We start from the raw sequence: 56,419 nt of genomic DNA, 5'->3' as shown, positions 1-56,419 counted from the left end.
AATTACATTTCGATAGCCATGATCATAGAGAGGGCGTTGTTTAAATGGCATTGACTGTAACTGTAATTGCTAAAGATGAAGAACGAAATATTAGGAGATGCCTGGAATCAGTACAGTTTGCTGATGAAATAATAGTTCTGGATTCGGGAAGCACGGACAACACCGTTGCCATTGCGAAAGAATATACAGAACATGTTTATTCAACAGACTGGCCTGGTTACGGGGCCCAAAAGCAGAGGGCTTTAGCTAAGGCCACTGGGGATTGGGTCTTAAATCTTGATGCCGATGAGGCAGTAAGTGAGAAGTTGAAGCAGGAAATAATGCAGGCAATGGTCTTGGATGAAGCTGATGCATACCGTGTCGCAATTCAAATGTATTTCTATAACCAACCCTTAAAATACTCTTCCAGTCCTAAACGTCATGCACGCTTATATAAGCGTCAAGGAGCACATTTTAGTACGGACATTGTCCACGAAAAAATTGTTCTTCCTGAAGGGGCGCGAATTGCAAAACTTAAAAATTGCATTATGCATCATTCATTCAAAGATGTGAGTCACGTACTTTACAAAATGAATAAATATTCTTCTTATAGTGCAAAAACCTACATAGTAAAACAAAGAAAAGCAAGTTTCACCAAAACCCTGGCGAGTACTTCATGGATGTTTTTTAGGTGCTACGTATTACAACGGGGTTTTTTGGATGGTAGAATTGGTTTTTTGTTTTCGGTGTTCAATGCTCAAGGTACTTTTTATCGAGGGATCAAGCAGCTATACCAGGATAGCAACATCGAGCAATTACCCAACCTGACCACAGCTAATGAGGACTTAGTGTGAAACAACTCTGTTCGGAAGAAAAAAGCGTATTAATAGCACCTTTTTTTATTGTTTTATTTGTCTTTTTTGTGCCTATTAGTTCCAGTTTAAAATCCATTATGGCGGGGATAGCGCTAGCTGCACTGCTTTTAACACCATTCTATAGAAAGCAAGTAGTGAGCGCTTACAATAGTTTATGGGGCTGGGCTGGTATTGCCTTGTTTGCTTACGTGCTTCTTGGTTGTTTATGGTCTGAGGCGCCGTATCATTTAAGGTTTACGGTAGTAGATAAGTATTCTAAGGCACTTTATCTACCCATACTGGCGGTGGGATTTATTCATCCTAAAACCAGACGTTGGGCTTTTAATGCTTATTTTGCCTCCATGTTAATTACTTGTGTTCTTTCTTTCTTAAAGCAGAAAGGCATGATTGCTCTCAATAATCCAGTCGATACGGGTGAGGTGTTCCACAATCATATCGTTACCGGATTTATGGTTGCTCTGGCGGTTTATTTTGCAGCGATCATCTCTTTAGAGCCTCAAGTCCATAAGTGGCAGCGCATATACTGTTGGTTGATGATTGCTGTGGGAAGTTACCAAATATTTTTCCTAAATACGGGAAGAACAGGTTATTTCATTTATGCTTTTCTGATGCTTTTCTTAATTGTACAAAAGTTCTCATTAAAGAAAGCGGCTTTAGGGGTGACCTTACTTGTTGCATCAATTGGACTGGTTTATTTAGCAAGCCCATTAATGCAGTTACGTACAGGTATTCTTATTAGTGATATTAAGTTTTTGAAAAAGCATGAAGAAAATACTTCTTTAGGTTATCGAATGCAGTTTCATAAATATGCCCGCTCTTTGTTTGAAGAACACCCTGTTTTCGGCATCGGTAGTGGATATTTTAAATATAGTTTCCATCGTGATAAACCCGTTCCAGGTTGGGAAGAAAAGCTTAATGAGCCGCACAGCCAGTATTGGCTTGCCTTAGTTGAAGGTGGTGTTGTTGGGCTAATGTTCTACCTGACGTTTATAGGCTCTTTAATTATTTTGGCATTTAAGCAAAGTAAAACAATGCGGCTTATGATGCTTGGTCCACTGATTGCGGTATGCTTTGGCTCCTTTTCAGATAGTATTTTCTGCTATTCCCCAGTAGGTAGCATCCTGGTTATAGTTTGCGCTATGGGATTTGCTGAGCTCTTAGAGAAGAGAGCGACTGCTAGAGCCGCGGTAAAAGAAAAGTTATACCCATCCTCTCATACTGCTGAATTAGCGGTTTAAATCATTCTGTAGCCCGTATTAGCGCAGTCTAATACGGGAGCATCAATCCTTTCTCTGAATTACATATCAATTACTTAGTGAATATAACCCCACGGGGTATTGAGTTTATTAAAGTTAAATAAAAAATCTCGTCATTGCGAACAACATGAAGCAACCTGGTATTGAGTTTTAACGTAGCAGCGTGCTGGGTTGCTTCGCCAAGGCTTGCAATGACGCAATTTAAATGACCGCGGTGTAATATGGGTCGAACTAGGGAGGTAGTATAGAAAAATTAAAATTCATCAAGTGAAACTGGCCACAAGTGATGGAAGTGATGCACCGGCCCATGTCCTTGCCCAATACGGTCATCTTTAGCCGCTTTAATTGCCTCAAAAAGGTAATTTTTAGCGATTGCACAGGCCTTTTGCATAGGAATATTTTGTGCCAAGCAAGAAGTAATAGCCGCTGAAAGAGTACAACCAGTGCCATGAGTATTTTTAGAATTAATTCGTGCGCTTTCAAACCAATGATATTCACCCGTGTTACTCATTAATAAATCATTCGACGTGGATGAAGTTAAATGGCCGCCTTTAAGTAAAACATGCTGAGGTCCCAATGCTAACAACTTTTCCCCTACGAGAAACATTTCTTCTGCAGATTGCGCATCAATACCCGTAAACGTATGCGCTTCAGGGAGATTGGGCGTTATCAGTGTAGCCAAGGGCATAAGCTCTGAAATAAGTGTATTAACCGCCTCAGGTAATAAAAGCGGATCACCACTTTTTGCAATAGTAACCGGATCGACAACGATAGGAATACCCTGAGCATGCTGCTTAAGAAATCCAGCAACTAATCTGATAATATCGCTATTAAATAACATACCAATTTTAATCGCATCGGGTTTAATGTCATCAAAAATGGCATAAAGCTGTTCTTCAATGGCCTGTAAGGGTATTTCATAGCAGCTTCTCACCCCACAAGTATTCTGCACTGGTAATGCCGTGAGTACGGTCATTCCATAGCAGCCCAAGGCTGAAAAGGTTTTTAAATCTGCTTGAATGCCTGCGCCACCAGAACCATCGAATCCAGCTATAGATAATGCTTTGTACTGCATGTTAGCATCCTTTAACCACTTGATTAAAAAAATCCCAATCGGGCTGATATAAGTTATCAATAAATAATTGTCTAAATGAGCCGGGGGCTTGTATTTGCTGATGTGTTTGCTGACCACATAAACTAAAGTATGCAGAAGCGTGGATTACTGCTTGATACATATTAGGATTCGAGGCAACAAAAGCACTAAGAACCGCGGTCATGGTGCATCCCATGCCGGTTATTCGGGGCATCAACTCAGAGCCAAAGCGAAGTATTTGTTCTTGGTTACCCTCAGTAATGAAATCTTCAGGGCCACTAATAACGACTATTTTATGATGCTTTTGCGCGATGGCGCGTGCACTACTCATGGCTTTATGCACCGGATCCGACGATTCAACACCTTTGGTGGTCCCATTTTCACCTGCTAATGAAATAATCTCACTCGCATTTCCCCGAATTACTTGCGCTAATGGGAGTATTTCCATTGCAGCAGCAGTCCGGAGCTTGCTCGCTCCGGCACCTACTGGGTCGAGAATGATGGGTTTATTCAAATAGTTGGCAATTTTAGCCGCAAAAAGCGCGCGTGCGATAAACGCATCGTTCAACGTACCAATGTTGATATAAAGCGCATGGCTTAGGCTAACGAGCTCTTCAATTTCTTCGCGTGACTCAGACATTAATGGTGCTGCACCTAAGGCTAAAAGCGCATTGGCCATAAAGTCCATGGTGACATAATTTGTCAAACATAGAACCAATGGCTGTACTTGCCTTAACTGGCTAAGGGTGGATTGGATCTCAGTGATCATGGGTGTACATCTCCCAGAAGGTACTTATGCTACCATGCGGCTATTCTGTCTGTAGGTGTTTGTAGAGAACATTCCTCAGAAACAGAGCCATCATTACATACAACCAGGCCATTTGGGGTGGTAAGTGAGTTGACCACACCACCTTTCCATAAGCAACAACCACGAATCAATTGTAAGTCCATTACCGCATGTGGGGTACAAAAGCAGGTAGAGTAAAAGCCATTATTACATACCATTCGTCCAGCAGATGAGTCACAGTAGCTAATGCCACCCATCCCGCCACAACAGGCACTTGGATTTTGTTTAGCAAATACAGGGGTAACAAGTAAGCTTAATGCGCCTACGAGAACGAATCGTTTAAATGATAGCATCTTGATTTCTCTGCTGATTTATTAATCCTAGAATAGCATAGAGTTTAGAGCAAGTGTAGCCTAGTTGAGCCAGGAAAATTATCCCTTTAAATGGGCAAATTTAGTGTATTTTGAGCAATGGTTGCTTTTTGTAAAAATGAAATTAACATGGAGGTATCACTAAAAAACTCCCGAACCACATCATGTCCAATAAATTGCCTAATTCTATGGGGTCCCAAGATTTGTGGAACACTACTTGGGAGTTAGTTAAAGACTATTTTATTAATTCCGATGAAAAGTTGCGTGCTTGGCTTTATTTATTAGGTATTGCCTTATGCACCATTTTTCTTGTTGGGTTAACGGCAGCTATGGCTTGGTTGTCTTCAACATTTTGGCAGGCGCTCACCGCAAAGGCACTTCTTCCTTTCCTTTTTTCTATAGGTGAGTTTGCCTTAATGGTAAGTGCTTATGTTGGTGTTCACATTTTAAAAGATTATTTTATGGGTAGGCTATCTATTATCTGGCGTACTTGGCTAACAGAACGAATCATTAATAAGTTTTTTACTAGTGAAAACAATTATTTGGATTTAAAACGTTTTCCCTCAAAAGTCGATAATATTGCTCAACGTATTCAAGAAGATGTAAAAATTTTCGTGAAGTTAACTATTGAACTAGTAGGCGATTTTTTAAAGTCAGTGCTGAGCCTCGCAACATTTGCAGGTACTTTATGGATTGTTGGTGGTTCTTTATCTGTTGCTGTTTTCGGGGTAACTCTTGTGATCCCAGGTTATTTATTCTGGACTGCTTTAGGGGCGGCTATGGCCGCTACACTGATTGCAAATTCGATTGCAAAATCAATGGCGGAAACCAATCACAACGCTGAAAAAGCCGAAGCAGACTTACGTCAAAATATAGCGGAGGTTCATAAGGAGGCTGAGAATGTTGCTGAAGAGCACGCTGAGCAGTATTACAAAATATCAATAAAAAACAAAATTAATGAAATTAATCTGCGAGCCAACCAAAAACTGAGTATTGGCTTAAAACTGGATGCATTTCAACATTTCTATTCACAATTAGCAGAGCTTTTACCTACGTTAATCGCGGCCCCCTTGTATTTTGCAGGACTTATAGAAATCGGCCAATTGATACAGGTTGGCATGGCTTTTACAGAGGTCAATTCATCTCTGAGTTGGTTTGTATGGGCTTATGATGAATTGGCAAAATATAAAACGAGTATTAAACGAATTACTGAATTACAAACTACCCTGGAAAAAGATGGATTAAATGCTCATCCTAAATTAATTATTAGAAATGAACGTGATAAAGATACGATTAATGTGAAACACTTAAATATTCTGCATCCTCAGGCTACCAGTACAAGCCACATCATGTGTAATCTTAATTTAAAGTTAAAACCTGAAGAAGACGTCTTAATCAAAGGAGACTCTGGTTTAGGTAAGAGCACCTTTTTTAAAACCATTTCGGGTACTTGGAGTTATGGAAATGGGGTGATATTACTGCCTTCTGGAAAACGATTGTGTTTTTTACCGCAAACACCAACGTTAACTCATGATACCCTAAAAGCTGTTTTAGCCTATCCAGATCCGGCAGAGACTTACCCAGCGGAGCAATATGGTATGGCTTTACAGAAAGTAGGGGGAATGCAGGACTTTATTTCTAGATTAGATGAAAAGAATGCATGGGCTGATGAATTATCAGGGGGACAGAAACAACGAATTGCTTTTGCTCGTGCCTTACTTAAAAAACCGGACTGGGTCTTTTTAGATGAGGCGACCTCTGCTCTAGATGAAAAGAGTGAAGAACACGTATATCGTATGCTAAAGGAGGAAACCGGCGCAACTTTAGTGAGTATTGCACATCGAAGTACGGTAGAGAAATATCATTCGCGCATTGTGTTGTTTCGTGCGAAGAGTAATCGGGAAATTGAGGTGAGTGAGGAGAAGGGGAGAAGGGTTGGGCTCTTTGAGCGTTAACTCCCGCGCTTTGCTGGGCTTTACAGCTAGCCTACGATATTGGAGAGAGCATTTGTACGTAAGTCGGATAATTGGTAAACAAATAGCTGGTAGCCAGTCCTGCCAATAAACCAAAAAAGTGAGATTCCCAAGATACCCCTTTCTTTCCTGGAAAAATACCAAAGAAAATACCGGCAAAGTAATAAACACTGAGGAGACCTAAAATAATCGTGGTTACCGTACCTGTCTGATATAGGTTAAGAACTAAAAAGCTCCAGTAGCCAGTTATCACGCCACTGGCTCCCACATGCACGCCCGGTTTAGCAAAACACCATACACAAATCCCAGTGAGGAGGGTAATGATTAGGGTGACGGCAAGGTAATAATACAGGCCATTAATTAAAATAAAATTACTTAATACAACTAAAGGGATGCAGTTAAAAAATAGATGATTGAAATTTAAATGCAATAGGGGTGAAAAAAGTATTCCAGGTAAGCCTTTGAGTTGTCTTGGTATAATTCCTAGGGATAGTAATAAACGGCGATCTAGCCGCGTAATAAAAAAGATAATCCATAGAGTAATGACAATAGTAACCAATATGGAACTATTCATTTTCGTTTGGCTAATAATTAAATTAAGACTGTCAATTAACTCATCAAGCATGGTCTTGCTCTAATCCTTTAATGTCTTTTATTTCACATGCAAGCTTGCCTTGAGCTAAACGCACCTCAATGGTATCGCCAATCTGCGTTTGCTCCGCTGAAAAAAGTACCTTATCTTTTAAGGTAGCAATTGCATAGCCTCTATCCAGTGTAGCTAAGGGACTCACTGCGTGCAAGGTGGACATTAGAGTCTGCATTTGAAATTTGAACTGACTCAGTTTGTTTTGCATCTGTTGTGTTAGTTGCTGGGTTTTCTGTTGCAATTGATTTTGTGCATGCTGAATTTGCGTTTTGGGGTTATGGGTATTTAACTGATGTGTACACAAATGCAACTGATGGGTTTTCTGTTTGATGATTTGGTTCATGCTGGAAATCAATTGTCGTTCCAAATAGTCGGTAGTTTGCCAATAGCTGGAAATGGCTTTTTGTGGTGAAGAAATCTTATCCATTAAATGGCGTAGCTTAATTTGGTTTTTTTGTAGCTGCCTATGGATCGCTTCTTGTAAACGTAACATCGAATGATTTAATGCTCTTAACAGTTCAAGAGAATCTGGGGTCACCGCAGTTGCTGCTGCAGTAGGGGTTTCAGCGCGGTAATCGGCAACAAAATCAGCAATAGTGAAATCGGTTTCGTGTCCTACTCCGGATACGAGGGGAATGCTACTTTGGGCAATTTGTCGGGCTAATTGCTCATCATTAAATGACCATAAATCTTCAATGCTTCCACCCCCGCGTGCAAGGATGAGTACCTCACAGCGCTTTTCCTTATTAGCGTGCTGAAGCGCTTTAATTAGTTGCTGTGCAGCTCCTGCCCCTTGAACTTCACTAGGATAAATAAATACCTTAGCTAAAGGATAACGTCGCGCTAGAGTCGATAAAATATCACGAATTGCAGCTCCAGTTGTTGAGGTAATTACCCCAATAGTTTTCGGCATGCGAGGCAGGGCTTTTTTCCTCTCTGGATGAAAAAGCCCTTCGTTTGCGAGTTTATTTTTTAACTCTTCAAAGCGTTGATACAATGCCCCAAGACCTGCTTCAGTGATTTGCTCAACGATTAATTGATAATCTCCACGTGCCTCATAAAGGCTTAAGCGGCCACTGGCAACCAGATGTTGGCCATCGCATAGTTTCGAGGCGGAAGCGCCAAAGTGGCGATTCTTAAAAAACACACAACGGATTTGGGCTCCACTGTCTTTTAGGGTAAAGTAAAAGTGTCCTGATGCAGGTTTACTTAAGTTAGAAATTTCTCCTTCTACATGAACAATTCCTAGCTCATTTTCAAGGTAACTTTTAACCTGCCTGTTGAGTTGACTGACAGTAAGTACTGAAACCTGTGTTTCCATAAGCAATTGTTCACAATCTAAAAAAGGAACGCATATCTTAGCAAACTATTATGGGCATCCCAAACAGAATTACGGATCCATTGAGGAAGAAATAGTGCTAACGATCCTCTGTAGATGCGGGTTAATGCCGTACAAATATTGGCAATCGCCACCATATACGTTATCATCAATGAATTCGATAAAACCTGAATAAAAATAAAAATGAACAGTAGCAAAACTAATTTCTTCAAAGCATCTTTGTGCTTGTTTGCTGCATTTTCTGTAGCAAGCTGTGTGGATTTGTCGGGAGCTAAATATCATCCGGCTAAGAAAAAGCATCTGGTGCAAACTGATGCTACGGGAAAAAAAGTAGCGCATACTAAAAACGCTCAACTTTATCGTGGTGAAGTTCATACCATGCTTGGCGGCTTAGGGGTTTTCAGTACCGGTATGCAAGAGTTAAGCGACTCTGTTGAGGCGACTTATCACATTCCGGCTCCAAGCGGCATGTGGTATAACGCAGGCGCTGTATCTCGTACTCTTATTAGTAATCACTATAAATCTAAAAATCCTAAACCGATCGTTCTTGTTGGACATTCTTTAGGGGCTAATGAACAAATCAAGGTAGCACGTAATTTAAATAAAGCAGGTGTTTCTGTTGATTTGCTTGTTACGGTTGATGCGGTGTCTCAAACTGTTGTACCACCTAATGTGAAGCATGCAATGAACTTTTACAAAACGGGCTATGTACCCATGTTTAGTGGTTTAAAACTTCGAGCTGTTGATCCTGCCAAAACACAAATTGACAATATTGATGTTACAAAAATCAAAGGGGTCAATGTGAATCATTTCACCATTGATAAACACCCTGTGGTACAAGCAATGATAATGGAAGAAGTTAAAAAGGTAACAAGTAATGCAAATAGAGCAAAAGCCTAAGGATATTTGTCAGCCGCGAGTCTGTGTCATTGGTGCAGGCCCTAGTGGGCTTGCTGCAATTAAAAACTTGCAAGAGCAAGGAGTTTCTCAGATCACTGTTTTTGAAAAAAATAATCAAATCGGTGGTAACTGGGTGTATGATGAAGTTAACGATCATTCCAGTGTGTATGAAACAACGCATATTATTAGTTCCAAGCGTTGGTCCCAATTTGAAGATTTCCCAATGCCAGACTCCTATCCTGACTATCCTTCGCATAGACAGGTTTTGGCTTATTTTCAGAATTATGCACGTCATTTTGATTTAGAAAAATACATTCGTTTTAATACCTCTGTAGTCAAAGTGGAGCAAAACAGCCAAAAACAGTGGCAAGTAACTTATCAAGATGTGCACGGCACTCATGAAGAGACCTTTGATTATCTGTTAGTTGCTAACGGACATCATTGGGATCCGTTTATGCCCGAATATCCTGGTCATTTTGCGGGTGATCTCATTCATTCTCATCAATACAAGAAAGCTTCCGTTTTTTCCGGTAAGCGTGTTTTGGTTATTGGGGGAGGGAATTCTGCTTGTGATGTTGCTGTAGAAATATCACGTGTATCCCCTGAAACCCATATTAGTATGCGCCGTGGTTATAATATTTTTCCAAAATTTGTGTTTGGTAAGCCCACGGATGATGCAGTTGCGAAAACTCGATGGATGCCTGCAGGCATGCGCCAAAAACTGTTTAAATTGGTTATTCGAGTATTACAGGGACGCTATGCCAAGTATAAGCTGTTGAACCCTGACTGCGGACCGTTAGAAATTCATCCCACGATCAATTCTGAATTATTGTATTTTATTCGTCATGGAAAAGTACGTACGCAACCAGGCATTACTCATTTTGAAGACAAAAAGGTACATTTTACTAATGGCCAGCAGCTTGAGTTTGATACGGTAATTTTTGCTACCGGCTATAAAATAAGTTTTCCTTTCTTTGATAAGGAATTAATTGATTTTAGTAGCTCAACCAAAGTGCCCTTGTATCGAAAAATGATGCATGCAGATTTGGATAATCTTTATTTTATTGGTTTATGCCAACCCCAAGGTTGCATCTGGCCATTAGCCGATCATCAATCAAAGATTGTTGCGCGTATCATTATGGGTACATTGAAACGACCTGAACAATTACATCAGAAAATTGACCAGGAAATGAACAAGCCTCATTACCGATTTAAGTCACATATGCGTCACGCCCTCGAGGTAGATTACCATATGTTTCGCCGTGAATTGTTGGAAATGTTAGGTTGAATTTAATCGCACGTAATCGTGCGTTTATGTCTTCCCTCGACCCGCGGTTGTGCCGCGGGATTCAGCTAATGCAGTCTCATTAATATTCACTTAAGTATTTTCTTGTACAATCCCTACATCTTATTCATTACAAATAAGGAATAATAGGATGTCAGCAAATGGGGAACTTATTTTAGGAATGCTTCGAGAAAATCATAAACGAATGTATCAGGCAGTTTCTATACATCAATTTGGCCCTACCTTGTTGCATGCTGTTGCAGATTTTCCTGAAATTTTAGCTCAAAATTTAGAATTGATAGCGGATAAAAGTCTAGTCTCGGTCAAAACCAAAGATCAATCGGGTAATAGCGTATTACACAAAGCCGCTGGAAACCCGCAGTCATTAAAAATGGTTCTGGACTTATATCCTCCGGATGAGTTACTGACTGCTTTACGTGAAACTAACCATCAGGGTGAAACGGTTTTGCATTTAGCGGCAAGAAATGAGCAATCATTGCAACTTCTTTTTCTTTATTTTTCTGCAGACGAGCTGTGCACGACGGCAAGAGCAAAGGATAGATCGGGTAATACGGCCTTACATCGCGCGACCATCAACGCACGGGCCTTAAGTAAGCTATTGTCTCTTTACCCTAATGTGAAACAACAACACAAAGCCTTGCAAGAAAAAAATAACAATGGTGATACGGTGTTCCATAGGGCGGTTCCTGATGCTGATTCCTTAGTTCATCTTTTGGCTTTAATTCCTAAGGAAGAGCAAAAAGCGGTTCTTAACATAAAGAACAAGGATGGAGTCACGATTCTATTACTCGCTTTAAAATATCCTGAAGCACTACACGCTATTTTTAACTGGCTCTTGCCCGAAAATCAGACCTATGCCGTAACTGAAGGGGGACAACAGAGGTATGATCTCTTGCATTGGGCTACGAACCCTCAAGCCCTCCAAATTATCTTATCATTTTTTAGCGAAGAGCAATGTTTGCACTTTATTACAAAAATCGATGTACATGGCAAGTCTCTTTTAGCAAGAGCGATGGACAATAAAGCAAGATTATTAGCGATATTACACCGTTTTCCAGAGACTAACAATTGGCAGTTAGGTACTCATCAGAGACATTTGACTCCCTATTTAAATAATGAGCAAACCTTACAACAGCTGTTGACTTTACACCTGCGAATTAAGCAACTAAAAGAGGCAGCTCCAGCGCAGGATATTGTTGAGTTAGCGAATAGTTTAAGCGAATTAGTTGAACGCTTTGTCGTTGCCAACATCCATTCACAACCTAATGATATAGGGCAAATACGAACCCAATTTAAAGAGAAAATTGAAAAAGCTTATAAGGAGCTACAAAGCGAAAAAGAATTCCTCATCGCTATTGTTGCTAATTTGGTAATTGCTGCTACAGGTATTGGTCTTTTGGTCATTGCCGCAAAATTCATTCTTACGGGCAGTAGCTTTTTTATGGAAACCCAACGTCAACAACAGGCAAGTCTTATTCATGCTTCATTTCAAGAGCTAAGTACGAGTCCTGCATTTCAATCCTGAGCAGCTTGTAATCGAAGCATGCTTCCTTTAATGGTTCACTATACGAGCGATGGTCCTTGGATTTTGAGTGAATGAAAAACCTGCTTTGACCCAACCCAAATTTATGCGGTCACTCAGAAAACAGGGTTGACCGTATTTGGACAAAAGAAACAGAACACCGCTCCATCTACGAGTACAAGTTCAACGTGCGGCATACTACCGATGTAGTCTTCGTAGGATTAGATAGTGCTTAAATAATACGAACGAAACCAAAAGATTTCGTTCGTACATAACAGTATTAAGAGACTCTACGCGCTTCTTGGCGCTTGATTAAAGCAGCCATTAACTTTTCAACATTAGTCGCATGAGGATTTTCTTGATTTAGCATGGCTTGTGTACGCTCTTCACAATACCCTTTTACTTCTTTATCGGGGAATATATAAAATTTCTTTTGGGCTACTTCGTGCATAATATGCTGCGCTATATCCATTGCTGGGCGTGAATGCGCTAATAAGGATTGTAAGGCGCCATGTAAGCTAGATTCGCCATTTGCAGGATTGGATAATAATCCAGTATCCGTGAATGATGGAAATATTACCGAGACATCAACTGGTTTATCTAAACGATGCAAATCAAAATATAAAGATTCTGATAAAGCCAAAACTGCATGTTTGGACATGGAGTAGGGGGCTGTTTGTGAGCCTGCACATAAAGCGTATAAGCTTGCCATGTTAATAATGTGTGAGCGAAAATCTTGTTGGAATAAAAAAGGTGTGAAGGCCTGAATGACATGCATCATTCCATGCAAGTTAACATTCATCACTTGTTTGACCTGCTCGGCATTTAAATCCCATACAGGAGCTAATTGGCCAATAATGCCTGCATTATTATAGAGCCAATCGATACGACCTAATTTGTGTTGTGTTTGTTGAGCTAGAGCTTTTACTTCGTCCGCTTGAGTCACATCGCACGCAATGGGAAGAATTTTTCCTGAGAATTGAGTCTGGAGATGTTTTGCTTCCTGATGGAGCTTAGTGCTGTCTTTATCCACCATAACCACTGTATGGTCTTGTTCTAAGTGAATTTGGGTTAATGCTAAGCCTATACCATTGGCTGCACCGGTAATTACAGCTACTTTCATAAAACACCTTGTTTAGGTAAAACTCGATTTTGCTATACTTTAGCTATAGAGTGCAAATAATAAGGAGCTATTTTGAAAAACATTAATGAAATACCTGAACCTAATGAGGTTCCTGATTCTCCTGATGAATATCCATCAAATCCTGAACCTATTGAGCCAGAGGATCCAAATCTTCCTGAGCCGGAACCGGTAAAAAGGCCGGAACCATCAGTGGATTAAAAAGGACGGAGAGTTAAATAAGTTTATTAGAGCGCCTATGGTGGGCCTTGTGCCCCCTTGAGTTACTTTAAATTTTGCTGCCCTAATTTTTAGGACTACCACGTGTATGCGTAGTAATTTTATCTATTTTCTTGGTTATTATTTGAACTCACCAAAGGAATAAACTGTATGAATACTCAAATAAACCGTCATAAAAAATAAGAACGTCATCAATAAAATCTTGAGGGCGAATTTTATTTTTTCTGGATTTTTATTGGTTAAAAGAAAGGTATAAGCACCTAAAAAACCACAAGAAGAGCCTAAAAGTGTTCCACCAATTACATCGATAAACCAGTGAACTTGCAGTATTATGCGTGATATTGCCTGGAGAAAAATCCATATGCAGGCGACAGTGATTACCGAACCGTTGGATTTCATTTGATTACAAAACACTAGGCTAAGAAATATCGTATAGGTGGCGCATAAGGTTACATGTCTACTTGGAAATGCATAGCCTTCTGATGCGCCGGCAGATAAAGCTCCTGGGCGTGGAAAGGCAATGGTATTTTTGAAAAAATAAGCAAGAAATGCAGCAATTACCATAATTCCTATTAAATGCATTGCTAAATTCATTTCCTTTTTCAATAACAAAATCAGGCCTGCACCTACGAACGCCGGGACGATAATAAACTTATTTCCGAATAAAGAGATTAGTGTCGCGAAAAAATGGGAATATGAGTTTTTTATTTTTTGGCTCCACGTATAAATGTCCTGATTAATTGACAAAAAAGAAGCCTCTTGATAAATAGCAAGGATAAGGCAGCCGAATAAAAAGAAACAGAATGCCCCTAGAAATAAATATATACCCGGACTTTTTCCGCTCATCAATTTCCTCGCGCTTATATTCACTATGATTTCATTTTATTATAGATAAACGTGTCTCTTTGCGTGGGCATTTTATAGGAGGACGATATTATGAGATTAATTTGCTGCTGGATTAATTGCTAAAACTTTACTATATGTATAAATTATACCCACAAGGAGTGTTTTATGAAAAAACACAAAAAAGAGCATCCTGAAGTCACTGATATTAAAAATATTTGTGATATAACACCGAATGCTCCCCACACTGAAGAGGTGTGTAAGGAAGTAAAAAAACAATCAAATTCTAAACCAAAAACAAAACCAAATTCCAAACTTAAAGAGCATTAAGTTATTTTCTGGGCAAGCTTTTATCGGGCCATTACTTACCCGCAATCAAATGCTGCAAAGCTGAACCAATGTCTTTTGCGCGCATGAGACTTTCTCCAATCAGAAAGGTATTAATCTCATTAGTTTGCATTAAAGCAACGTCCTCGGGGCTATTAATACCACTTTCAGTAATAATGATTCTATCCGGAGGAATGAGGTCCTTTAAGCGAATACTTAATTGAATGTCGGTTTTAAAGGTATGCAGGCTACGGTTATTTATGCCCATGAGTGGTGTAGGCAAATACAAGGCACGCTCTAACTCTTCTTTAGTATGGCTTTCCACGAGTACGGCCATATTTAATTCTTGGGCTAATCGACAATAATCAGCAAGCTGTGTGTCATCGAGTAGGGCCACAATTAATAAAATACAATCAGCGCCGAGAGATTGGCTTTCATAAATTTGGTATTCATCGAGGATAAAATCTTTGCGTAATACCGGCAAGTCACAATGTGATTTGGCTAGGGCTAAATAATCCGGATGGCCTTGGAAGAATTCAATATCGGTAAGTACGGACAAACAACGAGCGCCATGTTGGGCGTAAGTTTCAGCGATTTGTGCTACATCAAAGTCTTCTCTGATCAAACCTTTACTCGGGGACGCGCGTTTTATTTCGGCAATAATAGCTGGTGTTGTATTGTCTTTTAAGGCAGCAATAAAATCACGGCGCGTCCATTGGGATTGTTCTAGGGAGCTTAGGGGATGTAGTTTTTTAGCCTGAGCGACTTCATTTAATTTATGTTGGGCAATGCGTTGTAAAACACTATTCATGATGCGATTCTTTATTTAAAGTTTGAGTTAATTGGCAAAGTTGGTGGAAACATTGAGCGGCTTTACCACTATCTAAAGCTTCCTTCGCTAGTTCTAGGGCTTGGGCAAATGATAGCTCTTCTTTGGCGCAGTAAATTGCTGCGGCAGAGTTTAGCAGGACCATATCTCGGGCTGCACCTTTACCCCCGGAGAACACAGATTGGATAATGGTTAAACTTTGGTTTGGTGAATCAACAATAATTTCATCCAATGAATGGTGATGAATGTCATAGTCAGCAGGAATAATCGACCATTCCTGGAATGAGCCTTGATAATATTCAATAACCTTGGTAGGTGCGGCAATACTAATTTCATCCAAACCATCTTGCGAGCTAATCACCAAGGCACGTTCACTACCCAGGTTCGCTAAAACAGTTGCTAAAGGTTTCTGCCAGGTTGTTGAAAACACCCCGACAACTTGTTTTTTTACGCGAGCGGGATTGATTAATGGCCCTAGTAGATTAAATAAGGTACGGATACCTAATTGTTGGCGTGCGGTACGCGCGTGTTGCATGGCTGGGTGGTAACTGGGAGCAAATAAAAATGCCAGATTACATTCCTGCATGCAGGCTTGCATATGTTGGTCTGAAAGGTTGAGCACAAAACCTGCCTGCTCAAGCAAATCAGCACTGCCACTGCGACTGGAAACAGAGCGATTACCATGCTTGGCTACGGGGATGCCTGCGGCAGCAACCACAAAACTGCAAGCGGTGGATACATTAAAGGTATTTTTACCATCACCTCCAGTGCCCACAATATCAATTAAATTAGTTCCTAGTTCAATCGTATGAGCTAATTCCTGCATTACTTTTGCAGCGGTAGTAAGCTCATTCGCTGTTTCTCCCTTAGTGCGCATTAATGCTAAAAAGGTAGCGATTTGCAGGTCATTATATTGGCCAGACATGCAGGCATGAATCACATCATGCATTTGCTCTGCATTTAATTCCTGCTTTGCGATTAACTGTTCAAATAGAAGATTGGGTTTCATAGCTTAAGAAATTCTCTAGTAATTGCTGACCATATTGACTCAAAATTGCTTCAGGATGAAATTGTAGCCCAAAAACAGGATATTGACGATGCGAAATTGCCATAATTGTATTATCTACCCAGGCATCTATAGAAAAGCAATCGGGCAAGCTCGATATGTCGACCGCAAGAGAGTGGTAGCGGGTTGCTTGAAACCCTACAGGGATATTATGAAATAAGCCGCGTTGATGATGCTGAATCAGTGATGTTTTACCATGCATGATTTCCGGTGCAGAGATAATTTGCCCACCAAATACTTGAGCAATGCATTGATGTCCTAGGCATACCCCTAAAATGGGAATTTCTTGATGGAACTCGTGAATGGCTTCCAGAGAAATACCTGCTTCATCGGGACCATTAGGGCCGGGAGAAATAACCAGATATTCTGGGTTTAACTCACGTATTTGCTGGATGCTGATTTGATCATGCGTTGAAACATGTACGTCCTGGTTTAAGCATTGAAAATACTGCACTAGGTTATAGGTAAATGAATCATAATTATCGATAATAAGTAGCATGATGAGGGCCTACAAAGTAAAGTCTTCACCCAAATATACTGCTCTAACCTGTTGATTGGCTAGGATGGTTTCTGGTGTCCCTTCGCATAATATTTTCCCTTGACTGACGATGTAAGCCCGTTCACAAATATCTAGGGTTTCGCGGACATTATGATCGGTAATTAAAACGCCAATGCCTTTATTGCATAAATGCTGAATAATTTTTTTAATATCAATTACGGAAATCGGATCAACCCCTGCAAAAGGTTCATCCAGAAGGATAAATGAGGGCTCAATTGCCAGGGCTCGGGCAATTTCTACACGTCGACGCTCTCCTCCAGATAAGGCCATACCCATGCTGTTACTAATATGCGTAATATGAAATTCTTGCAGTAACAGATCGAGTTTTTCTTCGCGGGCTTGCTCATTTAAATCAGGTCGAAGCTCTAAAATAGCCATAATATTTTCAGCGACCGTAAGTTTACGAAACACGGAAGCTTCTTGAGGCAAATAGCTAATTCCCATACGCGCACGTTGGTGCATGGCATTGGACGTAATGTCTTGATTGTCGATGATTATTTGTCCTTCATCACAAGATTGTAAGCCCACGATCATATAAAAGCAGGTGGTTTTACCCGCGCCATTAGGGCCTAATAAGCCGACACATTCACCTTTTTTAATGTGGATGCTTACCCCATTGACCACTGTTCGCGATTTAAAGGATTTTTTTAGGTTTCGCGCTTCTAATAAATTCATAGAGATTTCTTTTCAGGATGATAAATTATAGTTATTCTTTGTTTTTTATCGCCATGAGACAAAACGTGCTGTTTGATGGTGTCATAGCGAATTTTTGCTGCTGAAAACGAATCCTTTCCTTGCTCTACCCGGGCATTGCCAATGAGCTCAATAATGTGAGTTAAGGGGTAGTAGCGGATGATATCGGCATAGGCATGCATGGGTGGCTTTTTAGGATCAGTGGTGGTCCAATAATGAGCTTGCTTGCCATCGCTGCCTTTGGCGATAGCTAAAACCAATTGGTTTTTCTCATTGCCCTTAGTAATTGCTTTCGCTGCGTGTAAATTGGTTGTGCCCTGGATTAATTCCACATTACCAATATAAACGCCTTTATGATTTTGCTGATTCAAATCCGCTGAATCGGCTTGCACGTGCATGACTTGTTCTCTATCGGTGGGCAGTGCATAGCAGGGGCATGCCAAAATACATACAGCACTGTACAGAATACTTTTAACCATTTGCTGGAGCATAGCTTCCTCGTGCTTGATGAAGTAATTCTACTCTTTTTTCATCCAAGTAGGCATTCATGCCTTTGGATTGAATAATATTACCGGGTTGCTCATAGGTTACAAGCAGATCGGTGGATGCTTTTTTCTCATTAGGATAATAAGTAACCTCTTCAGTTTTTAAGGTACTTCCTTGAGCATTATCTCCTTGAGTTTGATGGACAATCACATCACCCATGAACACGATGCGCTGACCACCATCAAAAGATTTGGCATGCTTGGAGCGGATATCCCAAGGCTGTTGTTGCTCCTGGCTTACCACAATATGCGGTTTTTGAAAAAAATACACATCACCTTTTTGAATGTGTCGCATCTTTGGCGTAGCTAAAAGTGTTGTGAGTGTACCTTTTTCATCAAATTGGCGCACTTTCACTCGCGAAATGGTCGTATCAACGGAATTAGCCAAAGTTTCACTGTCCAAGCGCATGATGCCGGAAGAATGGCTGTAATACCAGCCTGAGCCTGCTAGGGCAATAAGCGTTAGAAAAAGCCAAATACCTTGTTTTGCTGCATTCATTATTTTAGATAACCCTTTATCGCCAAATCCATTTTATTTTGCGCATTGAGAATCAGGTCGCATAGTTCACGAACAGCACCACGACCTCCAGGAAGTTCAGTTTGCCAAACAGCAATTTCTTTAACTGCAGGCACGGCATTTGCTACAGTGACCCCTAAGCCTACTTTTTGTATTAGGGGTATATCTGGAAGATCATCGCCAATATAAGCGAATTGTTCGTCTTCAAGATTTAATGTTTTTTTCAATTGGTCATAGGTATCTTGTTTATTTAACTGATCTTTATAGTAATGCTTGATGCCTAGTTGTTGCATTCGGTGATCAACTACCGCATTGCGGGAACCAGTAATGACTGCCACCTCAATGCCTACGGTCATCAATAACTTTAAACCTACACCATCGTGGATGTGGAAGGTTTTAAGTTCATTGAAATGATTATCAATGTATAGGAGGCCGTCAGTGAGCACGCCATCCATATCGCAAATAAGGCATTTAATTTGTTGTGCTTTTTCGATTAATTTATTCATTAAAAAACACCTGCTTTTAACAAATCATGAAGGTGAACTACTGCGATAGGGCGGTTATGCTCATCGGCAACAATTAATGAGGTAATACTGTGTTTTTGCATTATCGCTAATGCTTCTGCAGCAAGAATTCCCGACCGAATAGTACGTGCGTTGTGGGTCATTACGTCTTTAAGCGGAGTCGTGTTGATATCACATTGTCGGGTTAAGGTACGGCGAATGTCACCATCGGTGTAAACCCCAACCAGATAACCTTTGGAATCGGTAACGCAGGTCATCCCCAGTTTTTTATTGGTGACTTCAATTAATGCTTCGCTGATCGTTGCATTTTCACTAATTATTGGTAATTCATTACCTTGATGTGCAACCTCATCAATGCGCAGTAACAGGCGCTTGCCTAAAGAACCTCCGGGATGAGATAAAGCAAAATCTTCTTCGCTAAATCCACGGGCTTGTAATAGGGAAATAGCTAAGGCATCGCCCATAACTAAAGCAACCGTAGTACTGGTAGTTGGTGCAAGACCTAAGGGACAAGCTTCTTGTTTGATGCTCACATCTAAATTGACATCTGCAGCACGTGCCAGCGTTGATTCGCTATTACCTGTTAAGGTAATTAAGGGTATTTCCATACGCTTTAATAAGGGAAGCAGGGTTACGAGCTCAGTGGTATTGCCTGAGTTAGAAATGGCAATGACTGCATCTTGGCGGGTAATCATTCCTAGGTCGCCATGACTTGCTTCACCAGGGTGCATAAAAAAGGAAGGGCTGCCGGTGCTTGCTAAGGTTGCGGCAATTTTATTGGCAATATGTCCTGACTTACCCATTCCTGTAACAACAATTCGCCCTTGACAGGCAAGCAGTAATTCACAGGCTTTGGCAAAGCGCTCATCAATACGTTGGGTGAGTTCAAAGACAGCTTGTGCCTCAGTCTCGATGACAGCAAGTCCAAGTGTGCAAAAATTCATAGGCTACTATTTGTTTCCTTTTTGTTTAGTTTTCATTCTAACATAATGGCTCGTTGTTGCAAAACCGTCACATTTTTAGAGACTGTCTTGGCAGCGAAACTCGATACAAAGGGCGCCCACTCCTGCTCAATGTGTCCTTTATTTGCTCATTATGATTTCATTTGATTAAGTGCTTAATTTTTTTTAAATTTAAGAGACTCATTTTTCCAGGAACCAGTATATACTTGTACTTTTGGCCATAACCGGAACTTGAAAGCATGCCTGAAAATTGGGTTGAAATTAATAATCTGATCTTTACTCGAGAGAGTCGTCGCATCTTCAATGGCATTAACATGACCGTGAAACGAGGCAAAATTACGGCTATTATGGGTCCGAGTGGTTCTGGAAAAACAACCTTATTGCAATTAATCGGGGCACAGCTGGCGCCTCATAGCGGTACTATTCGGGTGAATGGTCAAGACATCCATCAATTGCCTCGCAAAGCACTATATGATGCGCGTCGTGATATGGGCTTACTTTTTCAAAGTTCCGCTTTATTTACCCATCTTAACGTATTTGAAAATGTTGCCTTTCCATTAAGAGAGCATACGCAGCTTAATGAGTCTATGGTGCGCGACATTGTATTGATGAAACTGCAAGCTGTCGGTTTACGCGGGGCTGCAGAATTAATGCCGGCACAATTATCTGGTGGAATGGCGCGACGAGTTGCTTTAGCGCGTACTATCGCTTTGGATCCCGAGCTGATGATGTACGATGAGCCATTTACCGGTCAAGATCCAATTTCGCTCGGTGTTTTAGTGCGTTTAATTAAGCGGTTAAATGAATTATTAAATACGACAACCATCATCGTCTCTCATGATGTTGAAGAGACCTGCTCTATTGCAGATTATATTTATCTGATCGCTGGTGGAAAAATAATAGGGGAGGGGACTCCTGAAGAATTAGTCCGCTCGTCAGAACCTCAGGTCAGACAATTTATGCATGGGGAAGCTGATGGTGTGGTGCCATTTCATTATCCAGCTCGTCCTTATACAGAGGAACTATTAGATGCTTGATTTAATTATGCGTTTGGGAAATCGTGGCACTCGCGCTTTGCAAACTCTGGGTAGCTCTGGTTTGTTTTTGTTTTTGATGTTATTTCGTAAGCCCAATATCAGCAAATTAGGGCCTTTACTGCGCTATCAAATACATTTCGTTGGTGTCTTATCCTGTTTGATTATTGTTGTTTCCGCTTTGTTTATTGGTATGGTGGTAGGATTACAAGGTTATAATACCCTGCAAAAATTTGGTGCAGCAACGCAATTAGGACAGTTGTTGGCATTAAGTATTGCCAGAGAGCTGGGGCCTGTAATTAGTGCCTTATTATTTGCAGGTCGTGCAGGTTCAGCATTGACTGCAGAAATTGGCTTGATGAAGGCGACCGAACAATTGTCCAGTATGGATATGATGGGGGTCGACCCCTTAGGACGAGTTATTTATCCTCGCTTTATGGCAGGCTTTATTACCTTGCCCGTGTTGGCATTAATTTTCTCCGCGGTAGCTATTTTTGGTGGCTATTTTATTGGGGTACATTGGTTAGGTGTAGATTCTGGAAGCTTTTGGTCCAATATGCAGGCAGCAGTAAATTTTCGTATTGATGTACTCAGTGGTATCATTAAGAGTTTGGTGTTTGCTTTTGTTGTAACGTGGATTGCGGTATTTCAGGGGTTTGAGTGTGTGCCTACAGCAGAAGGTATTAGCCAGGCGACAACCAAAACGGTTGTTTATGCCTCGCTGGCTGTTTTAGGTCTGGATTTTTTGTTGACTGCAATGATGATTGGAGATTGGTAAATGAGTAAGCAACGTTATGTAGATGTGAGTGTTGGCCTATTTATGTTGCTTGGTTTGTTGGCCCTGCTGGTCATGGCAATGAAGGTCAGTAATATTTCTGATTTTATGTCTCATAAGGGTTACAATGTAACGGCCGATTTTACTGATATAGGTGGCTTAAAGGTGCGCGCACCCGTTACGGTTGCCGGGGTTAAAATTGGTGAAGTAACTCATATTGAATTACAACCAGGCGAATTGAATGCCAAGGTTACTATGCATTTACAGAGCGATAAAAAAATACCCTATGAAGATTCTTCAGCACGAATTTTAACGCAAGGCTTGCTTGGTTCCAATTATATTAGTATCGTTCCCGGTTTTGACGATGATGCTAATCGCGAGCATCCTTATTTGCGTAATGGGGATGTCATTGCTAAGACTCAAGAAGCGGTGATTCTTGAAAATCTAATTGGTCAGCTGTTATTTAATATTAATAAAAAGTAATTACAATAAAATTAAGGTACGGACATGAGAATATTAAAAAATATTTTGTTTGTTATTGGTGTGATTTTATCTCCTGTAATCATGGCTCAAAATTCACCAGTGCCCATGTTGGAACAAACTGCTAATCAAATTATTGCGACCTTAAAAGAAAATAAAACCAACTTAAAAAGTAATCCCGGCATTATTTATACTGCGGTAGAAAAGCATTTATTACCGATTGTTGATGTTGCGGGTATGTCTCGTTCCGTATTAGGAAGACAGGCATGGATGAAAGCCTCTGCTTCTCAACGAGAGCAATTCTCTAAAGAGTTTACCCGTTTGGTTATTCGTACCTATTCCAGTCCTTTGGCTCAATACTCTGATGAATCAGTGCAGTTTTTGCCCCTTAGAGCTGCAGCGAACTCACGTTTTCTTCGGGTTAACAGTGTAATTGTGCGCAGTGAAGGACAAAATATTCCTTTAACGTATAGCCTAGTGGATAAAAACGGCCAATGGAAAATTTATGACATTAGCGTTGAAGGTGTCAGTTTATTGCAAAGCTTTAGATCACAATTTGCTCAAGTACTGCAAAACTCCAGTATGGATGAAGTGATCAAGCAAATGCAGCATAAGCAATTAAAAAGGGCTTCTTAAGTGAAAACAGTTCATTTTAAGCCTCTTGAACTTAGTTTCAAATCAGTAGTTGAGGTACGAGCTCAACTTAATAAGACTTTGATGGATAATGTAAGTACTCACTTAGTTCTCGATCTAAGCGAGGTAACTCATTGCGATAGCGCCGGGATGGCGTTGCTTATCGAAGCCAGAAAGTTATGCAAAAAAAATAATAAGACTTTCGAGATTATCGGTATGTCTGCAGAGACTGAGTCTCTAGCGGACTTTTGTGGTGTGAAAGATATTTTGGAAGTCGTTTAGGGTAAGACATTACTAAGAAGTCGTGTCCTCCCCGCGCAGTCGGAATCTATCTTTCTGGGTGGAGTCAAATCAGGCAGAAAGGGCTAGTGTTCCCGGGGTATGTTATTTTTTAGAATATATAAACAATGCCGTCATTGCGAACGAAGTGAAGCAAACCAGGGTTCCGTGCTTTGAATTGTTTCGTCACTACGTTCCTCGCAAGGACGGAATTTACATACACTGTGAGTGCCTATGAAATAGCTCTGCCCATGCGCGGAAGGGCTGTCAAATGCACTGGGAATGTCCCTAAAATTTTTCATTTGGTTATTTTATCACGTTACTCTAGATTAAGCTGAGCCTATAGGCAGATTTAATCGGTAGAAAACTGTATTTATTCTAATTTGTGAGCTAATTTTAATGGTAAGTAATGAAGAAATAGAACAAAAACTTAGATCTACTAACGAGGTTTTTCTCGTTAAAGTGGACGGGGACGGTTATCAATATAAGGTAACGGTAGTCAGTGATGTATTTTTAAATAAGTCAAAAGTTGCTCGGCAGCAATGGGTATACGCACAACTAAAAGAATTAATTACCACTGGCAAACTTCATGCGATTAGCATGGAGACGTGGACACAAGAAGAATGGGGGAGAGAACATGGATAAATTATTAATTAACGGCGGTAAGGCATTACATGGTGAAGTAGTTATTTCCGGTGCAAAAAACGCGGCTTTACCAATTATGGCAGCCAGCTTACTTGCCAGTGACCATGTTACGATTTCGAATGTTCCTCATCTTAAAGACATCACGACCATGATGGAATTATTAGGACAATTAGGCGCTCATTTGATTGTTGATGAAAAAATGAATGTTCAGGTTGATTCCGGTCAGGTGAATGAATTTGTTGCTCCTTACGATTTAGTTAAAACCATGCGTGCCTCTATTTTAGTATTAGGCCCCATGTTAGCGCGTTTCGGTAAGGCTGATGTGTCTTTGCCTGGTGGATGTGCGATTGGGACACGCCCAGTTGATTTACATTTAAAAGCATTAAAATCTATGGGTGCAGACATTAGCGTTAAGAATGGTTACATCAATGCTCGTTGTAAGCGTGGTCGTTTACAAGGTAAGCGCATCATGTTTGATACAGTGACTGTAACCGGTACGGAAAACATTCTTATGGCTGCTGCTCTTGCTGAAGGTACAACCGTCATTAAAAATGCTGCTCGTGAGCCAGAAGTAGTTGATTTAGCCAATTTTCTAATTCAAATGGGTGCTAAGATTTCGGGAGCTGGAACTTCAATTATTGAAATTGAAGGGGTTGAGGCACTGTCAGGGGGTACTTACTCGGTAATGGCTGATCGTATTGAGGCCGGTACTTATTTGGCTGCTGCTGCTTTGACTCGTGGACATGTGACTGTAAAACGTGTACGTCCTGATACCTTATTATCACAACTATGCAAATTTGAAGAAGCAGGCGCTGAATTAACCATTGGCGAAGATTGGGTTAGCCTCAATATGAACAATTTGCGTCCTCAAGCGGTGAATATTTCTACAGCACCTTATCCTGCTTTTGCAACAGACATGCAAGCTCAGTTTATGGCCATGAACTCTGTAGCTGAAGGTTCTTCAACAATTGTGGAAACCATTTTTGAAAACCGCTTTATGCATGTTCAAGAATTACAACGTATGGGCGCACAAATCCAGTTAAATGGTAATACTGCGATTATTAACGGGGTTGAAAAATTAACGGGTGCTCCTGTAATGGCAACGGATCTCCGCGCATCAGCCAGTTTGATTTTAGCTGGTTTGGTTGCTGAAGGAGAAACTACCGTAGAACGTATCTATCATGTTGATAGAGGTTATGAGCGTATCGAAGAAAAGCTCTCTCTATTAGGTGCGGATATTAAGCGAGTTTCTGATCGGTGATTAGCCAAAAGGAATTAACCTCACACCTGCAACAGTTATTAAGCTGTGACCGTTTTAATGATTATACGCCTAATGGCCTGCAGGTAGAGGGTAAAGAACAGATTAAACGCATCTGTACTGCCGTAACTGCTTCTGATGAGGTGATCTCACAAGCAATTGATTGGAAGGCAGATGCTTTATTAGTACATCATGGTTATTTTTGGCGTGGCGAGTCATCGGTTATTACGGGTATGAAACGCCAACGACTGCAAAAATTATTAAACCATGAGATTAATCTCCTCGCTTATCATTTACCTCTTGATTGCCATCTTGATTTAGGTAACAACGCCTGCCTTGCAAAACTATTTGAAGTTAATTCGATACAAATGCATCGCGTTGGTGGGACTGATAACTTGCTATGGTCTGGTGAATTAGCCACAGTGATGACGAATAAAGAGCTTAACCAATTTTTAGCCGGCAAATTAGGGCGACAGCCTCTAATGATTGAGGGCCATAACCGCAAGGTCAGCCGCATCGCTTGGTGTAGTGGGGGAGCTCAAGATTATATTACAGAGGCCCATCGTTTAGGTGTGGATGCTTATCTAAGTGGAGAAGTATCAGAGCGTACCTATTATGAGGCGCAAGAGTTAGGAATTAATTACTATGCCTGCGGACATCATGCTACAGAACGTTATGGTATCCAGGCTTTAGGTGAGTATTTAAGTTCTTACTTTGATTTGGAATATGTGTTTTTTGATAGCGCGAATCCGGTTTGATTGCTCCTACACACAGCCAATTATATTGTCGCTATGGATTTCTCAGTCAAAGCTGCGTAGTTTGGGGACGAATGCTGCAAAAAGTAATGCTGTTTGAGACAATGCGTCCATAGCCATGATGGCCATGAATTTACCCTTTAACACCTTTTCTCATTCTCCACTTGTACCACTTAGCCGCATAAGCTAACATGTGTTCATAATCGCTAATGGGCTGTTTTAATGAGCAATTTCCGGTACCTAATACTTTCAGTTTTTTTATTTTGTTCCTTCGTGTCGCATGCAGATGCAGAAGCAAAAAATAAAGCCTTTCGTAGTTTCTGGCATCCGACATATCAAGGTGAGCGTTTAGATTATTGCACGATTGATGGTAAAGAGTGCGGTAGAGCTGTGGCTAATCGCTATTGTAAAATGATGGGTTATGAGTCTGCCAATCAAAGCGTTATTGCTTATAATATTGGCTTAACTAATTTTATATCCAGCAAAGCGCAATGTAAGGGCTGGCGTTGTAATGGCTTTATGACCATCGGTTGTGTCACGCATATGTCACATAAACCTCCTAAATCCTACCATTATCGTGAGAAGCGTTATGTTGTGCCGCGTTTTGATCATTATCGTGTAGATTGGTGCTACGATAAAAACAAAGAATGTGGTTCACGTGCCGCTCATTCTTTTTGTCGACGAATGGGATATATGCAGGCGAAACATTTTGCGAAAGAAATACAAGTTGGTGCAACGAAGACTATAGGTAGTCAAGAACTGTGCTTTGGTAATCAATGTGAAGCGTTTAAGTTGATTGTTTGTTATCGGTGATTATCCATTAATAATGTACCCATTGCTTGTAACGTGTAAGATGGGCTGTCAAACCTCAAGCGAAGCAAAGGTTGCTTCAAATGCCACCGATTTGTTTGGGTAATAGTCTTAAATATGCCCTCCGAATTCCCGCGGTTTGACCGCGGGATCCAGTATTCAAGCCAGGTGATTCGACGAGGGTTAGATTTTCTTAGTTTTACAGACCAGCCACGTTCTTAAATTTCTAGTGGCAGTATAATTATTTCTTTTCTTCTTCAAATTTTGATTCGTCAGCAGCTTTAGTTTCTGCGGGTTTAACCACTTCACTTACATCAGATTGTGCGCGCTGTTCTTTATAATCGTGGATAATCTGGGTAACGCTGGTTTTAATATCCCCGAATAATTTACTTGTCATTGATGCCAGCTCTTTGAGATCAGGCATTTTTGATTTTGGCTCGCTCATCGCTTGTCTCTCCACTTTTGATAATATCACTATAGTTAATATGATTTAAGTATATACTAATAAATACAAATTTGCTGATGAATCAATAATTGCAGCAAAAGGAATCGAGGAACAAATAAAAGGTGCTGATGCAGCCCGTACTAGCCGAAGTGGTAATACGGGACGTTGAGGTAGGGATGGTTTGCCTTAGGCCCAAGGATGCATAAATCTCATGGCGGGTTTAAGCAATTTATTTGCTAGAGAGGTTTTGGGTGGAATGGTTAATTTGAATACCTTATAGCTTGCCAGTTTATCAATAAGGTAATCATCACTAGTAGCTAACTTATCAACAAGTTTTAAGTCTAAAGCATCCGTAGCTAACCAATGTTCCCCGGTAGCAATTTCATCCATATCCAGTTGCCCACGGTTAGCGGCAACATACTTTCTAAATGCAGCATGTATTTTTTCCAAATCTTCTTGGAATTTCTTGCGGCCTTTGTCAGTATTTTCCCCAAACATAGTTATTGTACGCTTATATTCTCCAGCAGTTAACAACTCTACATCAACATCATGATTTTTAAGCCATCGATGGAAATTAGGTATCTGGGCCACAACCCCAATAGAACCAATAATTGCAAAAGGTGCAGCGATGATGTGATTGGCAACACAGGCCATTAAATAACCGCCACTTGCCGCAATCTTATCAATACTCACGGTAAGTGGAATCTTTCTATCGCGAATACGTTGCAATTGAGAAGCTGCCAAACCATAGCTATTAACTACTCCTCCAGGGCTATCCAAACGGATTAAAACTTCATCTTCCGGCGTAGCAACGGAGAGAACCGCAGTAATCTCCTCGCGAAGCTGCTCTACTTGTGATGCCTTTATATCCCCTTGAAAGTCAATTACATAAAGTGAGGGGCGTTTGGCTTCTTTTTTCTTTTTGCCTTTCTTCTTAGGTAATTTCTTACCAAAAATTTCCTTGCTCATTAGTGAATGCACATGTTCATAATGCTCATTTAACGAGGTGATTTCTAATTTAGCTTTAGGTTTTCTGCTCATTGAGAAAAAGCCGGCAAAAACCACCAAAAAGGCAACAACCACAGTGATGGATTTTAAAAGGAATAAACCATATTGACTCAAGAATTCCATTACAGTCCTTTCAAATAAATAAAGCCAGATTATGGCGTTCAATGGCCATATGTGCAAGTGCAAACAGCTTGGATCCTAAAAAAAGCAGCGGAATTGCAAGCACACTGATATTTAGTGATTTTTCTAATTTTCTCCGGAGCCATTTGGACTAGGCTACATGGAGGATCCCCGTTGTGAATTGTCAACAGACAATGGTTTTAGTACCATGCATACTTTCTAATAATGACTAAGATGTTCATGCTTGATGTAATTAATCTCTGCTTTGATTATCAAGAGCAACCCTTACTTAATAAGGTTGCTTTTCATTTGCCTGCAGGAGGCTTACTCCATCTTCAAGGGGCGAATGGTGCGGGAAAGACCACCTTACTTAAAGTAATCGCTGGTTTATATCGTCCTGCAGAGGGAGAAATACGTTTTGCTCAAAAAAATATTCATCTGGATTTGGCAGAATATCAACGGCAAATATGTTTTGTCGGACATAAAACTGGGATAAATCCCAGTTTAACCTTAAGAGAAAACTGTTTATTTGATCTGCACTATCAAAAACAACCGATCGAAGAGCTAGTTTCTCTTTTCAAGTTGCAAGCTCATTTAGATTATCCCTGCGCGCTCTTATCAGCAGGGCAGCGCAGACAGGTCGGCTTATTACGTTTGTGGATGACTAAGGCCAAATTGTGGCTGCTCGATGAACCTTTAGTTGCCTTAGATGACAGCGCTTTAGAACTTATTATGACCAAGGTGGAAGAGCACCGAAAAGAGGGGGGGGCTATTCTCCTGACTTCTCATCAAAAATTACCGCTTAACCCAATAGCTTACCAGGAGCATCGATTATGAGCTCCGCTCTTTCTTTATTCACAAATCAATGTAAACGCGAATTACTAATTCAAGTAAGACAAATCCGCTATTTGGTTAACTCTTGCCTTTTTCTCTTGATTTTCTTGTTTATGTTTCCGTTAACTCTAAAACCGGAGGTGGAATTATTAAGAACCATTGCTCCAGGGTTGGTGTGGATGGCCATACTCTTATCCATGCTATTGTCGGCGGAACGTTTATTTCAGCAAGACTATGAGCAGGGAGTGATTGAGCAATGGTTGGTTTCAGGGCACTCAATACCTTTAATGGTTGGTGCTAAGGTAATCGCTCACTGGCTGTTTCTTTTACCACCCTTATTAATTTTATGTCCTTTAGTCGCACTCTTGTTTTCTCTCAGCGCTTGGGAAACCGGGATTTTGGCCCTGACTATACTGTGCGGTACACCGGCTTTATTATTTTTATGTGCCTTGGTTGCGGCTTTTGGCGCTGGGAGCAATCAGCGGGGCGTACTGATGGCATTAATACTTTTGCCGTTAACCTTGCCTTTACTTATTTTTGGTAGTGGGACTGTGCATGTTGCCATGCAATCTTTACCGGTAAATGGTTATTTAGCGTTACTATTGGCGATGTCGGTGATTGCTGTAGGCTTCCTGCCTTATGCCATTACTGGAGTGATCCGAATCAGTCATGCAGAGTGATTCAATATTGCCTAGTATGCGAAAGCTCAGTTACATGATAAAATCCGTCTTTTTTTGATTTCCTTTATTCCTATGTGGAAAATATTATATCAATTGGCTTCGCCGAAATCATTCTATGAATATACCGGACGCTTGCTTCCCTGGCTTTCTTTTTGTGCGGTCTTTACCTTAATCGTAGGAATAGTTTGGGGACTGGCCTTTACTCCTCCCGATTACCAACAAGGTGATGCCTTTCGCATTATTTACGTTCATGTGCCTAGTGCTTTTTTATCTATGGCGCTTTACGGATGGATGGGGTTTCTTGCTGTTTTACTCTTGGTTTGGCGAATTAAAATCGCCGGCTTGCTGATTAATCAAGTAGCTCAGTTTGGGGCATGCATGGCCTTTCTTGCTTTGGTTACTGGCAGCATTTGGGGCAAACCAATGTGGGGTGCTTGGTGGGTTTGGGATGCGCGACTGACCTCGGAATTAATTCTCTTACTACTCTATGCTGCGATTTTAGCCACCCATCAAGCAGTAAAAAATAAAGAAGATGGTGATCGCATCATTGCCATTTTGACTTTAGTCGGTTTGATTGATTTGCCTATTATTCATTATTCAGTCTATTGGTGGAACACACTTCATCAAGGTTCTACCTTATCCGTGTTTGCGAAACCTAAGATTGATGGCAGTATGTTGTATCCGCTTCTGTTGAGTATTATCGGATTTTTCTTATATGCATTGTGGATTATTTTGGAAAAAGCACGTCAAGAGCTGTTGCTTAGGGAAAAAAGACAGGCTTGGGTTAAGGTTAAATTTGAAGGGGAAGTTAAGTGAGTCAGTTTTTTGAATGGTTAACGATGGGTGGTTATTCCATCTATGTTTGGCCTGCTTATAGTTTAGTTTCTGTCGTCTTAGTGATGAACCTTTTAGGGATGAAATGGAAAAAGAAACAAACTCGTCAAAAATTACAACAATGGTTTAAACGCTAATTATGAATCCAGCTCGTAAACGTAAGCTTTTGATTTTATTGTCTGCTTTGATTGCCTTATCTCTAGCTGCAGGGTTGGTTCTCTATGCTTTAAGACAAAATATCAGTTTATTTTATACCCCGACCCAAATTGCGGAGGGCCAAGCACCAGCAAAACAAGCAATTCGCGTGGGGGGAATGGTTGAAAAAGGCTCATTGGTGCGAGCAAAAGAAGGTTTAAAGGTAGAGTTTAAGGTCTCGGATTTGCGCAAAACCGTGACTGTAGTCCATACCGGTATTTTGCCTGATTTATTTCGTGAAGGGCAGGGGGTTGTTGTAGAAGGTCAGTTGATTGATAACCAACATGTGCTGGCAACCCGCGTATTGGCAAAACATGATGAAAAGTATATGCCCCCGGAAGTAAAAGCGGCATTAGCACCCAAGGAGAATTCATGATTGCTGAGCTAGGACTTTTTTCTCTTATTCTGGCATTAATGGCCTCTTTGGCTTTAGCCGTAATCCCCTTACTTGGTCTATACTTAAAGCGGCCTGAATGGATGGATGCAGCAAAATCCTATGTTGCTGCCCAGTTTTTATTTATTGCGCTCACCTATATTCTGCTTACAATTTGTTTTTTAAAAGACGACTTCTCTGTTATTTATGTGATGAGTAATTCCAGTGTTGCCTTACCCTGGTTTTATAAGTTATGCGCTGTATGGGGTGGGCATGAGGGCTCAATGCTGCTTTGGGTTGCGATTCTCAGTTTCTGGTCCGTGATGGTCGCCTGTTTTAGCTCCGGTTTAGATAAAGAAATGCGTACGCGCGTACTGGTTGTTTTAGGTTGGTTAAGCATTGGTTTTATCCTCTTTCTATTAACGACCTCAAATCCTTTTTTACGCCAGTTCCAAGTATTAAATACTCAAGGGCGTGATTTGAATCCTTTATTACAAGACCCAGGATTTTTATTTCATCCTCCCATGTTATACATGGGCTATGTTGGCTTTTCGGTCGCTTTTGCTTTTGCTATTGCCGCTTTATGGGCTGGAAAAGTGGAAAGTAGCTGGTCTAAATGGACCAGACCTTGGACTTTAGCCGCCTGGTGTTGTTTGACGGCTGGAATTACCTTGGGGAGTTGGTGGGCGTACCGTGAGCTGGGTTGGGGCGGCTGGTGGTTCTGGGATCCTGTTGAAAACGCCTCCTTTATGCCTTGGTTGGTCGGGACTGCTTTACTGCATTCTTTGGCAGTAACCGAACAGCGCCAGCAATTTAAAGCTTGGACTATGCTTTTAGCAATTGCTGCTTTTTCTTTAAGTCTCATCGGTACTTTTTTAGTGCGTTCAGGAGTGCTTACCTCCGTGCATGCATTTGCAGTGGATCCTCAACGAGGTTTATTCATTTTAGGTTTTTTATTGTTGGTTATTGGAGGCTCTTTGTTACTCTTCTTATTTCGAGCACAAACACTGCATGCAACAAATAATCCTAGCCCTCTATCTCGTGAAAGCGCCTTACTCTTAAATAATGTGTTTTTAGTAGTCATTATGCTCACCGTGCTCATGGGGACTGTCTACCCATTATTGGTTGAAGGTGTGGGCTTAGGTAAATTATCGGTAGGGGCCCCTTATTTTAATGCCGTGTTTGTTCCTTTAATGATTCCTATGTTGTTACTGATGGGCTTAGGCATTCATTTAAAATGGCAAGCAGATAGCTGGGTAGGTGTGTTCAAGAAATTATGGAGTGTAGCGGTACTGAGTATCCTGTTGCCTTGTGCTTTATTGTTACTGTCACATCATGAGTTTGATGCGTCAGCCTTTCTGGGATTGGTTTTAGCAACCTGGATTGTGTTAAGTACCTCGAAGGCGGTGATGAAGCGTATTAAAGAGCGTGGTATTACTCAGGTGGGTCAAGCTTATTGGGGTATGGTGTTGGCACATTTCGGCGTTGCGGCTTCGGTGATTGGCATCGCCGTGTCCACTGCTTATGGCGTACAAGATGATGTACAAATGCAACCAGGGAAGACAATTGATTTGGTGGGTTACTCGATTGAGTTTGTAAGCCAGAAACCTTTAGATGGCCCTAACTATAAGGGAACCCAGGCGCAATTTAAAATCAGTCATCAGGGCAAAAATAAAGTGATTTACCCGGAAAAAAGACTTTATACTATTGGCCAAATGGCAATGACGGAGTCAGCCATTGATGTCACTCCATTCCGAGATATTTATGTTGCCTTAGGGGAGCCTTTAAATGGTGATTCCTGGTCAGTTCGACTTTATTATAAGCCCTTTGTGCGCTGGATTTGGGCCGGTGGTTTTATGATTTTAGTGGGAGGTTTTTTCGCTTTGACTGATCGACGTTATTATCAAAAAAGACACACAGCAGGAGCCTTAACATGAGAAAAATAGGATGGAAAATAATTCCTATAGTGCTTTTTGTTTTATTGAGTATTTTTCTTTGGCGTGGACTTTCTTTAAATCCCCGTAATTTGCCTTCAGTGCAAGTAGGCAAATTAGTACCTGATTTTACTTTGCCGGAACTGCATCATCCGGAGTCTTCTTTCAGCACTCAGAATATTCGGAATCAAGTTGTTTTATTAAATGTATGGGCTAGCTGGTGTGCGGCCTGTACTGATGAGCAAGTCTTTATGTTGCAATTAGCTCGTGAAGGGGTGGCTATTTATGGATTAAATTACAAAGACAAGCCTGAAGACGCGCTGCAATGGTTAAGCCAATGGGGAAATCCTTATAAGTTGGTGATGCAAGATCGTGAAGGACGTGCTGCAATCGACTTAGGGGTTTATGGTGCGCCAGAAACTTTTGTCATTGATAAAAAAGGGGTGATTCGTTACCGCCATGCAGGGGTTATGAATCAAGAGCTGTGGCAAAAAGAAGTTTTACCTTTAATGAAACAATTGGAGCAAATGGCATGAAGCGCTTGCAATGGATTTTGTTCTGGGTGGCTTTAGTTCCGGCTTGTGTTTGGGCAAATGCTATGTACCCTTTAGATTCAGCCAAAAAAGAAGCTCAGTTTAATCATTTGTTAAAAGATTTACGATGCTTGGTATGCCAAAACCAGGATTTAGCGGACTCCAATGCGGAGTTGGCCAAGGATTTACGAGGGCAAGTCTATCAATTAGTGAAGGAAGGCAAGAGCGACAGTGAAATTACTGATTATCTTACTGCGCGCTATGGAGACTTTATTCTGTTTAAACCGCCCGTTAAAGCAATAACTTATTTATTGTGGTTTGGTCCGGCTTTATTTTTAATTTTAGGTTTTTTGATTTTTTGGCGAACTTGTTTTGCTAAGAAAGAAATCTTAGTGAGTCCTTAATATGAATGAATGGTGGTTAATAGCACTACTCGCTACACTAACTCTGTTAGCAAGTTTGGTAATTATTTATCCTTTAAGGCGTCATTGGCTTGCTCGCTTATTGTTGGTCCCAATTATTTTTATCCTGGCATTTTCTGGATATTTCAATTGGGGTGGTTTTGCCAAATGGCAGGACTATTTGCAATTCCAAGAAAAACAGCAGAAAGCAGATGCCATGCTGAAATCGATTAAAAGCCCTCAGGAGTTAATCACTAAGCTACGTGCCAAGTTGGATGATACGCCTAAGAGCGCAAAAGGTTGGTATCTTTTAGGTCGGTTGTACACGGGCCAGGAAGAAAAACAAAATGCAGTAGATGCTTTTGCCAAGGCGTATCAGTTTGATCCTAAGGATGAACAATATGCGGTTAATTATGCACACAGTTTATGGGTATTAAATAACCGGCAGTTTACTGAACAAGTTACGAGTATTTTTGTTAATTTATTAAAAAATAACCCGAATCAACCCGATGCCTTAGCCATGATGGCGATGAATGCTTATGTAAGTCATGCTTATGAAGATGCTATTGCTTATTGGCAGCGTTTACTTCAGTTAGCTCCTCAGCAGTCTGAAGAGGCTCAGGCGATCCGTAAGGCGATTGCTAAGGCTGAAGAACAACTTAAGCCTAAAGATATTGGGGTTGAGTAAGTTTGATGTAAGTGTTTTTCTAATCTCCCTGAATTACCACGGTCATGCTCTGAAGGTCTCCTCAAGTGTGATTAAGGCTGGAGCTGCCCACGGTAATTCGAGCGTGTTATTAACTACTTCATCGGAGTATCAAACCAAGAATAAACATACCCCATTTTTTGTGTGTCCATATCCGGCTCTACAAACTCAGGGTAAGCTCGAGTTACGTGCGCATGAATTTTTCTTGTGTAGCTACGTAGCATACAATGACCATCCAGCGCAAAGATTTTTTCTGCGGTAAATGAACGTACTTCATCGTTGTATCTATAGAGTAGGGTTGAGCTTTTTTTTCTTTCCTGTCTAAAAATATCGCTATTAAGGAAATGAGATACTTCATGAACCAAGGTACTGGCTATTTCCTCTGCAGTGCGATCTGAGCTTAAATAGATATGTTTATCTTCGTAGATAATGCCTGATAATTTACTTTCAATAATTTTTACGGCTTCTTCTGAAGGAGGATAATCTGAGGGCAGTGTAATGTTTTCTTCATTGAGTAAGTCTTCCTGCATCTCCTGATAATGCTTGGGCACCATATTAAAAAAAGAATTGACGGTAATTCTTTGAGAATCAAGAACTTCTAAAACTCGTGTTGCGACGATGGATCGATTCTCTCGGATTATTTCGATTGCTTCCTTAAGTTTGACATCAAAATCAATTTTTTTCGTAGAGGTTTTATCCATAAAAATTTTAAAGAACATTCCTTTCTCCCTCTTGGTTTCTTATAGTCATTTAGTTCAAGAGCATTAATTAAGGCTAGCTAAGCTTTACGAGATAGTCCACTTTTGTGAACTTGTTTTGCTAATTTAAAGCTACAATTTCATAAGAAATCTGCTAGTCTTTAAGATAGACATCAGTATTTTAAGGAGAAAATGATGTATAAGAGGGTATTGTTTGCGACTGACTTTGATGAGGTTGGCGTATTGGCTGCCCATAAGGCAAAAAAAATTGCTGATGAAAATGGGGCTGATTTGATTTTAGTTCATGTTGTTGAACCTATTCCCGCATACGCCTATCCTGGTTTTGCAGGCTTTGCAGAAGTGGAATTGTCTATTCGTGAACAAGCAGAAAAAGAATTAAATGATTTAGGCGATCAATTAGGGGTTGATGAGCAGCATCGCTTTATCGAATTTGGTTCTACAAAGAATGAAATACTCAGAGTGGCTAAAGAACGTAATATTGATTTAATTGTTACCGGCAGTCATGGCAAGCATGGCCTTTCTTTATTGCTGGGCTCTACGGCTAACTCCATTTTGCATAATGCGCAATGTGATGTCTTAATTGTCCGTTCTCATATAGCGGACACCAAATAAGAAATAATAGTTATTTACTTTGGATGAAGAAGTCGCTGATGCTCATATTCGGAGCATCAGCGGCTTTTTCGTTTTATTTGAGTTCAAATCGTCAAGAAACAGGAATAGTCATTGTTCTGCGATGGTTTCTTTTTCTTAGCATTTCTCAATAAGCAAGAAAAGAAGTATACTATGACGTTTTAGTTTAACGATTGAATGATTCAATGAAATTGTTGCGTGGTATTCACCATTTTTCTATTTTTGATAAGGGCGTGGTTGCATCCATTGGCAATTTTGATGGGGTTCATTTAGGGCATCAACATTTAATTAAAACTTTGAAAGCTAAGGCACATGCCTTGAATCTTCCCTTAGTTTTAATTTTATTTGAACCCCAACCGCGCGAATATTTTCAAAAGGAACATGCCCCAGCAAGGCTTTCTGGTTTAAGAGAGAAGTTGGATGTGTTGCGTCGTTGTCAGGTTGACTATGTTTATTGTATTAAGTTTGATGATGCGTTTGCACAAACTACGGCAACTGAATTTGCCCGTAATTATTTATTTTCTACATTAAACATCAAACATCTTCTCGTGGGCGAAGATTTTCGCTTTGGAAAAAACAGAGAAGGGGATGTGAGTTTACTGCAGCAGCTAAGTTCAGAATATGCCTGTGATGTAGTGGTTTATTCTGATTTTTGTATCAATGAAGACCGAATTAGCTCGACAAAAATTAGAACCGCATTAGCTGCAGGAGAGCTGGATACTGCAGCCAAGTATTTAGGTAGAACCTACAGTATTTGTGGGCGGGTAGTTCATGGCGCAAAACGTGGGCGGCAGTGGGGAATTCCTACTGCAAATATTGGTCTTCGACGTTTGTCTGTTCCTTTGCAAGGGGTTTATGCAGTCGAAGCCCGCCTTGCATCGCAGCAAGTAGTATATGGGGTTGCTAATATTGGACGGCGACCTACAGTAGATGGCACCAAGTGTGTTTTGGAGGTCCATTTATTTGATTTTGAACAGTCAATTTATGGAGAATTAGTGCAGGTGTTTTTCTTGCGCAAGCTACGTGATGAAGTTAAATTCACTTCGGTGGATGCTTTGATCGAGCAAATACGTGATGATATTGAGGTGGCGAAAACATTCGTCAATAACCTAACGATTTCGTAAAGTGGTGGTCAGTTATGGCAGAATATAAAGATACATTAAACCTTCCTAATACTTCATTTCCAATGAAGGCAAGCTTGGCGACACGAGAGCCAGAAGCTTTGGCTCAGTGGCAAGAAAAGAAAATTTACGAGCAAATTCGTAAAGCCCGTGCCGGCAGTAAAAAATTTATTTTGCATGATGGCCCTCCTTATGCGAATGGTCACTTGCACTGCGGCCATGCTTTAAATAAGATCCTAAAAGACATTATTATCAAGTCTAAATCCTTTAGTGGCTATGATGCACCTTTTGTTCCTGGTTGGGACTGCCATGGTTTGCCTATTGAATTAAACGTCGAGAAAAAAATAGGTCGTGCTGGTGATAAGGTTTCTGCGCGTGAGTTCCGTGCAAAATGTCGCGAATATGCGGGTAGCCAAATTGATATTCAACGTGAAGAGTTTGAGCGCTTAGGTGTTTTAGGTGACTGGTATAATCCTTATGTCACGATGGATTTTCGTTATGAAGCCAATATTGTGCGCGCGTTAGGTTTAATGATTAAAAACGGGCACTTGCAGCAAGGTTTTAAACCGGTGCATTGGTGTATTGATTGTGGTTCAGCTCTCGCAGAAGCAGAAGTGGATTACGAAGAAAAAACCTCCATTTCTATTGATGTGGCGTTTACTGCGGTTGATCCAGCCGAGTTCATCAGTCACTTTAATATCAAAGCTGATGTTAAGAAATTGAGCGTTCCTATTTGGACAACGACTCCTTGGACCTTGCCTGCGAACGAAGCGGTATGTTTACATCCTGAAATTGAATACTCTTTAGTTGATGCGGGAAGTTTTTATTTAGTACTGGCTACAGACCTTGTTGAATCCGCGATGGAGCGTTACGGAATTACGGGATACAGCATTAAAAGTTCAGTACTAGGGAAGGCTTTCGAACATTTAAAATTACAACATCCTTTTTATAGTCGTGTTGTTCCCGTGGTGCTAGGTGACCATGTAACGACTGATTCCGGTACCGGAGCAGTACATACAGCACCAGCTCATGGTCCTGACGACTATTTAATTGGTAAAACTTATAATTTACCTTTAATTAATCCTGTTAAGGCGAATGGATGTTTTGCTGAAGATGTCGGTTTATTTGCCGGACAACATGTATTAAAGGTTAATGAGCGAGTTGTTGAAGTATTAACTGAGAATGGGGTTTTATTATCTAAAGGAACTATTCGTCACAGCTACCCACATTGCTGGCGCCATAAATCCCCCATGATCTTTTTAGCCACGCCACAATGGTTTATCTCCATGGATAAAAACCAGTTAAGACCTGCGATCGTAAAAGAAATTGATACGGTTAACTGGGTTCCAGATTGGGGGAAAGCACGTATCGGCAACATGGTTGAAAATAGGCCTGATTGGTGTATATCAAGACAAAGGGCTTGGGGTACACCTATGCCACTATTTGTGCACAGTACTACTCGCGAATTACATCCTAAAACTTTGGAATTCATTGAGCAGGTTGCGCTACGCATTGAGCACTCAGGTATTGATGCTTGGTTTGAAATGGATAAGGCAGAATTGCTCGGTGATGATGCCCCATTTTACGATAAAATTAATGACACCATGGACGTTTGGTTGGATTCTGGTGTAACCCATTATTGTGTGTTACAGCAAAATAAAGAATTGGCTTTCCCTGCTGATATTTATTTTGAAGGTTCTGATCAGCATCGTGGTTGGTTCAACTCCTCATTGACTACGTCTGTGGCGATGTATGGTGTGGCTCCTTATAAAACCGTATTAACCCATGGTTATACAGTAGATGCTGAAGGGAGAAAGCTATCTAAGTCTAAAGGAAATTATGTTGCTTTAGATCAGATGGTTAATCAGCATGGTGCGGATATTTTACGTTTATGGGTTGCTTCTACCGATTACCGTCATGAAGTAAGTATTTCTGATGAAATTATTAAACGTAATGCCGATGCTTATCGTCGAATTCGTAATACAGCCCGCTTTATATTAGCGAACTTATTTGATTTTGATCCTAAGGCAGATAGCGTTGATGCTAAGGAGCTGTTGGAATTAGATAAGTGGGCGATTAAGCGTTGTCAGCTATTACAAGAAGAAATTATTGCAGCCTATGAAAGTTATCAATTCCACGTGATTTATCAGAAGATTCATAATTTCTGCGCGGTGGACATGGGTAGTTTCTATTTGGATTTAATCAAAGACCGTCAATATACTTGTGCAAAACAAAGCAAGGCACGACGTTCTTGCCAAACGGCGATGTACCACATCATCAGAGCTTTTACTTTATGGTTAGCTCCCATACTGTCATTTACTGCCGAAGAGATTGCCAAGTTTATTCCTGGCTATAGCAATGAGACCATTTTCACCGAGCTTTGGTATGATGCATGGCCTGCAGTTGAGGGTGTGGATATGGCGCAGTGGGAAGAGTTGCACGTGATTCGCGATGAAGTCAATAAAGCTTTAGAAGAAACACGCCAAAAAGGAGAGATTGGTTCTGCCTTAGCTGCTGAGGTTTCTTTATACGCGGAGGATGCTACCTTGCCTAAATTAACTCGTTTAGGTGAAGAGTTGCGTTTCTTACTTATTACTTCTGGGGCAACAGTACAGCCTATGAGTGCAGCTCCTGTGGGCTTAGCGACTACTGAATATGGTGTATCTATTTTAGTAGCGCCAAGCGCTCATGAGAAATGTGCACGTTGCTGGCATCGTAGACCCGATGTAGGGCAGGATGCAAGTCATCCAGAACTGTGTTTGCGTTGTGTTGGCAATATTAGTGGTCAAGACGAAAAGAGGCAATTTATATGAAGAAATGGCATTGGTTTGCGCTAAGTATTTTAATTATAGTTTGTGACCAGGCAAGTAAATACTGGGCTGGAGCTTCTTTAACTGCTTATAAACCAGTGCCCGTTTTACCTATGCTCAATTTCACTCTGGCATACAATACAGGGGCTGCCTTTAGCTTTTTAAATGGAGCAGGAGGTTGGCACCGTTGGTTTTTTGCCTGTTTTAGTTTAATCATGAGTGTGGTTCTTGTGGTGTGGTTAATTAGAGCCCCCAGTAAAGATCGCCTTTTATGTGCCGGCATTAGTCTTATTTTAGGGGGTGCGGTAGGTAATTTAATTGACCGTGCTTTTTATGGTTATGTGATTGATTTTATCGATGTCTATTATCAACATCACCATTTTGCAACCTTTAATATTGCTGACAGTGCGATTTGTGTTGGTGCGGCATTTTTTGTGTTGGATGTGCTTATAAATCGGAAATAATTGAGGTCTAGGGGTTGGTGCTTCGCACCAACCCGCTCTAAGAGTGTGAGCAGCTTATTTCCCTGTTCATCGTCGTTTCACAAGCCCATCCGAAATAAGCTTATCGTGAGGCTGAAAAAGCATATTCATTCGCAATTTTGGATTATCTGACCTCATTCAATGATGTAAAGAGAGCTGTATTAATCAAGACGGATAAATTCTGATTTATTATACTTATAAATACCTTGCTGCTCGGTGTATCCCGCGCTAAAGCCCACGGGAATTCGAAGAAGGGAAATGGGCTCTAATCAGGCCATTCTCTGGGGAGAAATTATACCAAAACACTCGCTGCCAGTGCGGCTAATTGCTTTTTATCGGGATTATTAATACCGACGGCTGCCACCGCAGGTAAATTTAGAAAATGTTCTGCTTCTTCCCACTCAATTTCGGCGGGGAATAGTTTTAACCCAGGTAAGCATTTATTCAACATAGTACAGAATGCTAAATCGGCAGGGAAGGGCCGGACATGTACATAGCCTACGCTCATCGCGGCCATCGCTTCTGATAAGGTGGCAATTCCAGGGAGGTAGTTCATGGAGTACACTGTTGCGGTTTGGGCGATTGAGGGCAAAAATCCAGGGCTGGTGGCAAAATGAGCTCCAGCATGATAGCAATATTCTAATTGTTGTACATCGGTCACTCCAGCCGCCCCAATTTTAATTGATGGGAATTTGGCTATTGTTTGTTGCAAGAGCAGGGTATCTGTGGAATTAATTTCAACCAGTGAAAAACCTGCATGAGCAATTTGTTCTAGGCGCTCAAATAAAGAATTATCAACATCCAGAGAGATGATTATGGATTGATTGCCCAATAAAGTATCTAAAATCATAGCTAATTTACCTGTTGATGATGAGCGATTCTTTTATAATAAACGGAGTCGCTTGGGCTGTAAAGCTTGAGATATTCTCTAGTTTACGTAGGAGTAACGGACTTATCCGTGGGGAAGAGCAAATGAAAACCTGAGGGTGAGCAAGAGTATCTTGATTAAACTCAAGCCTACTCTAGGTCCTGTGGTTTGGATCCAGGATATCCATCTTTGAACAGTGAGTCCCGCGGAGCACCGCGGGGGTATGGCAAAGATAACCATTGCAAACACCAGGTTATGTTAAGAGTAGCCGTGAGTTTTAAACGGGGATGGATTAAACGGTTTCATTTCTGGTTCCTGCTCTGGGTTATTTACAGGCTTCGGAGTTGGTGGTTTAGGGCCAACTTTTGCATGTGGCCCATCCAAAGGAGGTGACATTTTCACATCTTGTTGCTTATCCAAAGGACCTTTTTCTGTACTTACTCCAGGCTTAGCTTGAAGTGCTCCAAATCGAGACATATGCTGTAATAATGATTGCATGGTGGTCTCAGGTAATGGGGCCAGAGAAGGAATTTTACCTAGACTTAAGAGCTTGATTAATCGGCTAAAATAATCTTTTGCCTGCCCTTTCTCTTTAGGGTTAAGGTCTTTATTTTTATCGATCTCGTTAGATATGTCCTTAGGAGAGCGTCTCAAGCTCAAAAAAGGGATTAAGGTCTGAGTAATCTTAATTACTGCCTGTGGAGCTGGTGTTGGCATTGATGCTGGCTGAGCTTTACCTGAAAGTGTAGGGCTAGGTTTCGGTGCAGTATCTTGTTCTAATCCAGGATTTTGTTGTATAAATGAAGCTCTTACGGATTGTAAAAGATTCTTTTTATTCTCAAGATTCATTTTTTCATCACGCTTTTCTTGAGTTTTTGCCGCTACATCATCCATGCGTTTATCAAGGTCATGGAACTCTTTTTCCATTTTCAGCGTTTTAGTTACTGCTTTGTTGACGGTTGATATTTCGTGTTCAGACTTATGAAAATGGGCAGCTGCTAATTCAAGTTGCTCTTGAGCTTGCTCAAGTTCTTCAGGAGTCATTTCATCAATATTTGCTTCTTTATCGATAAGATAATGAGTACCATTTCTCTCCGCGATTTTTGAATTTATGTCTGCAAAATAATAATTATCATCATGTTTAATAATTTGCTTGTCTTTGCCGACTATAAAGCTCGCATCTTTGGCAGAGGGTACTTCGGTACCGTTTGCATCATAAAAAGCTTTTTGTTTTTCACGGCTAGAGCGTATGTCGATTAACTGGGCTATATCAAGGTTTAATGCATTTTGTTGATCCAAGAGTGCATATGCTTCCTCTTCACTTCCTGGTTCGCCACTGGCTAATAGATCCGAAATAGTGTCTGTTAAACTATGAAGTTTTGTCTCCATCTCAGCCATTTGTGCATCGAGCTCTTCATTGGATAGTTGTTCGTATGTTTCGATTTGCTCATGAAAGGCAGCCATTTTGTCCATGAATAAGTCATGTTTGTTATCAAGGCGTACTTTTTGTTTATGTAGGTTTTCGAACTCTTCAGTTAATTTAGATTCTTCTGCAGATGCCAATTGATGCTGTTCTTCACATTTTTTAATCTCAGCATTGTAGCTATTTAACGTGTGTCGTAGCAGCTCAGCATTCGCTTTGGATGGTTCTTTGGATGCTTTATTTTCTTTGGCATCAGGCTTACTTTGGTTAATGGCTTTCGTATTTAGTTCTTCAATTAGTTCTCTAAGATGGCTTGCTGCATGCCCTTTTTTTTCAATGAACCAAAGTAATAGATGTGCTCTGAGACGGTGGTTTAGTTTTTCTTGTTCGCGAAGCTCAAACATGTGTTGTTCTTCAATGGCATCATCAATTGCCGCCTGAACCTTAATTTCAGTTTTTAGCGTTTCTCCAGCGGATGATGTTAAGAATGCTTTTACTTGAGTAGCATTATGCAGACCAAAGCGACTTAAATTAATTGGGGAGTTAGGTTCCAGATCTTTATCAGATGGCTTAGCAAAATAGAGAGGTTGAGACTTCATTGCCTCGTCTAACCAGTGGTCTGCCTCAAGGTTATTTGCCAGGGGATAAGTGCGATTGGTAGATTGGTGTATACTCATAATTATATGTTCCTAATTGCCCCATTTCTGTTAATTATACACAACATTGCCTAATAAAGCACCAGTTTTTTGGCGTCGATCATAGACATTAAATATTTTTACTACGATTTAACTATTTTTTATAGGATTAATTGCTTTTTTAAGGAAATAAAACAGGTAGCCCTAGACAAACCTGTAAAATGGGAACCGATATCAGCTCCTCCTTATTAGGACCTACAAATAACTCGGGGATGGATTTTCTCTTTCTTCAAGGGACTGATCTAGAGAGGGTGTGGAAGAAAATAAATCGTAATGAGCCGGCTCAATGCAGGGCAGCTGTGGTGGGTTTTCTGGTTGTTCCAGCAGTGCTTTTAACAGACAATGATGACTGTCTTGGCGGTGAGGTACAAGTTCATAACGGCTGGGCTTGTCTAGAAAATAGCGCTCATCGGTTGGCGAGGTATTTAAGGGACCATTCGCATCCTCAAAGCCCCAGTGATATAACTGTCGACGTTGGATTTCTACATATGAAAGCAGCCGTTGTTTTCCTGCACTTATTGCATTGTCCATCCCATTAAATAAGACAGTTAAACCATCGGCGCTACGAGCAAATAATACCCCTATGGAAGGATCCCATACTGCTCCAAAGGTATGAATAATCATTCCCAGAGCATAAGCCAGGATACGAGTTACAGGATTTATTAGGGTAATGCCAAGACGTATGCTCAAGGAGCATAGATCGATTAGCGGGAGGATTAACAGATTTTTAAGAAGTTGTACGATAGGTAAAAATAGAGCACGTGCGGCATTAATACCTATATTAATGGCGAGGTTATCGGAAAAGTGTCCAAAGGGATAGTTAAAACCATAAAGTGGTGAAAAGCTAAAACTTGCAAGAAGATTAGATCTAGGGGCTCGATTAGCAAAAGCCAGAAATACCTTGCCCATAGGTTCAATGTGTCCGAGGATAGCTAAAACTTTAGTAAGCAGATTGGTTATCCCGTGAAACGGTACATGAATTACAAGAGCGCCTATTCCAATTAATACTAAGGTAAATAGTGATAAGCTTAAATCAGCAACCGCAGCAAAGAATTGCTTGCTAAGCTTATGGAACAAGGGAACATTCTTTTTCCATCCATGAATGAATCCATCATGTAATCCGTAATAAAATCCTTCGAGAAAGGGAGTAATAAACAGTTTGCCAAGCGTAAGGACGCTTTTGCAAATCCACTTACATGTGCCTAAAAACCAATCATCGCCGGGATGCATGATGGTATCATACATTGCTGCCCCACCTTTACCTCCTAAGGCAGCGTAGTTGCTGTAGGGAAAATCTCCCATTTCTTTTCCTAGAGCAGGGATTATTTTAGTTAAGCCATAGCCCAAACTGAGCGCCAATGCGGCAATAATAGCAATTTGAGCAGGGTCTTCTTTAAGCACTTGAAATGCTTCAATAAAAAATTTGTCCATATTCCCGCCCACGACCGTACTTTGCCAGTATAAGGCGGATATGGATACTGCCTGTGAGTAGGTGCCGTGATTGAGCAAATGCGCTAGTTTTTGGGTGGGTTCTATAGCGCTAATCAAACCGCTTAAATGCAGTTTTATTAAAATATCTTCTAATAGTTTTGGTGCAAGAACGGCTCCGCCACCGAAAGTATAGGCAGCCATTGCTAATGAGCCAATTAAGGGGTTGCGTTCACTGGCATCAATAAAAATCCCTCCTATGTGACGAACAAGGTTAAGGACGCGATGCAGTGGATTATCATAAGAGGGAGGGGTAGGAGGATGATTGACTTGGACAATGACATAGGGATTATTACGGATCTGTTTTGTAATGAACTCTTCCAAAGTTTGGCCACTAGTTAGCAGACCTTTATTTCTTAATACTCGAGCCAATGAGTTTTTTTTGGGGCTCCGGGGTTTGAATTGAATAATGGGTTCGGATGATGATTTCTGTCGATGTGAAGCGTGTATGTGATTTATAAAATCTTCTTTTAGATCATGAATAATAAATCGATGCATACGTTTATAAAAATTGGAAAAGAAATCGGGAATTTTCGTTATGAAGGTTTTAAATTGTAAGCTTGCGCGTTCTGGAAGATAGAGATGGCGTTTACAAACCTGAGCCAAAGTATAAAGGTCTTGGCCTGTGGGTAAGGGATAGAAATTTTCTCCATGATGAAAATAACGTAATTGAGCTATTTTATTTTCTTGACGCACCAGAATGCGTTGCTCTTTGGCAATAAGGACGCAGTGCGCATGGTCTTGCGTAGCCAGTATTTTTTTTGCTTGTTTTACATTATCAGCTTGAATGGGGTCATAAGGGCTTTGCATTAAATCAGCAACCAGCTGATTGATACTGGGATATGCTTTTTGATCTAAGCCCTGAAGTTTGTAATAGGGCGTGATTTGTATTAGAGAAATACCTTGTCGCGGTTGTTCCTCTTCAATTTTATGTTCAGGTTTGTTTTCTGAAGCCAAATGCGTGATCCAATCATGGCCATCGCGCCACATTTTATAAAAAAATGAATGGATCTTTTCCAACCGGTTGGCCGCGACATCATTTAAACTGGGGGCTGGAGGAATTCCATAATAATGACAAATAACTCTTAAGGTATCATCTAAATCACGTTTATTGTGTCCAATGTGTACTTCACTGTCCCATATGAAACACGGACGGTCTGTATTGGCTTTTTTGACTTTACTAAAATCCATTTGATCTTGGCGTGAAACAGAGTGCACCTGACTAAACGCGTAATTTTGTGCTATTTTATAGGCGTCAAATAGAAAATCACCGAGTGAGCCTTCAGAGATTAGGGGGTTATTTGCCAGCATGCGGTTTTTATCACGGTGCTGCTTAATAATACTAATGGCTTTCCGCCTTAATCTTTCTTGCTGTTCGTAATCATCGGAGCGTATGCGACGCTCTTCTTTTAATAAAGGCTGTAGAGTATCAATGCAGTCATTGGCTATTTGTAGTTTTTGCTCTTGGGGCAAGGAAAGAGGGGGAGTATAACTTCTCGAACGGATACTATAGCCTTGAACCTTATTAATTAGATCCGCAATTAATGAAGAAGGACGTTTTCCCGGAAGCAATTTAATAAGTTCTGCTTCATGCGTAAATAACATGAGTTGCACAGTTTTTTGATCATGATTTGCGATAAGACGTATCTGATCATTATTGGGAAGGAGGTACTCCATTTTATAATGGCCTATGAGCACGGCTCCTGCTTCATCGCTAAATAAATTTCCAGCGACCGTGGGAAGTGCTTGATGACTAAAGGGGGTTATCATCAGCGGAACGATAATCTGAGTGTGTCCTTCAGTTGTGAGAAAATCGGCCATAGGCTTGGTTCATTGTGCAGATATCGTTCAGCATACTTGGTTTTTGTCTGAAATAGCAAGTGGGGGGCAATTGATGTCTGGAAATTTGCTTAGCGCACTGATAAAATGTTTTAAAAGTATACAGGAATAAATTTAATGACTAGTTATTGTGGTTACATCGCCTTAGTTGGCAGACCGAACGTGGGAAAATCCACGTTGCTTAATTGTATTTTAGAACAAAAAGTAAGTATTACTTCCAAAAAACCGCAGACAACACGACACAGTATTTTGGGGATTCGGACGGAAGCGGATTACCAATTTGTTTATGTTGATACCCCGGGTATTCATCAGCAGGGAAATAAAAAAGCAATGAACCGCTTGATGAATAAAACTGCAATTAGCGTGTTACGTGATGTTGATGTGATTGCTTTTTTGGTTGATGGCACGCATTGGCAAGAGGAAGATGAGTATGTACTGAAGTTAGTTAAACAAGCCAATATACCTTGTATTTTAGTCGTTAATAAAGTGGATAAAATTGACGATAAAGCACAATTATTGCCTTGGATGGAAGAAATGAGTCAGCGCCATGACTTTGCAGCAATTATTCCTATTTCAGCGCGCACGGGGGTGCAGGTTACGGAATTGCAGAATAAGTTGCAGACTTATTTGCCAGAAGGTCCTCATTTATTCCCGGATGATCAATTGACTGATCGCCCTACAAAGTTTCTTTGCTCCGAATTATTACGCGAAAAAATCTTCCGTTTTTGTGGGCAAGAATTACCTTATGCAGTTACTGTGGATATTGAATCGTTTAAAGATGAAGGTAATTTAGTACGTATTCATGCATTAATTTTGGTTGAAAAAGATAATCATAAACGGATGATTATTGGTGACAGAGGCCAGAAATTAAAAGAAATGGCAACCGAAGCACGTATTGATATGGAACGCTTATTAGGCAAAAAAGTGTTCTTACAATGCTGGTGTAAGGTTAAATCTGGCTGGGCAGATGATGAGCGTATGTTAAAACAATTGGGCTATGACTAGAACAATCGAAGCATGGGTCGTCCATAAACAATGGAGCGGTGATACCAGCGCCAGAGTCACTTTTTTAACTCGTGATTCGGGGTTGGTTCATTGTCTTTGTAAAGGGGGGCGTACTCCCAAAAAACAGGCCTTGTTGCAAGCCTTTACTCCTTTGTGGTTGACCCTTGATGAGCGTTATGAACGTTTGTACATGAAAACGGTCGAAAGTATTTCTCCGTCTTTATCCCTTGAAGGCCACGCCCTATTTTCAGCATTGTATGTGAATGAAATTCTCTATTATGTCCTAAAACCTCAGGCTCCTGACCCTGCATTATTTGATGCCTATTTATATACCTTGAATGGTTTGACTTTGGCTAAGGAGCGTTTGGTGCTGGAAATATTACTCCGGCGTTTTGAATGGGCTTTATTGAAATCATGTGGTTATTCTTTTTCATTAACCTATGAGGCTCGATCGGGAGAATCAATTCAGATGGATAAACATTATCAGTTTATTGCAGGAGAAGGTTTTATTTTGAGTACCCGCGGGATACCTGGTGCTCATATCTTCGCCTTAGCTCAAGATAATTTGGCAGAGCCAGGATGTTTGCACTCGGCAAAAGTGATTATGCGTAAGGCGGTTGATCATTTGCTCGGGGGAAGGGAGATTAAGGCTCGAGCCTTGTATGTTGTTTAATCCAGGAAACGAAGAACGTAGCCGTATTACGCTGCGCTAATACGGCTACTGGGAAGGGTGTTATCCTAAATTATTTCACTTCTTCCTCATCGTCCTCTTCTTCTTCATCACCATCATCAGACTCATCCTCATCACCTTCATCGCCAAGGTACTCATCGTAAATGATCTGATTGGCCTCAAAGCCCAATACTTTAAAGTAATCATAGGACATATAAAAATCACCCTTGTCTCCAAGCTGCTCCCCCCAGGAATTACGCAAGGTGAATAAACCTGTATGCACACGGCCTAGATCATCAACCGCGGTGGCATTATCATCATAACCGGTAATGATCATCGAATGGCCAGCCATGAAGGGGTATTGATAGAGTTCACGTTCAATGGTTGTTGATAATACCCAAGTATCATTGACCTCATGATGTTTACCTACCGCACCTGCAAGACCTAAATCGATCGCAGGCAAGAAGCTCACCATGGTGACGCGTTGCTCTCTATTAATTGCTTGCTTAATTTCACCGATTAACTCTTGAGTATCTACCTCATTGGTGAGCATTACTTTATAAGCATCAAGAATTGGTGCTGAATAGATTTTATTATCGATTAAGTCTTCACTGATTTTGTGGTAGCTGTCAAAACTAATGGCTGATCTTGGTGTTTCGTCTTCATTGCCTGGATATTCATTAAGACCACCACAGCCTACTGTACGTTGAGTTTCTTTAGAAACAAAACCATGGTCCTCAAGTCTGCTTAAAATACTGCGATTTAACGAGCCAGACCAACCACTCGCAGTATAAGAATACTTATAATTTCCCAACTGGAGTAAACACAGTTGGCTGATGTAATCCCCTTTACCTAAGATGGCATCAATGGCTGCAGTATTAGCAAAGGTAACACAGGTTCCAAAGTAGCCTTGATCCAGAACTGGAACTCCATTCATACCTAATTGTTTTTGCGCGGGCATAATGGATGGGATAAAGCTTTTTTGATGAGTTGCCTCAACTTTCTGTTGCATTGCTTCCAGGGCTTTGCTTGATAACTTAAACTGCATTAGTTTAAGCATTTTGGGCTTTGCAAATTGAGCTTTTCCGGCGGATTTTAAAGCATAGTCTATAGTACCTGCAGGCTCTATTTCAGTAGCAAATGCATTACCAACTAATGCGAGACTTAACATAAGAATTTTATTTAACTGCATGGAGTAACTCCTTTATCTACTGAATCTATTAATCAAGGTATGCGCGTACAATTTGTTGCGCTTCGATTACTAGGACACGGAAATAGTCGTAAGACATATAAAAATCACCTTGATCTCCGGTCTCACTACCCCAAGAGCCGCGTAATGTCAGTAGCCCTTTATGTTTTTCACCCGTTTCATCCACGGAAATTGCGTCATTATCATATCCAGTAATAATTACACTGTGGTAATACAAGGGCACGAAGTTATAAAGCTCTCGTTTCATTTGGGTATTAAGAATCCAAGTGTCATTTTTTTCATGATAAGTACCCATTGCTCCTAACGTGTTTTCCCCGTTGAAGAATGCTAAAAAACCTAGGGTGACGCGTTGTTCTTGATTAATCGCTTTCTTGACTTCCACGAGTGTTTTTTCAGTATTGGCTCGTTCACCTACTGATTTATGCATACTTAATAGTGGAAACCACATAATCGATTCTGCAACCGTATTGCGACTAAGACGATTGTAGCTTTCGTAGTTTATAAAAGGGATAGAGTCTTCACAGCCCGCACTTCTCTGATGCACCTTCATGATGTATCCATAATTTTCAAGGCGGCTTAATGTATTATGCAATGTGAAACCAAAGCCTTTATTTGTGGGATCCATATAATTACCTAATTGGATAAGACAAAGTTGGCTTACAAAATCGCCTCGACTTAAGAGGGCATCAATCGCTGCGGTGCTTGCGTATGCCGAGTCAACGTAGGTATTGCCTTGATTCAAAACAGGAACATTATTCATACCTAACTGCTTTGCTGCAGCCAAGCCATCGTTTGTACTCAGCAAATTGGTGTGCTGTAGAGATTTCAGACGTGCTTGCATTAAGGTATGTGTTTTCTTGGTTACTGGATATTGAAGAGCCTTTTGGACAACGGGAGCCGTGGCAAAGGCATTACAGCTGAACAATATACTCAAAAAAAGAGCTTTGTTTAATCTCATAATTATTCCATTTTTGATGAAAAATGAGCAGCATGGTAACAAGTTTACTAAGCTTATGCAAAGCTCAGCTTGAGTTTAGGTAGGCAGGAACATTATACTCTTGGTTTTACTTAGTGTGGTGCAAAATGAGTAAGTTGATTTTATTAGGCGTAAATATTGATCACGTCGCTACAGTACGACAAGCACGTGGTACCCGTTACCCGGATCCTGTACAAGCTGCCATGGATGCTGAAGAAGCTGGGGCTGATGGAATTACCTTACACATGCGTGAAGATTTACGCCATATCCAAGCACGTGATGTGCGTTTAATTAAAGAAGTATTACAAACGCGCATGAATCTGGAATTAGCAGTGACTGAGGCTATGCTGGAATTTGCAGAAGAAATTTCTCCAGAGCACACCTGTTTAGTACCAGAAAAGCGAGAAGAAATAACAACGGAAGGTGGGTTGGATATTTTAACCCACCAAAAAACAGTTGAGCATGCGGTGCGACGTTTGGAGGCGATGGGCAGCGAAGTTTCTTTATTTATCGACCCCGATCTGGATCAAATCAAAGCTGCCGCGGATGTGGGTGCTCCGGTTATTGAATTGCATACTGGTTGCTATGCCGATGCAACTCATATTGAGCAGCAGCAATACGAGTTAGAACGTATTAAACGAGCAGCTGAATATGCTGCCAGCTTAAATTTGATTGTTAATGCGGGTCATGGATTACATTATCATAATGTACAAGCGATTGCTGCAATCAAAGAGTTACATGAGCTTAACATTGGCCATGCCATTATTGCTCGCGCTTTATTCTGTGGAATGAAAGAGGCGGTAAGACACATGCGCCAACTCATGTTAGAGGCCAGACTTTATATTAATGAGTGACGTGATTTAAATAGAGCTGCGAACGCAGGAAGCCCCCGGGTTCTATGCTTAGAGAACCTGGGGGAGATATAATGTTAAAGCTTGCAATAGGTAGTAGAGGCTATGGGTTCTGCCTCGACACTTAATATGAATGTTTGCATTTGCGCAAATTTCGTTGTGTAAATTTTGGCTCTTTGTTGTTTATTGAGACAATCTTTTTTCTCCTTATTATTTAACTGCAGCATCATTTGTACATATTCATCACAAACGCTTTCTGTGTCTTCATCAAAGCGTTGGCTTATGGAGCCTTGCACCACAAGGTCAACCAACTCGCTAAGGAAAAGATTTTTTTCTCTTTCAGCTTTTTCGCTTATCGTATCTAAAGATGCTTTAAGTATTTGTAAAAAAAGATTTATACCCTCAATAGGATCAATGCCACCTCGCGATACGGCTTCAAGAATCACTAATGCTTTTTCTCGACATAGTTGTTCGATGACATCATCAAGATCATTCACAAAGGGAGGTAGTTCCGTGGTGGAGTTGAGGCTATTCATAAAATGGGTACCACTTAGCAAACACGCCTTCGGATTTTGTGGATCGGTGCTTAAAACAGTTTCATCAATCAAGGCGGGAAGGATGCTGTCATGGCAAGCTTCGCTAAGTAATTGCTGTGTTTCCGAGCTGCGCCCACGACCATATTGCAGAGAAGTATGGCCTAATATGGGATGCAGATTTTTTTGATAATAAGCAATCATCGTATAAAAAAATAAATCCACACGCATGTTCGCATGTTCCAAAATATTCTTTTTGGCAAGTAAAAGAAGTTCGGCATGAGACAGGGCGTTTGGATTTAATTGCTCATTGCTTAATGAAAGAGCCTGAGAGGCTGTATAATTTTGTTGATAACTAAACTTTTGACGTGCTCGTTGAGGGAATAATTTTTTGGCTTGAGCTTTTAATTTTTGGACGCTGCATTCTTGAGGGGAAAAAAATTGTAAATTAGCTGATTTTTTGGATTTGGATGGACTGAACTGAACGGATGGAGCGGGCTTGCCTGCCACTTCCCTGGACGATGTAGTAGTTCCTTTAGTTTTAGGCATATGACGTCTCCTAGTATTCGGTCATGGTTAGGTAGTTAATGGTTCATAGTGTGCAGATTCTCCTAGAGTTGAGAGATAATGAACTTTTAGAGTATCGGATAATGTTAGGAAAAACAATGTGCAATCTTATTAATTTTTAGGTGCGATTCGAGTTTTTTCTGATTAAATAAAGTTTTTTTGCCCGTTTATTTGGTAATTTGTTATAATTATGATCTTTGGGTGAAATAACCCTAACTTTGAGGAGATAAGCAGAGTATGTATAGCAAAGATAATGGTTTCTTCCGTCCTCCGGTATTAGCAAGTTTTTCTATTGAGAACACTACTGCGAAGCCCCTGTTTGATCAAGATCTTCCCTCCACTGTATATCAGCCCTTCTTAGAGCAATTATTCAACTGGTTGGCTCTAGATTTTCCAGAAAATCAATTTATCTTAACTGGCAGTGCAGCAAAACAATTACAGGATCCTACTCTACCGAACCCCAATGATCTTGATTTTCTTATGGGAAATGAAGATTTAATTCAAGGTCTATCACAGATAAGAGCAGTATTAAAAAAGATGGCAGTGGAATTTACCTTCGACGATGCTTCTGGGACTTTAGTTGTAGTTCATGATGCTTATGCGATAAAGATTCAAGTAATTGATACTTATAATAGCCACCATTGCTATCCTCCTAGAGAGAAGTTAAAGGATTTGTGTACCAATGGGTCGATTCGCATGCTTTCTGCGGCGGTTATTCCAGTAGTAGAAACTTCTAATGAGCCCATAATTGGCTGGGATGGAAATTTAATAGAAGTTAATGAAATTGACCTTTCTGATAATGATGATCTTGACTTGGATGGAAATGAAGAAATAATTAATGAAATGGTATTTCCTCATTTTTCAAAATAATTGAGGGGAAAGAGTAACCCCCGATTTTACGTTGTCATTGCCAACGAAGTGAAGCAACCAGGGTTTGGTGTTTCGAAATTGAGGGTTGCTTCGCCACTATGTTTCTTGAAATGGTAGTATTTACATGCAGCCGCAAAGGGATTGATTTCAATTAATCTATCGTAATAAGGGCTAAACTCTTGCCAAATTTAAAGCAAAAAAATCCCGGCAAGTGCCGGGACCAAGTAGAGGAGACCGATTTTAGTCGCGGCCTGAAAATGCGCTTAATATGTTGAGCAGGCTCACGAACAAATTGTATATAGATACAAAAAGACCTACCGTTGCAGCAATATAATTTGTCTCACCATCGTGAATTATAGCACTGGTTTGAAGCAGAATTAGTCCAGAAGAGATCAGGACAAACGCTGCGGAAATAGCTAGTTGTAACGCAGGAATCTGAACAAATATTCCAGCGATCATTGCTAACAATGCCACCATCATACCAACAAAAAGGAATCCACCTAGGAAGCTGAAATCTTTTCTCGTGGTTAATGCATAACCGGAAAGAGCAAAGAAAATCACACCTGTACCCCCTAATGCGGTAGCAACGAGCTGAGGTCCATTACTAAAATTATGCATGTAAAAGTTTAATATTGGGCCTAAGGTATAACCCAAGAAGCCGGTAAAAGCAAAAACACTCACCAGACCCCAAACGCTATTTTGTAATGCATGGGTTAAAAACATTAAACCGTAAACACCAACGATCATTACCAGCACGTTCACTGGGCGTGCGCCACTTGCCATAGATAAATAGGCTGTAAAGGCACTGAATAAAAATGTTAAACTCAGCAAAAGGTAGGTATTGCGTAGTACCTTATTGCCGGACAGTACTGACTCCCTACGGTTAATCAGGGTAACATCATTTCGGTTCATCGTTTAGAACTCCTCTTTCGTTTATATTTATTCTAGCATATCTGGAGATAAGTTTCCTATATTTCAAGTAGTATGAGGTAATTTTGTCAAGAAATATTTGAACTTTTTGAATCCCAAACTCTTTGAGGATCTATACTAGTCTATAGTATGATGAAAAACTCTTAATGCAGTAAATGAGGCGTATAATGGCTCGAGTGGCGCTAGCCCAAATGATTTCTTCAGCAAATGTAATGGAAAATTTGCAGCAAGTTGAAACCTTGATGATACAAGCACGTGAACAAGAAGCAGATTTAGTTTTATTACCCGAGAATTTGGCCTTCATGGGATACAAAGACATAGACAAGCTGCAGGTGGGTGAGCTCTATGGTCAAGGGCCGATACAAGAGAAAATAAGCGAGTTGGCAAAACGTTTAGGATTGTGGGTTATTGCGGGAACAATCCCCATCAAAGCAAACAGTTCAAAGGTTCGAGCAAGTAGTTTAGTCTATGATAATCAAGGACGTTGTGTAACCCGGTATGATAAAATTCATTTATTTGATGTAAACGTTTCCGAACAAGAGAGTTATCAAGAATCGTCCACTATAGAAAGGGGGGATGAGCTTGTCGTTGTGGATACCCCTATAGGCAAGGTTGGATTAACTGTTTGTTATGATTTACGTTTTCCGGAACTGTATCGAGAATTAGCGATCCAAGGTGCGCAGCTGTTCACCGTTCCTTCAGCATTTACAGCAATAACGGGTCAGGCTCATTGGGAGGTGTTATTGCGGGCAAGGGCGATTGAAAATCTTTGCTACGTATTGGCTGCAAATCAAGGCGGACAACATGAAAATGGGCGCTCTACTTATGGCCACAGCATGATCATTGATCCCTGGGGTAGGGTATTGGCTCAGCAAGAAGAGGGTGTTGGGATAGTCACTGCAGAGATTGATTTACAGGGTTTGCACCATTTGCGAAAAACCTTTCCAACGGTGGACCATCACGTATTAAATTTAAAAGGTATTTAAATGACAGAAGCATTAATTACAGCAAAAGAAATTCTACTGGCTCCAGCGGCTCTTGATGAAGGCGGTATTGAAAAACTCTTTAAGTCAATGATGAGCTATCATATCGATGATGCTGATTTATATTTTCAAAGTTGCAGTTACGAATCGTGGTACTTAGAAGATTCTGTAGTAAAAAGCGGTAGTTTTTCTTTGGATAAGGGCGTAGGCATTCGTGCAATAAGTGGCGATAAAACTGGTTTTGCCTATTGCGATGATATCCTTTTACCCTCAATGTTGCGTGCTGCTGATGCCGCCCGTTCTATAGCTCTAGCTGGAACGAAGGTTTTACAACCAGTTCATATCAATGCGGTTGCGCAATCGCGCTATCAAGGCTTAAATCCCATTGAAGGTATGAGTAAGCAAGAAAAGATCGCGTTACTTGAAGCCATTGATAAAGAAGCACGTAGTATTGATTCACGAGTGGTACAGGTTAATGCCTCCTTAAGCGGTTGTTATGAAGTGGTTATGGTTGCGGACATGCATGGTAAGATGGTTGCTGATGTACGTCCCTTAGTTAGTGTGAACGTAAGCGTTATTGTTGAGGATAAAAATGGGCGTCGTGAATCAGCGCGTTCTGGGGGGGGAGGAAGGGTTGCTTATTCTTATTTCACTGAAAAAGATAATGCTTTAAGTTACGCACGTGAAGCAGTGCGTGAAGCGTTAGTTAATCTTGATGCTAAGCCTGCGCCAGCAGGAACTATGC

Annotated in this window: 62 protein-coding genes (2 of these 62 only partly in view); 37 read left to right on the top strand and 25 right to left on the bottom strand. The window is 40.7% G+C overall.

Annotated elements, in window-relative coordinates; genetic code table 11:
• The 3 genes in view from clpA to ACD661_RS06305 are tightly spaced (each overlapping or abutting the next) and all read left to right on the top strand, a layout consistent with a single transcriptional unit that may run on beyond the window.
• A protein-coding gene (clpA, locus tag ACD661_RS06315) for an ATP-dependent Clp protease ATP-binding subunit ClpA (protein ID WP_400186983.1) crosses the window boundary here: on the top strand, positions 1-44 show its 3' portion. Its footprint begins 2,224 nt before the window's first position; the window shows 44 of its 2,268 coding nt (coding positions 2,225-2,268); its start codon lies beyond the left edge, outside the window; its stop codon occupies positions 42-44.
• Positions 45-833 carry a glycosyltransferase family 2 protein gene (locus tag ACD661_RS06310; protein ID WP_400186982.1) on the top strand — a complete coding sequence of 263 codons (789 nt, stop codon included), beginning with the start codon at positions 45-47 and terminating at the stop codon, positions 831-833.
• Positions 830-2,092: an O-antigen ligase family protein gene (locus tag ACD661_RS06305; protein ID WP_400186981.1), complete on the top strand. Its 1,263-nt coding sequence runs from the start codon at positions 830-832 to the stop codon at positions 2,090-2,092. The genes ACD661_RS06310 and ACD661_RS06305 overlap by 4 nt, the downstream gene beginning before the upstream one ends.
• 271 nt (positions 2,093-2,363) lie before the next feature.
• Here the strand turns inward: ACD661_RS06305 and thiD are convergent, their stop codons facing one another.
• The 3 genes from thiD to ACD661_RS06290 are packed head-to-tail and all read right to left on the bottom strand — an operon-like array spanning position 2,364 to position 4,343.
• The gene (gene thiD, locus ACD661_RS06300; RefSeq protein WP_400186980.1) at positions 2,364-3,185 is read right to left on the bottom strand and encodes a bifunctional hydroxymethylpyrimidine kinase/phosphomethylpyrimidine kinase; all 822 of its coding nucleotides are present in this window, start codon (positions 3,183-3,185) and stop codon (positions 2,364-2,366) included.
• A gap of 1 nt (position 3,186) precedes the next feature.
• Positions 3,187-3,972 carry a hydroxyethylthiazole kinase gene (gene thiM / locus ACD661_RS06295; protein ID WP_400186979.1) on the bottom strand — a complete coding sequence of 262 codons (786 nt, stop codon included), beginning with the start codon at positions 3,970-3,972 and terminating at the stop codon, positions 3,187-3,189.
• A gap of 29 nt (positions 3,973-4,001) precedes the next feature.
• Positions 4,002-4,343 (bottom strand): neurogenic locus notch, encoded by a 342-nt coding sequence (locus ACD661_RS06290; protein WP_400186978.1) that lies wholly within the window; start codon positions 4,341-4,343, stop codon positions 4,002-4,004.
• A gap of 182 nt (positions 4,344-4,525) precedes the next feature.
• On the opposite strand from ACD661_RS06290, the gene ACD661_RS06285 reads away from it, so the two are divergent.
• Positions 4,526-6,316, top strand: coding sequence for an ABC transporter ATP-binding protein/permease (locus ACD661_RS06285; protein ID WP_400186977.1), 1,791 nt, complete (start codon positions 4,526-4,528; stop codon positions 6,314-6,316).
• 31 nt (positions 6,317-6,347) lie between these two features.
• Here ACD661_RS06285 and ACD661_RS06280 read toward each other — a convergent pair whose 3' ends face one another.
• Together ACD661_RS06280 and xseA are read right to left on the bottom strand one after the other, a co-directional pair.
• Positions 6,348-6,959 (bottom strand): rhomboid family intramembrane serine protease, encoded by a 612-nt coding sequence (locus ACD661_RS06280; RefSeq protein WP_400186976.1) that lies wholly within the window; start codon positions 6,957-6,959, stop codon positions 6,348-6,350.
• Positions 6,952-8,301: an exodeoxyribonuclease VII large subunit gene (gene xseA / locus ACD661_RS06275; protein WP_400186975.1), complete on the bottom strand. Its 1,350-nt coding sequence runs from the start codon at positions 8,299-8,301 to the stop codon at positions 6,952-6,954. The genes ACD661_RS06280 and xseA overlap by 8 nt, the downstream gene beginning before the upstream one ends.
• A gap of 201 nt (positions 8,302-8,502) precedes the next feature.
• Here xseA and ACD661_RS06270 point away from each other — a divergent pair, with 201 nt between their 5' ends.
• The 3 genes from ACD661_RS06270 (at position 8,503) to ACD661_RS06260 (ending at position 12,050) form a co-directional block, all read left to right on the top strand.
• The gene (locus tag ACD661_RS06270; RefSeq protein ID WP_400186974.1) at positions 8,503-9,219 is read left to right on the top strand and encodes a hypothetical protein; all 717 of its coding nucleotides are present in this window, start codon (positions 8,503-8,505) and stop codon (positions 9,217-9,219) included.
• Entirely contained in the window at positions 9,197-10,507 is a 1,311-nt protein-coding gene (locus tag ACD661_RS06265; protein ID WP_400186973.1) for a flavin-containing monooxygenase, read from the top strand. Before ACD661_RS06270 ends, ACD661_RS06265 begins: the two co-directional genes overlap by 23 nt.
• A gap of 148 nt (positions 10,508-10,655) precedes the next feature.
• On the top strand, positions 10,656-12,050 hold the full coding sequence (locus tag ACD661_RS06260; RefSeq protein WP_400186972.1) for a hypothetical protein: 1,395 nt from the start codon (positions 10,656-10,658) through the stop codon (positions 12,048-12,050).
• A gap of 277 nt (positions 12,051-12,327) precedes the next feature.
• Here ACD661_RS06260 and ACD661_RS06255 read toward each other — a convergent pair whose 3' ends face one another.
• Positions 12,328-13,170 carry an SDR family NAD(P)-dependent oxidoreductase gene (locus tag ACD661_RS06255; protein WP_400186971.1) on the bottom strand — a complete coding sequence of 281 codons (843 nt, stop codon included), beginning with the start codon at positions 13,168-13,170 and terminating at the stop codon, positions 12,328-12,330.
• Positions 13,171-13,242: 72 nt separating this feature from the next.
• Here ACD661_RS06255 and ACD661_RS06250 point away from each other — a divergent pair, with 72 nt between their 5' ends.
• A complete protein-coding gene (locus ACD661_RS06250) occupies positions 13,243-13,389 on the top strand; it encodes a hypothetical protein (protein ID WP_400186970.1) in 147 nt (48 codons plus the stop codon).
• 138 nt (positions 13,390-13,527) lie between these two features.
• Here ACD661_RS06250 and ACD661_RS06245 read toward each other — a convergent pair whose 3' ends face one another.
• A complete protein-coding gene (locus ACD661_RS06245) occupies positions 13,528-14,253 on the bottom strand; it encodes a phosphatase PAP2 family protein (RefSeq protein ID WP_400186969.1) in 726 nt (241 codons plus the stop codon).
• Positions 14,254-14,418: 165 nt separating this feature from the next.
• Here ACD661_RS06245 and ACD661_RS06240 point away from each other — a divergent pair, with 165 nt between their 5' ends.
• Positions 14,419-14,580: a hypothetical protein gene (locus tag ACD661_RS06240; RefSeq protein ID WP_400186968.1), complete on the top strand. Its 162-nt coding sequence runs from the start codon at positions 14,419-14,421 to the stop codon at positions 14,578-14,580.
• A gap of 31 nt (positions 14,581-14,611) precedes the next feature.
• Here the strand turns inward: ACD661_RS06240 and trpC are convergent, their stop codons facing one another.
• The 8 genes from trpC to ACD661_RS06200 are packed head-to-tail and all read right to left on the bottom strand — an operon-like array spanning position 14,612 to position 20,254.
• Entirely contained in the window at positions 14,612-15,388 is a 777-nt protein-coding gene (gene trpC, locus ACD661_RS06235; protein ID WP_400186967.1) for an indole-3-glycerol phosphate synthase TrpC, read from the bottom strand.
• Positions 15,381-16,415, bottom strand: coding sequence for an anthranilate phosphoribosyltransferase (gene trpD / locus ACD661_RS06230; RefSeq protein ID WP_400186966.1), 1,035 nt, complete (start codon positions 16,413-16,415; stop codon positions 15,381-15,383). Before trpD ends, trpC begins: the two co-directional genes overlap by 8 nt.
• Positions 16,393-16,971: an anthranilate synthase component II gene (locus tag ACD661_RS06225; protein ID WP_400186965.1), complete on the bottom strand. Its 579-nt coding sequence runs from the start codon at positions 16,969-16,971 to the stop codon at positions 16,393-16,395. Before ACD661_RS06225 ends, trpD begins: the two co-directional genes overlap by 23 nt.
• Positions 16,972-16,980: 9 nt before the next feature.
• Positions 16,981-17,706 carry an LPS export ABC transporter ATP-binding protein gene (gene lptB / locus ACD661_RS06220; RefSeq protein ID WP_400186964.1) on the bottom strand — a complete coding sequence of 242 codons (726 nt, stop codon included), beginning with the start codon at positions 17,704-17,706 and terminating at the stop codon, positions 16,981-16,983.
• Positions 17,703-18,215 (bottom strand): lipopolysaccharide transport periplasmic protein LptA, encoded by a 513-nt coding sequence (gene lptA / locus ACD661_RS06215; protein WP_400186963.1) that lies wholly within the window; start codon positions 18,213-18,215, stop codon positions 17,703-17,705. The genes lptB and lptA overlap by 4 nt, the downstream gene beginning before the upstream one ends.
• Complete coding sequence (lptC, locus tag ACD661_RS06210) at positions 18,196-18,768, bottom strand: LPS export ABC transporter periplasmic protein LptC (protein ID WP_400186962.1); 573 nt, start codon at positions 18,766-18,768, stop codon at positions 18,196-18,198. Before lptC ends, lptA begins: the two co-directional genes overlap by 20 nt.
• Entirely contained in the window at positions 18,768-19,292 is a 525-nt protein-coding gene (locus ACD661_RS06205; protein ID WP_400186961.1) for a KdsC family phosphatase, read from the bottom strand. The genes lptC and ACD661_RS06205 overlap by 1 nt, the downstream gene beginning before the upstream one ends.
• Positions 19,292-20,254: a KpsF/GutQ family sugar-phosphate isomerase gene (locus tag ACD661_RS06200; RefSeq protein ID WP_400186960.1), complete on the bottom strand. Its 963-nt coding sequence runs from the start codon at positions 20,252-20,254 to the stop codon at positions 19,292-19,294. The genes ACD661_RS06205 and ACD661_RS06200 overlap by 1 nt, the downstream gene beginning before the upstream one ends.
• A gap of 257 nt (positions 20,255-20,511) precedes the next feature.
• On the opposite strand from ACD661_RS06200, the gene ACD661_RS06195 reads away from it, so the two are divergent.
• From ACD661_RS06195 to ACD661_RS06155, 9 genes are all read left to right on the top strand, one after another.
• Positions 20,512-21,309, top strand: coding sequence for an ABC transporter ATP-binding protein (locus tag ACD661_RS06195; RefSeq protein WP_400186959.1), 798 nt, complete (start codon positions 20,512-20,514; stop codon positions 21,307-21,309).
• A complete protein-coding gene (gene mlaE / locus ACD661_RS06190; protein WP_400186958.1) occupies positions 21,302-22,084 on the top strand; it encodes a lipid asymmetry maintenance ABC transporter permease subunit MlaE in 783 nt (260 codons plus the stop codon). The genes ACD661_RS06195 and mlaE overlap by 8 nt, the downstream gene beginning before the upstream one ends.
• Entirely contained in the window at positions 22,085-22,564 is a 480-nt protein-coding gene (mlaD, locus tag ACD661_RS06185; RefSeq protein ID WP_400186957.1) for an outer membrane lipid asymmetry maintenance protein MlaD, read from the top strand.
• Between the two features lie 24 nt (positions 22,565-22,588).
• The gene (locus ACD661_RS06180) at positions 22,589-23,197 is read left to right on the top strand and encodes an MlaC/ttg2D family ABC transporter substrate-binding protein (protein WP_400186956.1); all 609 of its coding nucleotides are present in this window, start codon (positions 22,589-22,591) and stop codon (positions 23,195-23,197) included.
• On the top strand, positions 23,198-23,476 hold the full coding sequence (locus ACD661_RS06175) for an STAS domain-containing protein (RefSeq protein ID WP_400186955.1): 279 nt from the start codon (positions 23,198-23,200) through the stop codon (positions 23,474-23,476).
• A gap of 396 nt (positions 23,477-23,872) precedes the next feature.
• Positions 23,873-24,118: a BolA family protein gene (locus ACD661_RS06170; protein WP_400186954.1), complete on the top strand. Its 246-nt coding sequence runs from the start codon at positions 23,873-23,875 to the stop codon at positions 24,116-24,118.
• Complete coding sequence (gene murA / locus ACD661_RS06165) at positions 24,111-25,379, top strand: UDP-N-acetylglucosamine 1-carboxyvinyltransferase (RefSeq protein WP_400186953.1); 1,269 nt, start codon at positions 24,111-24,113, stop codon at positions 25,377-25,379. The genes ACD661_RS06170 and murA overlap by 8 nt, the downstream gene beginning before the upstream one ends.
• On the top strand, positions 25,376-26,134 hold the full coding sequence (locus ACD661_RS06160) for a Nif3-like dinuclear metal center hexameric protein (protein WP_400186952.1): 759 nt from the start codon (positions 25,376-25,378) through the stop codon (positions 26,132-26,134). The genes murA and ACD661_RS06160 overlap by 4 nt, the downstream gene beginning before the upstream one ends.
• Positions 26,135-26,353: 219 nt before the next feature.
• Positions 26,354-26,944, top strand: coding sequence for a hypothetical protein (locus tag ACD661_RS06155; protein ID WP_400186951.1), 591 nt, complete (start codon positions 26,354-26,356; stop codon positions 26,942-26,944).
• A gap of 238 nt (positions 26,945-27,182) precedes the next feature.
• Here the strand turns inward: ACD661_RS06155 and ACD661_RS06150 are convergent, their stop codons facing one another.
• Positions 27,183-27,386, bottom strand: coding sequence for a hypothetical protein (locus tag ACD661_RS06150; protein ID WP_400186950.1), 204 nt, complete (start codon positions 27,384-27,386; stop codon positions 27,183-27,185).
• A 186-nt stretch (positions 27,387-27,572) separates the two neighbouring features.
• A complete protein-coding gene (gene sohB / locus ACD661_RS06145; RefSeq protein WP_400186949.1) occupies positions 27,573-28,517 on the bottom strand; it encodes a protease SohB in 945 nt (314 codons plus the stop codon).
• Positions 28,518-28,754: 237 nt separating this feature from the next.
• On the opposite strand from sohB, the gene ccmA reads away from it, so the two are divergent.
• The 9 genes from ccmA to ACD661_RS06100 all read left to right on the top strand — a co-directional run bounded on the left by ccmA (position 28,755) and on the right by ACD661_RS06100 (position 34,986).
• Complete coding sequence (ccmA, locus tag ACD661_RS06140) at positions 28,755-29,351, top strand: heme ABC exporter ATP-binding protein CcmA (protein WP_400186948.1); 597 nt, start codon at positions 28,755-28,757, stop codon at positions 29,349-29,351.
• Positions 29,348-30,028 carry a heme exporter protein CcmB gene (gene ccmB / locus ACD661_RS06135; RefSeq protein WP_400186947.1) on the top strand — a complete coding sequence of 227 codons (681 nt, stop codon included), beginning with the start codon at positions 29,348-29,350 and terminating at the stop codon, positions 30,026-30,028. Before ccmA ends, ccmB begins: the two co-directional genes overlap by 4 nt.
• A gap of 72 nt (positions 30,029-30,100) precedes the next feature.
• A complete protein-coding gene (ccmC, locus tag ACD661_RS06130) occupies positions 30,101-30,844 on the top strand; it encodes a heme ABC transporter permease CcmC (RefSeq protein WP_400186946.1) in 744 nt (247 codons plus the stop codon).
• Positions 30,841-30,999, top strand: coding sequence for a heme exporter protein CcmD (gene ccmD, locus ACD661_RS06125; RefSeq protein WP_400186945.1), 159 nt, complete (start codon positions 30,841-30,843; stop codon positions 30,997-30,999). Before ccmC ends, ccmD begins: the two co-directional genes overlap by 4 nt.
• Before the next feature lie 2 nt (positions 31,000-31,001).
• Positions 31,002-31,433: a cytochrome c maturation protein CcmE gene (gene ccmE / locus ACD661_RS06120; RefSeq protein WP_400186944.1), complete on the top strand. Its 432-nt coding sequence runs from the start codon at positions 31,002-31,004 to the stop codon at positions 31,431-31,433.
• Entirely contained in the window at positions 31,430-33,367 is a 1,938-nt protein-coding gene (locus ACD661_RS06115) for a heme lyase CcmF/NrfE family subunit (RefSeq protein WP_400186943.1), read from the top strand. The genes ccmE and ACD661_RS06115 overlap by 4 nt, the downstream gene beginning before the upstream one ends.
• Complete coding sequence (locus ACD661_RS06110; protein ID WP_400186942.1) at positions 33,364-33,900, top strand: DsbE family thiol:disulfide interchange protein; 537 nt, start codon at positions 33,364-33,366, stop codon at positions 33,898-33,900. The genes ACD661_RS06115 and ACD661_RS06110 overlap by 4 nt, the downstream gene beginning before the upstream one ends.
• On the top strand, positions 33,897-34,301 hold the full coding sequence (locus ACD661_RS06105) for a cytochrome c-type biogenesis protein (protein ID WP_400186941.1): 405 nt from the start codon (positions 33,897-33,899) through the stop codon (positions 34,299-34,301). The genes ACD661_RS06110 and ACD661_RS06105 overlap by 4 nt, the downstream gene beginning before the upstream one ends.
• A gap of 1 nt (position 34,302) precedes the next feature.
• On the top strand, positions 34,303-34,986 hold the full coding sequence (locus ACD661_RS06100; protein WP_400186940.1) for a tetratricopeptide repeat protein: 684 nt from the start codon (positions 34,303-34,305) through the stop codon (positions 34,984-34,986).
• 113 nt (positions 34,987-35,099) lie between these two features.
• Here ACD661_RS06100 and ACD661_RS06095 read toward each other — a convergent pair whose 3' ends face one another.
• Positions 35,100-35,723: a hypothetical protein gene (locus tag ACD661_RS06095; protein ID WP_400186939.1), complete on the bottom strand. Its 624-nt coding sequence runs from the start codon at positions 35,721-35,723 to the stop codon at positions 35,100-35,102.
• 174 nt (positions 35,724-35,897) lie between these two features.
• On the opposite strand from ACD661_RS06095, the gene ACD661_RS06090 reads away from it, so the two are divergent.
• The 4 genes from ACD661_RS06090 to lspA all read left to right on the top strand — a co-directional run bounded on the left by ACD661_RS06090 (position 35,898) and on the right by lspA (position 40,748).
• Complete coding sequence (locus ACD661_RS06090) at positions 35,898-36,335, top strand: universal stress protein (RefSeq protein ID WP_400187234.1); 438 nt, start codon at positions 35,898-35,900, stop codon at positions 36,333-36,335.
• Between the two features lie 203 nt (positions 36,336-36,538).
• Positions 36,539-37,477, top strand: coding sequence for a bifunctional riboflavin kinase/FAD synthetase (gene ribF / locus ACD661_RS06085; RefSeq protein WP_400186938.1), 939 nt, complete (start codon positions 36,539-36,541; stop codon positions 37,475-37,477).
• 14 nt (positions 37,478-37,491) lie between these two features.
• A complete protein-coding gene (gene ileS, locus ACD661_RS06080; protein WP_400186937.1) occupies positions 37,492-40,287 on the top strand; it encodes an isoleucine--tRNA ligase in 2,796 nt (931 codons plus the stop codon).
• A complete protein-coding gene (gene lspA, locus ACD661_RS06075) occupies positions 40,284-40,748 on the top strand; it encodes a signal peptidase II (protein WP_400186936.1) in 465 nt (154 codons plus the stop codon). Before ileS ends, lspA begins: the two co-directional genes overlap by 4 nt.
• A 310-nt stretch (positions 40,749-41,058) precedes the next feature.
• Here lspA and ACD661_RS06070 read toward each other — a convergent pair whose 3' ends face one another.
• The 3 genes from ACD661_RS06070 to ACD661_RS06060 all read right to left on the bottom strand — a co-directional run bounded on the left by ACD661_RS06070 (position 41,059) and on the right by ACD661_RS06060 (position 47,061).
• Positions 41,059-41,616: a multidrug DMT transporter permease gene (locus ACD661_RS06070; RefSeq protein ID WP_400186935.1), complete on the bottom strand. Its 558-nt coding sequence runs from the start codon at positions 41,614-41,616 to the stop codon at positions 41,059-41,061.
• A 276-nt stretch (positions 41,617-41,892) separates the two neighbouring features.
• Complete coding sequence (locus ACD661_RS06065) at positions 41,893-43,734, bottom strand: hypothetical protein (protein WP_400186934.1); 1,842 nt, start codon at positions 43,732-43,734, stop codon at positions 41,893-41,895.
• 213 nt (positions 43,735-43,947) lie between these two features.
• Positions 43,948-47,061, bottom strand: coding sequence for a hypothetical protein (locus tag ACD661_RS06060; RefSeq protein ID WP_400186933.1), 3,114 nt, complete (start codon positions 47,059-47,061; stop codon positions 43,948-43,950).
• Positions 47,062-47,196: 135 nt separating this feature from the next.
• Here ACD661_RS06060 and era point away from each other — a divergent pair, with 135 nt between their 5' ends.
• Entirely contained in the window at positions 47,197-48,084 is an 888-nt protein-coding gene (era, locus tag ACD661_RS06055) for a GTPase Era (RefSeq protein WP_400186932.1), read from the top strand.
• Positions 48,077-48,757 (top strand): DNA repair protein RecO, encoded by a 681-nt coding sequence (gene recO, locus ACD661_RS06050; protein ID WP_400186931.1) that lies wholly within the window; start codon positions 48,077-48,079, stop codon positions 48,755-48,757. Before era ends, recO begins: the two co-directional genes overlap by 8 nt.
• 70 nt (positions 48,758-48,827) lie before the next feature.
• Here recO and ACD661_RS06045 read toward each other — a convergent pair whose 3' ends face one another.
• Positions 48,828-49,946 (bottom strand): C1 family peptidase, encoded by a 1,119-nt coding sequence (locus tag ACD661_RS06045; RefSeq protein WP_400186930.1) that lies wholly within the window; start codon positions 49,944-49,946, stop codon positions 48,828-48,830.
• Between the two features lie 28 nt (positions 49,947-49,974).
• Positions 49,975-50,922, bottom strand: a complete 948-nt coding sequence (locus ACD661_RS06040) for a C1 family peptidase (protein WP_400186929.1) — start codon at positions 50,920-50,922, stop codon at positions 49,975-49,977.
• A 125-nt stretch (positions 50,923-51,047) separates the two neighbouring features.
• Here ACD661_RS06040 and pdxJ point away from each other — a divergent pair, with 125 nt between their 5' ends.
• Positions 51,048-51,794 (top strand): pyridoxine 5'-phosphate synthase, encoded by a 747-nt coding sequence (gene pdxJ, locus ACD661_RS06035; protein ID WP_400186928.1) that lies wholly within the window; start codon positions 51,048-51,050, stop codon positions 51,792-51,794.
• Between the two features lie 74 nt (positions 51,795-51,868).
• Here the strand turns inward: pdxJ and ACD661_RS06030 are convergent, their stop codons facing one another.
• Positions 51,869-52,873 (bottom strand): hypothetical protein, encoded by a 1,005-nt coding sequence (locus ACD661_RS06030; RefSeq protein WP_400186927.1) that lies wholly within the window; start codon positions 52,871-52,873, stop codon positions 51,869-51,871.
• A gap of 255 nt (positions 52,874-53,128) precedes the next feature.
• Here ACD661_RS06030 and ACD661_RS06025 point away from each other — a divergent pair, with 255 nt between their 5' ends.
• Positions 53,129-53,761: a hypothetical protein gene (locus tag ACD661_RS06025; RefSeq protein ID WP_400186926.1), complete on the top strand. Its 633-nt coding sequence runs from the start codon at positions 53,129-53,131 to the stop codon at positions 53,759-53,761.
• A gap of 240 nt (positions 53,762-54,001) precedes the next feature.
• Here ACD661_RS06025 and ACD661_RS06020 read toward each other — a convergent pair whose 3' ends face one another.
• Positions 54,002-54,673, bottom strand: coding sequence for a Bax inhibitor-1/YccA family protein (locus ACD661_RS06020; protein ID WP_400186925.1), 672 nt, complete (start codon positions 54,671-54,673; stop codon positions 54,002-54,004).
• A gap of 185 nt (positions 54,674-54,858) precedes the next feature.
• Between ACD661_RS06020 and ACD661_RS06015 the strand changes: the two genes are divergently transcribed.
• Both ACD661_RS06015 and tldD read left to right on the top strand, forming a co-directional pair.
• Complete coding sequence (locus tag ACD661_RS06015) at positions 54,859-55,677, top strand: carbon-nitrogen hydrolase family protein (RefSeq protein ID WP_400186924.1); 819 nt, start codon at positions 54,859-54,861, stop codon at positions 55,675-55,677.
• Positions 55,678-56,419, top strand: partial view of a metalloprotease TldD gene (gene tldD, locus ACD661_RS06010; protein WP_400186923.1) — the 5' portion only. The gene runs 701 nt beyond the window's last position; only the first 742 of its 1,443 coding nucleotides appear in the window; its start codon is at positions 55,678-55,680; the stop codon falls past the right edge of the window.

The organism is Legionella lytica (assembly GCF_044626755.1).
GTDB classification, from domain to species: Bacteria; Pseudomonadota; Gammaproteobacteria; order Legionellales; family Legionellaceae; genus Legionella; species Legionella lytica_A.
Note: the sequence above shows the minus strand (reverse complement) of the source record. Positions and strands in the feature narration are given on the sequence as shown.

Excerpts from the sequence above, each read along its gene's own strand:
- ACD661_RS06310 (WP_400186982.1), top strand. The coding sequence starts at position 45 with ATGGCATTGACTGTAACTGTAATTGCTAAAGATGAAGAACGAAATATT.
- thiD (WP_400186980.1), bottom strand. The coding sequence starts at position 3,185 with ATGCAGTACAAAGCATTATCTATAGCTGGATTCGATGGTTCTGGTGGC.
- thiM (WP_400186979.1), bottom strand. The coding sequence starts at position 3,972 with ATGATCACTGAGATCCAATCCACCCTTAGCCAGTTAAGGCAAGTACAG.
- ACD661_RS06290 (WP_400186978.1), bottom strand. The coding sequence starts at position 4,343 with ATGCTATCATTTAAACGATTCGTTCTCGTAGGCGCATTAAGCTTACTT.
- ACD661_RS06285 (WP_400186977.1), top strand. The coding sequence starts at position 4,526 with ATGTCCAATAAATTGCCTAATTCTATGGGGTCCCAAGATTTGTGGAAC.
- ACD661_RS06280 (WP_400186976.1), bottom strand. The coding sequence starts at position 6,959 with ATGCTTGATGAGTTAATTGACAGTCTTAATTTAATTATTAGCCAAACG.
- xseA (WP_400186975.1), bottom strand. The coding sequence starts at position 8,301 with ATGGAAACACAGGTTTCAGTACTTACTGTCAGTCAACTCAACAGGCAG.
- ACD661_RS06270 (WP_400186974.1), top strand. The coding sequence starts at position 8,503 with ATGAACAGTAGCAAAACTAATTTCTTCAAAGCATCTTTGTGCTTGTTT.
- ACD661_RS06265 (WP_400186973.1), top strand. The coding sequence starts at position 9,197 with ATGCAAATAGAGCAAAAGCCTAAGGATATTTGTCAGCCGCGAGTCTGT.
- ACD661_RS06260 (WP_400186972.1), top strand. The coding sequence starts at position 10,656 with ATGTCAGCAAATGGGGAACTTATTTTAGGAATGCTTCGAGAAAATCAT.
- ACD661_RS06255 (WP_400186971.1), bottom strand. The coding sequence starts at position 13,170 with ATGAAAGTAGCTGTAATTACCGGTGCAGCCAATGGTATAGGCTTAGCA.
- ACD661_RS06245 (WP_400186969.1), bottom strand. The coding sequence starts at position 14,253 with ATGAGCGGAAAAAGTCCGGGTATATATTTATTTCTAGGGGCATTCTGT.
- ACD661_RS06240 (WP_400186968.1), top strand. The coding sequence starts at position 14,419 with ATGAAAAAACACAAAAAAGAGCATCCTGAAGTCACTGATATTAAAAAT.
- trpC (WP_400186967.1), bottom strand. The coding sequence starts at position 15,388 with ATGAATAGTGTTTTACAACGCATTGCCCAACATAAATTAAATGAAGTC.
- trpD (WP_400186966.1), bottom strand. The coding sequence starts at position 16,415 with ATGAAACCCAATCTTCTATTTGAACAGTTAATCGCAAAGCAGGAATTA.
- ACD661_RS06225 (WP_400186965.1), bottom strand. The coding sequence starts at position 16,971 with ATGCTACTTATTATCGATAATTATGATTCATTTACCTATAACCTAGTG.
- lptB (WP_400186964.1), bottom strand. The coding sequence starts at position 17,706 with ATGAATTTATTAGAAGCGCGAAACCTAAAAAAATCCTTTAAATCGCGA.
- lptA (WP_400186963.1), bottom strand. The coding sequence starts at position 18,215 with ATGCTCCAGCAAATGGTTAAAAGTATTCTGTACAGTGCTGTATGTATT.
- lptC (WP_400186962.1), bottom strand. The coding sequence starts at position 18,768 with ATGAATGCAGCAAAACAAGGTATTTGGCTTTTTCTAACGCTTATTGCC.
- ACD661_RS06205 (WP_400186961.1), bottom strand. The coding sequence starts at position 19,292 with ATGAATAAATTAATCGAAAAAGCACAACAAATTAAATGCCTTATTTGC.
- ACD661_RS06200 (WP_400186960.1), bottom strand. The coding sequence starts at position 20,254 with ATGAATTTTTGCACACTTGGACTTGCTGTCATCGAGACTGAGGCACAA.
- ACD661_RS06195 (WP_400186959.1), top strand. The coding sequence starts at position 20,512 with ATGCCTGAAAATTGGGTTGAAATTAATAATCTGATCTTTACTCGAGAG.
- mlaE (WP_400186958.1), top strand. The coding sequence starts at position 21,302 with ATGCTTGATTTAATTATGCGTTTGGGAAATCGTGGCACTCGCGCTTTG.
- mlaD (WP_400186957.1), top strand. The coding sequence starts at position 22,085 with ATGAGTAAGCAACGTTATGTAGATGTGAGTGTTGGCCTATTTATGTTG.
- ACD661_RS06180 (WP_400186956.1), top strand. The coding sequence starts at position 22,589 with ATGAGAATATTAAAAAATATTTTGTTTGTTATTGGTGTGATTTTATCT.
- ACD661_RS06170 (WP_400186954.1), top strand. The coding sequence starts at position 23,873 with ATGGTAAGTAATGAAGAAATAGAACAAAAACTTAGATCTACTAACGAG.
- murA (WP_400186953.1), top strand. The coding sequence starts at position 24,111 with ATGGATAAATTATTAATTAACGGCGGTAAGGCATTACATGGTGAAGTA.
- ACD661_RS06155 (WP_400186951.1), top strand. The coding sequence starts at position 26,354 with ATGAGCAATTTCCGGTACCTAATACTTTCAGTTTTTTTATTTTGTTCC.
- ACD661_RS06150 (WP_400186950.1), bottom strand. The coding sequence starts at position 27,386 with ATGAGCGAGCCAAAATCAAAAATGCCTGATCTCAAAGAGCTGGCATCA.
- sohB (WP_400186949.1), bottom strand. The coding sequence starts at position 28,517 with ATGGAATTCTTGAGTCAATATGGTTTATTCCTTTTAAAATCCATCACT.
- ccmA (WP_400186948.1), top strand. The coding sequence starts at position 28,755 with ATGCTTGATGTAATTAATCTCTGCTTTGATTATCAAGAGCAACCCTTA.
- ccmB (WP_400186947.1), top strand. The coding sequence starts at position 29,348 with ATGAGCTCCGCTCTTTCTTTATTCACAAATCAATGTAAACGCGAATTA.
- ccmC (WP_400186946.1), top strand. The coding sequence starts at position 30,101 with ATGTGGAAAATATTATATCAATTGGCTTCGCCGAAATCATTCTATGAA.
- ccmE (WP_400186944.1), top strand. The coding sequence starts at position 31,002 with ATGAATCCAGCTCGTAAACGTAAGCTTTTGATTTTATTGTCTGCTTTG.
- ACD661_RS06115 (WP_400186943.1), top strand. The coding sequence starts at position 31,430 with ATGATTGCTGAGCTAGGACTTTTTTCTCTTATTCTGGCATTAATGGCC.
- ACD661_RS06110 (WP_400186942.1), top strand. The coding sequence starts at position 33,364 with ATGAGAAAAATAGGATGGAAAATAATTCCTATAGTGCTTTTTGTTTTA.
- ACD661_RS06105 (WP_400186941.1), top strand. The coding sequence starts at position 33,897 with ATGAAGCGCTTGCAATGGATTTTGTTCTGGGTGGCTTTAGTTCCGGCT.
- ACD661_RS06100 (WP_400186940.1), top strand. The coding sequence starts at position 34,303 with ATGAATGAATGGTGGTTAATAGCACTACTCGCTACACTAACTCTGTTA.
- ACD661_RS06095 (WP_400186939.1), bottom strand. The coding sequence starts at position 35,723 with ATGTTCTTTAAAATTTTTATGGATAAAACCTCTACGAAAAAAATTGAT.
- ACD661_RS06090 (WP_400187234.1), top strand. The coding sequence starts at position 35,898 with ATGTATAAGAGGGTATTGTTTGCGACTGACTTTGATGAGGTTGGCGTA.
- ribF (WP_400186938.1), top strand. The coding sequence starts at position 36,539 with ATGAAATTGTTGCGTGGTATTCACCATTTTTCTATTTTTGATAAGGGC.
- ileS (WP_400186937.1), top strand. The coding sequence starts at position 37,492 with ATGGCAGAATATAAAGATACATTAAACCTTCCTAATACTTCATTTCCA.
- lspA (WP_400186936.1), top strand. The coding sequence starts at position 40,284 with ATGAAGAAATGGCATTGGTTTGCGCTAAGTATTTTAATTATAGTTTGT.
- ACD661_RS06070 (WP_400186935.1), bottom strand. The coding sequence starts at position 41,616 with ATGATTTTAGATACTTTATTGGGCAATCAATCCATAATCATCTCTCTG.
- ACD661_RS06065 (WP_400186934.1), bottom strand. The coding sequence starts at position 43,734 with ATGAGTATACACCAATCTACCAATCGCACTTATCCCCTGGCAAATAAC.
- ACD661_RS06060 (WP_400186933.1), bottom strand. The coding sequence starts at position 47,061 with ATGGCCGATTTTCTCACAACTGAAGGACACACTCAGATTATCGTTCCG.
- era (WP_400186932.1), top strand. The coding sequence starts at position 47,197 with ATGACTAGTTATTGTGGTTACATCGCCTTAGTTGGCAGACCGAACGTG.
- recO (WP_400186931.1), top strand. The coding sequence starts at position 48,077 with ATGACTAGAACAATCGAAGCATGGGTCGTCCATAAACAATGGAGCGGT.
- ACD661_RS06045 (WP_400186930.1), bottom strand. The coding sequence starts at position 49,946 with ATGCAGTTAAATAAAATTCTTATGTTAAGTCTCGCATTAGTTGGTAAT.
- ACD661_RS06040 (WP_400186929.1), bottom strand. The coding sequence starts at position 50,922 with ATGAGATTAAACAAAGCTCTTTTTTTGAGTATATTGTTCAGCTGTAAT.
- pdxJ (WP_400186928.1), top strand. The coding sequence starts at position 51,048 with ATGAGTAAGTTGATTTTATTAGGCGTAAATATTGATCACGTCGCTACA.
- ACD661_RS06030 (WP_400186927.1), bottom strand. The coding sequence starts at position 52,873 with ATGCCTAAAACTAAAGGAACTACTACATCGTCCAGGGAAGTGGCAGGC.
- ACD661_RS06025 (WP_400186926.1), top strand. The coding sequence starts at position 53,129 with ATGTATAGCAAAGATAATGGTTTCTTCCGTCCTCCGGTATTAGCAAGT.
- ACD661_RS06020 (WP_400186925.1), bottom strand. The coding sequence starts at position 54,673 with ATGAACCGAAATGATGTTACCCTGATTAACCGTAGGGAGTCAGTACTG.
- ACD661_RS06015 (WP_400186924.1), top strand. The coding sequence starts at position 54,859 with ATGGCTCGAGTGGCGCTAGCCCAAATGATTTCTTCAGCAAATGTAATG.